Source organism: Nocardia thraciensis, assembly GCF_054782435.1.
The window spans coordinates 171860-229530 of sequence record NZ_BAAGSM010000017.1 but is presented as its reverse complement, the minus strand read 5'-3'; the positions used below and the strand labels follow the sequence as shown (position 1 = coordinate 229530).

Annotated in this window: 52 protein-coding genes and 1 pseudogene (2 of these 53 running past the window's edge); 20 read left to right on the top strand and 33 right to left on the bottom strand. The window is 69.5% G+C overall.

The window, feature by feature from the left end:
* The 8 genes from ACYVLQ_RS08905 to dop form a co-directional block, all read right to left on the bottom strand.
* On the bottom strand, positions 1 to 748 hold the 5' portion of the coding sequence (locus tag ACYVLQ_RS08905) for a 2-dehydropantoate 2-reductase (RefSeq protein ID WP_460696909.1). Its footprint begins 299 nt before the window's first position; 748 of the gene's 1047 nt are visible here — the first part of the coding sequence; it begins with the start codon at positions 746 to 748; its stop codon lies off the left edge, out of view.
* Positions 745 to 1758 (bottom strand): helix-turn-helix transcriptional regulator, encoded by a 1014-nt coding sequence (locus tag ACYVLQ_RS08900; protein WP_460696908.1) that lies wholly within the window; start codon positions 1756 to 1758, stop codon positions 745 to 747. The genes ACYVLQ_RS08905 and ACYVLQ_RS08900 overlap by 4 nt, the downstream gene beginning before the upstream one ends.
* Positions 1759 to 1773: 15 nt before the next feature.
* Complete coding sequence (locus ACYVLQ_RS08895; RefSeq protein WP_460696907.1) at positions 1774 to 2769, bottom strand: helix-turn-helix transcriptional regulator; 996 nt, start codon at positions 2767 to 2769, stop codon at positions 1774 to 1776.
* Between the two features lie 352 nt (positions 2770 to 3121).
* Positions 3122 to 4480: a Pup--protein ligase gene (pafA, locus tag ACYVLQ_RS08890; RefSeq protein WP_211339398.1), complete on the bottom strand. Its 1359-nt coding sequence runs from the start codon at positions 4478 to 4480 to the stop codon at positions 3122 to 3124.
* Between the two features lie 445 nt (positions 4481 to 4925).
* Positions 4926 to 5720: a proteasome subunit alpha gene (gene prcA, locus ACYVLQ_RS08885; protein ID WP_460696906.1), complete on the bottom strand. Its 795-nt coding sequence runs from the start codon at positions 5718 to 5720 to the stop codon at positions 4926 to 4928.
* Positions 5717 to 6592 (bottom strand): proteasome subunit beta, encoded by an 876-nt coding sequence (gene prcB / locus ACYVLQ_RS08880; RefSeq protein ID WP_460697012.1) that lies wholly within the window; start codon positions 6590 to 6592, stop codon positions 5717 to 5719. The genes prcA and prcB overlap by 4 nt, the downstream gene beginning before the upstream one ends.
* Complete coding sequence (locus tag ACYVLQ_RS08875; RefSeq protein WP_068020240.1) at positions 6568 to 6762, bottom strand: ubiquitin-like protein Pup; 195 nt, start codon at positions 6760 to 6762, stop codon at positions 6568 to 6570. Before ACYVLQ_RS08875 ends, prcB begins: the two co-directional genes overlap by 25 nt.
* Before the next feature lie 160 nt (positions 6763 to 6922).
* A complete protein-coding gene (gene dop / locus ACYVLQ_RS08870; RefSeq protein ID WP_460696905.1) occupies positions 6923 to 8422 on the bottom strand; it encodes a depupylase/deamidase Dop in 1500 nt (499 codons plus the stop codon).
* Between the two features lie 154 nt (positions 8423 to 8576).
* Here dop and ACYVLQ_RS08865 point away from each other — a divergent pair, with 154 nt between their 5' ends.
* The 3 genes from ACYVLQ_RS08865 to ACYVLQ_RS08855 all read left to right on the top strand — a co-directional run bounded on the left by ACYVLQ_RS08865 (position 8577) and on the right by ACYVLQ_RS08855 (position 11599).
* Positions 8577 to 9773, top strand: a complete 1197-nt coding sequence (locus ACYVLQ_RS08865) for a DUF418 domain-containing protein (RefSeq protein ID WP_460696904.1) — start codon at positions 8577 to 8579, stop codon at positions 9771 to 9773.
* Positions 9774 to 9839: 66 nt separating this feature from the next.
* The gene (locus tag ACYVLQ_RS08860) at positions 9840 to 10853 is read left to right on the top strand and encodes a permease (protein ID WP_460696903.1); all 1014 of its coding nucleotides are present in this window, start codon (positions 9840 to 9842) and stop codon (positions 10851 to 10853) included.
* Positions 10850 to 11599 (top strand): TIGR03943 family putative permease subunit, encoded by a 750-nt coding sequence (locus ACYVLQ_RS08855; RefSeq protein ID WP_460696902.1) that lies wholly within the window; start codon positions 10850 to 10852, stop codon positions 11597 to 11599. Before ACYVLQ_RS08860 ends, ACYVLQ_RS08855 begins: the two co-directional genes overlap by 4 nt.
* A 56-nt stretch (positions 11600 to 11655) precedes the next feature.
* Here the strand turns inward: ACYVLQ_RS08855 and ACYVLQ_RS08850 are convergent, their stop codons facing one another.
* Positions 11656 to 12375 (bottom strand): DUF6882 domain-containing protein, encoded by a 720-nt coding sequence (locus ACYVLQ_RS08850; RefSeq protein WP_460696901.1) that lies wholly within the window; start codon positions 12373 to 12375, stop codon positions 11656 to 11658.
* Between the two features lie 54 nt (positions 12376 to 12429).
* Entirely contained in the window at positions 12430 to 13167 is a 738-nt protein-coding gene (locus ACYVLQ_RS08845; protein ID WP_460696900.1) for a TetR/AcrR family transcriptional regulator, read from the bottom strand.
* A gap of 99 nt (positions 13168 to 13266) precedes the next feature.
* On the opposite strand from ACYVLQ_RS08845, the gene ACYVLQ_RS08840 reads away from it, so the two are divergent.
* Positions 13267 to 14166 (top strand): AurF N-oxygenase family protein, encoded by a 900-nt coding sequence (locus ACYVLQ_RS08840; protein WP_460696899.1) that lies wholly within the window; start codon positions 13267 to 13269, stop codon positions 14164 to 14166.
* Positions 14163 to 15941, top strand: coding sequence for a DUF4873 domain-containing protein (locus ACYVLQ_RS08835; protein WP_460696898.1), 1779 nt, complete (start codon positions 14163 to 14165; stop codon positions 15939 to 15941). Before ACYVLQ_RS08840 ends, ACYVLQ_RS08835 begins: the two co-directional genes overlap by 4 nt.
* Before the next feature lie 214 nt (positions 15942 to 16155).
* Here ACYVLQ_RS08835 and ACYVLQ_RS08830 read toward each other — a convergent pair whose 3' ends face one another.
* The 3 genes from ACYVLQ_RS08830 to ACYVLQ_RS08820 form a co-directional block, all read right to left on the bottom strand.
* Positions 16156 to 16515, bottom strand: coding sequence for a nuclear transport factor 2 family protein (locus tag ACYVLQ_RS08830; protein ID WP_460696897.1), 360 nt, complete (start codon positions 16513 to 16515; stop codon positions 16156 to 16158).
* 171 nt (positions 16516 to 16686) lie between these two features.
* Entirely contained in the window at positions 16687 to 17055 is a 369-nt protein-coding gene (locus ACYVLQ_RS08825) for an arsenate reductase family protein (protein WP_460696896.1), read from the bottom strand.
* Positions 17056 to 17081: 26 nt separating this feature from the next.
* Positions 17082 to 17252 carry a hypothetical protein gene (locus ACYVLQ_RS08820; RefSeq protein ID WP_460696895.1) on the bottom strand — a complete coding sequence of 57 codons (171 nt, stop codon included), beginning with the start codon at positions 17250 to 17252 and terminating at the stop codon, positions 17082 to 17084.
* Between the two features lie 234 nt (positions 17253 to 17486).
* Here ACYVLQ_RS08820 and ACYVLQ_RS08815 point away from each other — a divergent pair, with 234 nt between their 5' ends.
* The 7 genes from ACYVLQ_RS08815 (at position 17487) to ACYVLQ_RS08785 (ending at position 27640) form a co-directional block, all read left to right on the top strand.
* Entirely contained in the window at positions 17487 to 19277 is a 1791-nt protein-coding gene (locus ACYVLQ_RS08815; RefSeq protein WP_460696894.1) for an AMP-dependent synthetase/ligase, read from the top strand.
* Positions 19278 to 19295: 18 nt separating this feature from the next.
* Positions 19296 to 20483 carry a PucR family transcriptional regulator gene (locus ACYVLQ_RS08810; RefSeq protein ID WP_460696893.1) on the top strand — a complete coding sequence of 396 codons (1188 nt, stop codon included), beginning with the start codon at positions 19296 to 19298 and terminating at the stop codon, positions 20481 to 20483.
* Positions 20484 to 21040: 557 nt separating this feature from the next.
* Positions 21041 to 22531, top strand: coding sequence for a condensation domain-containing protein (locus tag ACYVLQ_RS08805; protein WP_460696892.1), 1491 nt, complete (start codon positions 21041 to 21043; stop codon positions 22529 to 22531).
* A complete protein-coding gene (locus tag ACYVLQ_RS08800) occupies positions 22522 to 23973 on the top strand; it encodes a condensation domain-containing protein (RefSeq protein WP_460696891.1) in 1452 nt (483 codons plus the stop codon). The genes ACYVLQ_RS08805 and ACYVLQ_RS08800 overlap by 10 nt, the downstream gene beginning before the upstream one ends.
* On the top strand, positions 23973 to 25340 hold the full coding sequence (locus ACYVLQ_RS08795) for a condensation domain-containing protein (protein WP_460696890.1): 1368 nt from the start codon (positions 23973 to 23975) through the stop codon (positions 25338 to 25340). Before ACYVLQ_RS08800 ends, ACYVLQ_RS08795 begins: the two co-directional genes overlap by 1 nt.
* 77 nt (positions 25341 to 25417) lie before the next feature.
* Positions 25418 to 26032: a TetR/AcrR family transcriptional regulator gene (locus tag ACYVLQ_RS08790; RefSeq protein WP_460696889.1), complete on the top strand. Its 615-nt coding sequence runs from the start codon at positions 25418 to 25420 to the stop codon at positions 26030 to 26032.
* 48 nt (positions 26033 to 26080) lie between these two features.
* Complete coding sequence (locus ACYVLQ_RS08785; protein WP_460696888.1) at positions 26081 to 27640, top strand: FAD-dependent monooxygenase; 1560 nt, start codon at positions 26081 to 26083, stop codon at positions 27638 to 27640.
* Positions 27641 to 27766: 126 nt separating this feature from the next.
* Here ACYVLQ_RS08785 and ACYVLQ_RS08780 read toward each other — a convergent pair whose 3' ends face one another.
* From ACYVLQ_RS08780 to ACYVLQ_RS08760, 5 genes are all read right to left on the bottom strand, one after another.
* Positions 27767 to 28144, bottom strand: coding sequence for a nitroreductase family deazaflavin-dependent oxidoreductase (locus tag ACYVLQ_RS08780; protein ID WP_460696887.1), 378 nt, complete (start codon positions 28142 to 28144; stop codon positions 27767 to 27769).
* 128 nt (positions 28145 to 28272) lie between these two features.
* Positions 28273 to 29145, bottom strand: coding sequence for a 5-oxoprolinase subunit C family protein (locus tag ACYVLQ_RS08775; protein WP_460696886.1), 873 nt, complete (start codon positions 29143 to 29145; stop codon positions 28273 to 28275).
* A 64-nt stretch (positions 29146 to 29209) separates the two neighbouring features.
* A complete protein-coding gene (locus tag ACYVLQ_RS08770; RefSeq protein WP_460696885.1) occupies positions 29210 to 29875 on the bottom strand; it encodes a 5-oxoprolinase subunit B family protein in 666 nt (221 codons plus the stop codon).
* A complete protein-coding gene (locus ACYVLQ_RS08765; RefSeq protein ID WP_460696884.1) occupies positions 29872 to 30621 on the bottom strand; it encodes a LamB/YcsF family protein in 750 nt (249 codons plus the stop codon). Before ACYVLQ_RS08765 ends, ACYVLQ_RS08770 begins: the two co-directional genes overlap by 4 nt.
* A 27-nt stretch (positions 30622 to 30648) precedes the next feature.
* A complete protein-coding gene (locus ACYVLQ_RS08760; RefSeq protein ID WP_460696883.1) occupies positions 30649 to 31920 on the bottom strand; it encodes an MFS transporter in 1272 nt (423 codons plus the stop codon).
* Between the two features lie 169 nt (positions 31921 to 32089).
* Here ACYVLQ_RS08760 and ACYVLQ_RS08755 point away from each other — a divergent pair, with 169 nt between their 5' ends.
* Both ACYVLQ_RS08755 and ACYVLQ_RS08750 read left to right on the top strand, forming a co-directional pair.
* The gene (locus ACYVLQ_RS08755) at positions 32090 to 32818 is read left to right on the top strand and encodes a GntR family transcriptional regulator (protein WP_460696882.1); all 729 of its coding nucleotides are present in this window, start codon (positions 32090 to 32092) and stop codon (positions 32816 to 32818) included.
* A gap of 1 nt (position 32819) precedes the next feature.
* Entirely contained in the window at positions 32820 to 33335 is a 516-nt protein-coding gene (locus tag ACYVLQ_RS08750; RefSeq protein ID WP_460696881.1) for an NUDIX hydrolase, read from the top strand.
* Between the two features lie 38 nt (positions 33336 to 33373).
* Here the strand turns inward: ACYVLQ_RS08750 and ACYVLQ_RS08745 are convergent, their stop codons facing one another.
* The 3 genes and pseudogenes from ACYVLQ_RS08745 to ACYVLQ_RS08735 all read right to left on the bottom strand — a co-directional run bounded on the left by ACYVLQ_RS08745 (position 33374) and on the right by ACYVLQ_RS08735 (position 34767).
* Positions 33374 to 34054, bottom strand: a complete 681-nt coding sequence (locus ACYVLQ_RS08745) for a TIGR00266 family protein (protein WP_460696880.1) — start codon at positions 34052 to 34054, stop codon at positions 33374 to 33376.
* A gap of 81 nt (positions 34055 to 34135) precedes the next feature.
* Positions 34136 to 34407 (bottom strand): annotated as a pseudogene (locus ACYVLQ_RS08740) (LLM class flavin-dependent oxidoreductase); the annotation flags it as partial.
* An 81-nt stretch (positions 34408 to 34488) separates the two neighbouring features.
* On the bottom strand, positions 34489 to 34767 hold the full coding sequence (locus ACYVLQ_RS08735; protein WP_460696879.1) for a hypothetical protein: 279 nt from the start codon (positions 34765 to 34767) through the stop codon (positions 34489 to 34491).
* 247 nt (positions 34768 to 35014) lie between these two features.
* On the opposite strand from ACYVLQ_RS08735, the gene ACYVLQ_RS08730 reads away from it, so the two are divergent.
* A complete protein-coding gene (locus ACYVLQ_RS08730) occupies positions 35015 to 35743 on the top strand; it encodes a peptidylprolyl isomerase (RefSeq protein WP_460696878.1) in 729 nt (242 codons plus the stop codon).
* Between the two features lie 59 nt (positions 35744 to 35802).
* Here ACYVLQ_RS08730 and ACYVLQ_RS08725 read toward each other — a convergent pair whose 3' ends face one another.
* On the bottom strand, positions 35803 to 37332 hold the full coding sequence (locus tag ACYVLQ_RS08725) for an ArnT family glycosyltransferase (protein ID WP_460696877.1): 1530 nt from the start codon (positions 37330 to 37332) through the stop codon (positions 35803 to 35805).
* A 218-nt stretch (positions 37333 to 37550) separates the two neighbouring features.
* The gene (gene arc, locus ACYVLQ_RS08720) at positions 37551 to 39311 is read right to left on the bottom strand and encodes a proteasome ATPase (RefSeq protein WP_460696876.1); all 1761 of its coding nucleotides are present in this window, start codon (positions 39309 to 39311) and stop codon (positions 37551 to 37553) included.
* A gap of 299 nt (positions 39312 to 39610) precedes the next feature.
* On the opposite strand from arc, the gene ACYVLQ_RS08715 reads away from it, so the two are divergent.
* Positions 39611 to 40051, top strand: coding sequence for a hypothetical protein (locus ACYVLQ_RS08715; protein ID WP_460696875.1), 441 nt, complete (start codon positions 39611 to 39613; stop codon positions 40049 to 40051).
* Positions 40052 to 40151: 100 nt separating this feature from the next.
* Here the strand turns inward: ACYVLQ_RS08715 and ACYVLQ_RS08710 are convergent, their stop codons facing one another.
* On the bottom strand, positions 40152 to 40985 hold the full coding sequence (locus ACYVLQ_RS08710) for a tRNA (adenine-N1)-methyltransferase (RefSeq protein WP_460696874.1): 834 nt from the start codon (positions 40983 to 40985) through the stop codon (positions 40152 to 40154).
* A 69-nt stretch (positions 40986 to 41054) separates the two neighbouring features.
* On the opposite strand from ACYVLQ_RS08710, the gene ACYVLQ_RS08705 reads away from it, so the two are divergent.
* Positions 41055 to 41906, top strand: coding sequence for a RecB family exonuclease (locus tag ACYVLQ_RS08705; protein ID WP_460696873.1), 852 nt, complete (start codon positions 41055 to 41057; stop codon positions 41904 to 41906).
* A gap of 84 nt (positions 41907 to 41990) precedes the next feature.
* Here the strand turns inward: ACYVLQ_RS08705 and hisG are convergent, their stop codons facing one another.
* The 8 genes from hisG to metH form a co-directional block, all read right to left on the bottom strand.
* Positions 41991 to 42842 carry an ATP phosphoribosyltransferase gene (gene hisG / locus ACYVLQ_RS08700; RefSeq protein WP_460696872.1) on the bottom strand — a complete coding sequence of 284 codons (852 nt, stop codon included), beginning with the start codon at positions 42840 to 42842 and terminating at the stop codon, positions 41991 to 41993.
* A 66-nt stretch (positions 42843 to 42908) separates the two neighbouring features.
* Positions 42909 to 43190 (bottom strand): phosphoribosyl-ATP diphosphatase, encoded by a 282-nt coding sequence (locus tag ACYVLQ_RS08695; RefSeq protein WP_174556878.1) that lies wholly within the window; start codon positions 43188 to 43190, stop codon positions 42909 to 42911.
* 50 nt (positions 43191 to 43240) lie between these two features.
* Positions 43241 to 43807, bottom strand: a complete 567-nt coding sequence (locus ACYVLQ_RS08690; RefSeq protein ID WP_460696871.1) for a GNAT family N-acetyltransferase — start codon at positions 43805 to 43807, stop codon at positions 43241 to 43243.
* Between the two features lie 374 nt (positions 43808 to 44181).
* Positions 44182 to 45999: a choline/carnitine O-acyltransferase gene (locus ACYVLQ_RS08685; protein ID WP_460696870.1), complete on the bottom strand. Its 1818-nt coding sequence runs from the start codon at positions 45997 to 45999 to the stop codon at positions 44182 to 44184.
* The gene (locus tag ACYVLQ_RS08680; protein WP_460696869.1) at positions 45996 to 46823 is read right to left on the bottom strand and encodes a class I SAM-dependent methyltransferase; all 828 of its coding nucleotides are present in this window, start codon (positions 46821 to 46823) and stop codon (positions 45996 to 45998) included. The genes ACYVLQ_RS08685 and ACYVLQ_RS08680 overlap by 4 nt, the downstream gene beginning before the upstream one ends.
* A 12-nt stretch (positions 46824 to 46835) precedes the next feature.
* Positions 46836 to 47765, bottom strand: coding sequence for a HalD/BesD family halogenase (locus tag ACYVLQ_RS08675; protein WP_460696868.1), 930 nt, complete (start codon positions 47763 to 47765; stop codon positions 46836 to 46838).
* Positions 47766 to 48153: 388 nt separating this feature from the next.
* Positions 48154 to 49806 carry a serine/threonine-protein kinase gene (locus ACYVLQ_RS08670; RefSeq protein WP_460696867.1) on the bottom strand — a complete coding sequence of 551 codons (1653 nt, stop codon included), beginning with the start codon at positions 49804 to 49806 and terminating at the stop codon, positions 48154 to 48156.
* Between the two features lie 149 nt (positions 49807 to 49955).
* On the bottom strand, positions 49956 to 53534 hold the full coding sequence (gene metH / locus ACYVLQ_RS08665; protein WP_460696866.1) for a methionine synthase: 3579 nt from the start codon (positions 53532 to 53534) through the stop codon (positions 49956 to 49958).
* 208 nt (positions 53535 to 53742) lie between these two features.
* On the opposite strand from metH, the gene ACYVLQ_RS08660 reads away from it, so the two are divergent.
* Positions 53743 to 54627 (top strand): PAC2 family protein, encoded by an 885-nt coding sequence (locus ACYVLQ_RS08660; protein WP_460696865.1) that lies wholly within the window; start codon positions 53743 to 53745, stop codon positions 54625 to 54627.
* Between the two features lie 33 nt (positions 54628 to 54660).
* Here the strand turns inward: ACYVLQ_RS08660 and ACYVLQ_RS08655 are convergent, their stop codons facing one another.
* Positions 54661 to 55011: a hypothetical protein gene (locus ACYVLQ_RS08655; protein WP_460696864.1), complete on the bottom strand. Its 351-nt coding sequence runs from the start codon at positions 55009 to 55011 to the stop codon at positions 54661 to 54663.
* A 258-nt stretch (positions 55012 to 55269) separates the two neighbouring features.
* On the opposite strand from ACYVLQ_RS08655, the gene ACYVLQ_RS08650 reads away from it, so the two are divergent.
* Both ACYVLQ_RS08650 and ACYVLQ_RS08645 read left to right on the top strand, forming a co-directional pair.
* Entirely contained in the window at positions 55270 to 56463 is a 1194-nt protein-coding gene (locus ACYVLQ_RS08650; protein WP_460696863.1) for an XRE family transcriptional regulator, read from the top strand.
* A gap of 255 nt (positions 56464 to 56718) precedes the next feature.
* Positions 56719 to 57671 carry the 5' portion of a TIGR02677 family protein gene (locus tag ACYVLQ_RS08645; protein WP_460697011.1) on the top strand. Its footprint extends 550 nt past the window's final position, so the window shows 953 of its 1503 coding nt (coding positions 1-953); the start codon lies at positions 56719 to 56721; its stop codon lies off the right edge, out of view.

Genomic DNA, 57671 nt, shown 5'->3' with positions numbered 1-57671 from the left:
CGGTGAGCAGCCGCACCATCGTCCCCGGCGGCAGCGCGGTGAGCCGGGCCGGACGGATGCGCGCGCGGCGCATCACCACCAGCGCCTCGCCCTGCGCCAGCGCCAGGCAGCGCCGGTAGTCGCGGGTGGCGAGCTGCTGGCGCAGCGGCCGCCCGGACAGCGCGTTGACGGGGTTGTTCAGGTTCAGCAACAGCTTGGCCCACTGGACCGGACGCAGATCCGGATAGCGGGCCAGCTCCAGCCCACTCCGCCGGAACAGGGGCGCGAACCGCTCCAGCGCCGGATCGTCCGCGACGGCCAGTCCGCCCGCGGTGCCGCGATGGAACCGGCCGCCGTCGTGGTGGGCGACATTGCACATCACCATCCCGGCCAGCACCACGCACGACGGCAGGATCTCCCGGATCGCGGTGTCGTTGCCGATCCCGTTCTGCAGGCTCAGCACCACCGTGCCGGGCCGGATCCGCTCGGCCACCTGTCGTGCGGCCTCGGTGGTCTGAGCGGACTTCACCGTGATCAGCACCAGATCGGCGGCGCCGACGTCGTCGGGCGCGGTGGCGACACGGAATGCCGTCGGGGCGACCCGGTCGTCGCCGCCGTCGAGATCGGTCAGCCGCAACCCCGATTCGGAGATCTCGTCGAGCAGCCGCGGGCGGCCGACGAAGGTGACGTCCGCGCCCGCGGCCGCCAGCTTCCCGCCCACGAAGATGCCGATGCTGCCGGCACCGAGCACCGTCACGCGAAACGTCAAGCGGGACCGACCTCCTCGATCGCGGTCCGGTCGTATCCGGCGCCGCCGATGCTCTCCAGCGTCGCGTAGGCCGACAGCGCGGCGCTCGACCGCTCCCGCACCGCGGTCACCAGCTCGGCCGGGCCCAGCACCGTCACCCCGGAGCCGAATCCGAGCAGCAGCCGCGCCATCCAGTCCAGCGTCGCGAAGCGCATCGTCGCCTCGACGCTGCCGTCGGGATGCACCGCCACCCGGTGCATCGGGTACTGGTCGAGCACCCAGCCGTAGTCGGCGTGCACCAGCAAGCGCGCCAGCGGGATCGACGGATCGTCGGAGAACAGGTCCAGGGCGGCGGACTCGTCGGTGGCGTGGCTGGGCGGGCGCGCGGGCTCGTCGAGTTCGGCGGCCTCCTCGATGCGGTCGAATCGGAACAGCCGCACCCCCTCGGCCTGACGGCACCATGCCTGCAGGTAGGAGTTGTTGTCCACCAGCACGATTCGGATCGGGTCGACCACCCGCTCGGAGACGAGGTCGCGGCTGGCCGAGTAGTACACCAGCCGCAGTGCCCGGCCGCGGGCCAGGGCCGAGCGCACGGTCGTCACCGCCGGGGCCTCCACCGGCAGCGCCGGTTCGGGACCGGCCCACCGGTCCGGATCGCCCGCGATCGCCGATTCGATCTTCGCCATGGCCGAGCGGGCCGCGGTGGGGTCGACCATACCCGGCAGGTCCGCGATCGAGCGCAGCGCCACCAGGACCGCGGTCGCCTCCGTGGAGGTCAGGCGCAGCGGGCGGTCGATCCCCGCGGAGAAGGTGACCTCGATGCTCTCCTCGGAGAACGACAGATCGATCAGATCGCCCGGGCCGTAACCGGGCAGGCCGCACATCCACAGCTGATTCAGGTCGTTCATCAGCTGTTTGGTGGTCACGCCGAGTTCCGAGGCGGCCTCGGCGGCGCTGATCCCGGGATTGGCGAGGAAGTACGGGACCATGTTCAACAGCCGCGACAACCGGGTGGACAACCGGCTACTCATGACGTGTCACCCCGATCACGCCGACACCTCCGTGCGCTCGAGCACAGACCGTAGCCGCTCGATCACGTCCGCTCGGAGATCAGCGGGCGCGAGGACCAGCGCATCCGGGCCGAGGCCGGTGATCAGGCGGGCCAGCCAGTCGCGCGAGCGCACGGGCACCTCCACGATCGTGCCCGGGCGCCCGCCGATCCCTCGCTCCTCCACGGCCGCGCCGAGCCGCCGGACGTCCTGACCGCGGCCCTCGGCCACCCACACCGTCGCGGTGCCCGTCACCTGCGAGGCGCCGGTGACCTGCGTGACGATCGTCCGCAGGTCCAGCCCCTCGGGTTTGTGCACCGCGTTGCCGGGACCGTAGGCGGTGACGTCGTCGCCGATCCGGGAGAGCCGGAAGGTGCGGGTCGCGTCCCGGTCGCGATCGTGGCCGACCAGGTACCACCGCCCGTGGTGCGTCACGACGCCCCACGGCTCCACGTCGCGCATCAGGTACGGGGCGCTGTGTGACATGCGGTGTTCGAATCGCACCGCGCGCCCGGCGTCGATCGCGGCCAGCAGCTTGCCCAGCGCCGCCTCCGACCCGCGGGTGCGGGCGGGCACCGCCGGTACCGACGCCAGCGCGGCGTCGGACTCGACGTGGATGCCCGCCGCCCGCAGTTTCAGCAACGCACCCTCCGCCGCGGTCGCCAGTTCCGGCGACTCCCACAGCTGCACGGCGACCGCGACCGCGGCCGCCTCCTCACTGGTCAGATCGATGTCCGGGAGTTCGTAGGCATCTCGGTTGATGCGGTAGCCCTCCTGGCCGGAGTACCGGTTGACCGCGCCGACCTCCAGCGGAATGCCCAGGTCGCGCAGTTCGTTCTTGTCCCGCTCGAACATCCGGCTGAACGCCTCGTCGCTGGCGGAGTCCTCGTACCCGGCCACGCTCTCGCGAATCCGCTCCGCGGTGAGGAACTGCCTGGTCGACAACAGCGCGATGACCAGATTCATCAGCCGTTCGACCTTGGATATCGCCACCCGACACAGAGTAATCGGCCCACGCAAACCTATGCGCGTCGGCGCACGATTACGCCGGGATTCGCCGAGATCGGCCCGGTCGACCCCGTCCGACCACCCACAAATCCACCGGCCTCAGGCGATCATCTCCACCTGGCACGGGAGACCGGGCGCCTTGGCGAGTTTCAGATCGGTCGTCAACAGCGGGATGCTCAACCGCGCGGCCAAGGGTTTCGGCGTTCTCTTCCGGATGTTCCGGACCTGAATGGTTGCTATAGCGCTATGAGCGCTACTTACAGCGTCCGAAGTTCGGCATCCGCCATGCTTCGCCTGACTGAGCGCCATCGCGTTCAGCCAACTCGTAAGGCGGGGCTTACATCGAGGCGATGAGGCGGTCTACTCGTTCGTCTACCGAGCGGAACGGGTCCTTGCACAACACCGTGCGCTGGGCCTGGTCGTTGAGCTTCAGGTGGACCCAGTCGACGGTGAAGTCGCGGCCCGCCTCCTGGGCGGCGGTGATGAAATCGCCGCGGAGCTTGGCGCGGGTGGTCTGCGGCGGGGTGGTGACGGCGGCGTCGACCGCCTCGTCCTCGGTGACCCGCTTGGCCAGGCCCTTGCGCTGCAGCAGGTCGAAGACGCCGCGGCCGCGCTTGATGTCGTGATAGGCCAGGTCCAGCTGGGCGATCTTGGGATCGGACAGGTCCATGCCGTAGCGGTCCTGATAGCGCTGGAACAGCTTGCGCTTGATCACCCAGTCGATCTCCGTGTCGACCTTGGCGAAATCCTGCGCCTCCACCGCGTCCAGCGTGCGGCCCCAGAGGTCGACCACCGCGTCCACCTGCGGATCGCGCTCGCGGTTGCGCAGGTGCTCCACCGCGCGGGCGTAGTACTCGCGCTGGATGTCCAGGGCGCTGGCCTGCCGACCGCCCGCCAGCCGCACCGGGCGGCGACCGGTGAGATCGTGGCTCACCTCGCGGATGGCGCGGATCGGGTTGTCGAGGGCGAAATCGCGGAACGAGACCCCCGCCTCGATCATCTCGAGCACCAGCGCCGCCGTGCCGACCTTCAGCATGGTGGTGGTCTCGGACATGTTCGAATCGCCGACGATGACGTGCAGGCGCCGGTACTTCTCGGCGTCGGCGTGCGGCTCGTCGCGGGTGTTGATGATCGGGCGGGAGCGGGTGGTCGCCGAGGAGACGCCCTCCCAGATGTGCTCGGCGCGCTGCGATAGGCAGAACGTGGCCGCCTTCGGCGTCTGCAGCACCTTGCCCGCGCCGCAGATCAGCTGGCGGGTGACCAGGAAGGGCAGCAGGACGTCGGAGATTCGCGAGAACTCACCGGCCCGCACGACCAGGAAATTCTCGTGGCAGCCATAGGAGTTGCCCGCCGAATCGGTGTTGTTCTTGAACAGGTAGATGTCGCCGCCGATGCCCTCCTCCGCCAGGCGCTGCTCGGCGTCGATCAGCAGCTCCTCGAGCACGCGCTCGCCCGCGCGGTCGTGGGTGACCAGCTGCACCAGGCTGTCGCATTCGGCCGTGGCGTACTCCGGATGAGAACCGACATCGAGGTAGAGCCGGGCACCGTTGCGGAGGAAGACGTTCGAGCTACGGCCCCACGAAACCACCCGGCGAAACAGGTACCGGGCCACCTCGTCAGGGCTCAACCGACGGTGGCCGTGGAACGTACACGTCACCCCGAACTCGGTCTCGATCCCCATGATTCGTCGCTGCACACCATCGACATTACAGCTATGCCCTGCCCGAAATGGGCTGTGCGAGCAAGCCGATGCATACGGGTTCGCAACGATTTAGCCCGCAGGACGACCCCCTACCCGTCCTGAACCGGGGGAATGACAAGGCCCCTTGCACTCGCCCGGGGGCGAGTGCAAGGGGCAGTCATATCCGGGCGATCGGCGCGTGCAAGGGCCAATCATGTCCGGCCGATCAGCGCGTGTACGGAGCGACCGTCGGTCGGTCTCCCGCATTTCGTCGTTCCGACGCGTTCTTGGGCGGAATCCTGGCGAAAAGCGTGCCGGGATGACACGACCGACCCGTGCCGGAAATACGTGACCGACACGTACCGGGAATACGTGACCGACCCGTGCCGGGATGACACGGCCGGGCGGCCGGGATGACACGACCGACCCGTGCCGGGATGACGTGATGGACGGTGGACTGCTACGGGCCGGAAGGGTCTCCCGCGGAAGGGGTTTCGGGCTCGTCCTCCTCCTTCTTCGCCGCGGGCTTCTTGCCCTTGCTCCCCTTGTCCTCGGACAGCAAGGACTCCAGCGCGGCTCCGGCGATGCGGCGGAAGGCGCGGCGGGGCCGGGCCTGTTCGAGAGTCGCCACCTCCAGGGTTCCGACGCCGAGCACCCGCTTGTCCTTGTCGCCCTCGGGCGTGCCCTTCTGCAACGCCTGCAGCGCGAGCTTGATCGCCGCGCCGAGTTCCAGGCCCGGCTGATAGGTATCCTTGAGCGCGGCGACGATCGGCTCGGTATTGCCGCCCATCACCACGTAGTCGCGCTCGTCCACTATCGAGCCGTCGAAATTGATCCGGTACAACACCGAATTCCGGGCCTGCTCCGGATAGCCGACCTCGCCGATGCAGATCTCCACCTCGTACGGCTTGAGCTGGTCGGTGAAGATGGTGCCCAGCAGCTGGGCATATCCGTTGGCCAGCGAACGACCGGTGACATCGCGCCGATCGAACTGGTACCCGCGCAGGTCGGCGGTCAGAATGCCGTTGCGGCGCAGGTTCTCGAACTCGTTGTACTTGCCGACCGCGGCAAACCCCACCCGGTCGTAGAGCTCACTCACCTTGTGCAGCGTCGCCGAGGGATTCTCGGCGATGAACAGCACACCCTTGTCGTACACCATCACCACGACACTGCGGCCCCGTGCGATGCCCTTGCGCGCGAGTTCGGTCTTGTCGCGCATGATCTGTTCGGCCGACGCGTAGTACGGCAGTGTCATGCGTGCGCGCTCCCTTCTTCCGCCGACCGCTCCACGATCGTCCGGGCCGCCTCGGCCAGGCGCTCGTCCGAAACCTCTTCGGACCCTTCGGCATTGATGACGATCGCCGTCGGATAGATGCCGCGCAGCAGGTCGGGCCCGCCGGTCGCGGTGTCGTCGTCGGAGGCGTCGAGCAGCGATTCGACGGCGATGCGCAGCGCGCCGTCCTCGTCGATATCGCGGTGGTAGGTCTTCTTCAGCGACGACTTGGCGAACATCGAGCCCGAGCCGACCGCGGTGTAGCCGAAACGCTCCTCGCTGCGGCCGCCGACCACATCGTAGGAGACGATGCGACCGGCCCGGTCCGGATCGGTGGCCTCCAGGTCGTAGCCGACCAGGATCGGCACCACCGCCAGGCCCTGCAGGGCCGCGGGCAGATTGTCGCGCACCATCTTCGACAGCTTGTTGGCCTTGCCATCGAACGTCAGCGGCACGCCCTCGATCTTCTCGTAGTACTCGAGCTCCACGGCGAACAACCTGATCATCTCCACCGCCACGCCCGCGGTACCGGCGATACCGGCCGCGGAGAACGTATCGGTGATGTAGACCTTCTCCATGTCCCGGCTGGCCAGCAGGTTGCCCTGGGTGGCGCGCCGGTCGCCGGCGATGAGCACGCCGCCGCGGTAGCTGACCGCGACGATCGTGGTGCCGTGCGGGGCTATATCCTGCGACGCCGCCCCGGCCGGGGCGGCGTCGGCGATGCGACCGAAACCCTTGCCGGGCAACAGTTCCGGCGCGTGTTCCCGCAGATATTCGGAGAAGGATGACAGGGCGTACCCCGTGTGGAGCCGCAAGGGGTCACCTGGTGTCACTGGCCGCCTTTCTGAACGTATGCGCGGACGAAGTCTTCCGCGTTCTCCTCGAGCACGTCGTCGATCTCGTCGAGCAGGTCGTCGGTATCCTCCGCCAGCTTCTCGCGGCGCTCCTGGCCCGCGCCGTCCGCGCCGACCGCGTCGTCGTCCTCGTCGCCGCCACCGGCGCGCTTGGTCTGCTCTTGTGCCATAGCAGCCGACCTCCTCGTGAATGATCCTCGGCGAGCACCGGAGAAGATCCGATGCTCGTACGTCAACACTACCCAGCCCGGGGGACAACATGCCGGATTACACCGCAACGTGCCCCGGTAGCGATCTCGTGGCAGCACGCCGGAAATACGGGCGGCCTGCTCAGGTCGTCAACTGCTCGACCAGTTCGGCGGCCGTATCCACACCGTCCAGGAGCTTGCCGACGTGGGACTTGGTACCCCGCCGCGGCTCCAGGGTGGGGATGCGGACCAGGGAGTCGCCGCCCAGGTCGAAGATCACCGAGTCCCAGCTGGCGGCGGCGATATCCGCCCCGAACCGGCGCAGGCACTCGCCGCGGAAGTAGGCGCGGGTGTCGGTGGGCGGGTTGGTCATCGCGTCCGTCACCTGCTGTTCGGATACCAGGCGCTGCATGGAACCGCGGGCCACGAGGCGGTTGTACAGGCCCTTGTCCAGCCGCACGTCGGAGTACTGCAGATCCATCAGGTGCAGCTTCGGCGCCGCCCAGCCCAGGCCCTCGCGGCTGCGCATGCCCTCGAACAGCCGCAGCTTCGCCGTCCAGTCGAGCAGGTCGGCGCAGTCCATCGGATCCCGCTCGAGCAGGTCCAGGACGTGCGCCCACTTCTCCAGGATATCGGTGACGCGGGCGTCGTCGGTGCCCTCGCGGCCGTGGAACTTCTCCACCCGGTCGAGGTAGATCCGTTGCAGCGCAAGGCCGGTCAACTCGCGGCCGTCGGCCAGCGCCACCACGGCCCGCAGCGTCGGGTCGTGGCTGATCGAGTGCACGGCGGTGACCGGGCGGGCCAGCTGCAGGTCCGACAGGTCCTCCCCCGCCTCGATCAGATCCAGCACCAGCGCCGTGGTGCCGACCTTGAGGTAGGTGGACCATTCGGACAGGTTGGCGTCACCGATGATGACGTGCAGGCGGCGGTACTTGTCCGCGTCGGCGTGCGGCTCGTCGCGGGTGTTGATGATGCCGCGCTTGAGGGTGGTCTCCAGCCCGACCTCGACCTCGATGTAGTCCGACCGCTGCGACAGCTGGAATCCGGCGCCGTCACCGGACTGGCCGAGCCCGACGCGGCCGGAACCGCACACCACCTGGCGGGAAACGAAGAACGGGGTGAGGCCGACGATGATCTGGTTGAACGGCGTATCCCGGCTCATCAGATAGTTCTCGTGGGTGCCGTAGGAGGCGCCCTTGCCGTCGACGTTGTTCTTGTACAACTGCATGCGCGGGGCCCCGGGCACGCTGGAGGCGTGGCGGGCGGCGGCCTCCATCACCCGCTCGCCCGCCTTGTCCCAGATCACCGCGTCCAGCGGGTCGGTGACCTCCGGTGCGGAGTACTCGGGGTGGGCATGGTCGACGTACAGGCGGGCCCCGTTGGTGAGGATCATGTTGGCCGCGCCGACCTCGTCGGCATCGATCACCGGCGCGGGCCCGTTGAGCCGACCCAGATCGAAGCCGCGGGCGTCGCGCAGCGGCGACTCCACCTCGTAGTCCCAGCGCGTGCGCTTGGCGCGCGGCACGCCCTCCGCCGCCGCGTACGCCAGCACCGCCTGGGTGGACGTGAGAATCGGGTTGGCCGACGGCTCGGTGGGCGTCGAAATGCCGTACTCGACCTCGATTCCGATGATGCGCTGCATAACCCGAGCCTATGCGACCGGCCCGCGGCCGGGGCGATCCCGGGTCCGCGCGCGCCCTCGGCCGGGCGGTCCCGCGAGTCGGCCCAAGGTCGCATCGCGGATCATCCCCGTGGCGGATGGACACCGTTCATACGATCGTATGACAATGGTCGGCATGCCCGAATCGTTCGCCCGGCCCACGACGCCCGGCCCGGCTCTCGCCGCGACACCCGCACGCTCCGGCCGACTGCCCGCGCTGGACGTGCTGCGCGGCATCGCCATCCTCGGCACGCTCGGCACCAATATCTGGATCGTCACCAACCCGGAGGGCCTCATCGGCTATCTGCAGGGCCGCGGCGACCCGGCGGGCGCCTGGGAATGGACCGAGAAGCTGCTCCAGCAACTGGCGCAGGGGAAGTTCCTCGGCCTGCTCACCATCATGTTCGGGATCGGATTGGCCATCCAGCAGCGGTCGGCGGTGCGCGGCCGGCGGGCCTGGCCGGGGAGCTATCCGGTGCGCGCGGGGCTGCTGTTCCTCGACGGCCTGGTGAACTTCCTGTTCATCGCCGAATTCGACGTACTGATGGGGTACGCGGTCACCGGCGCGGTGGTGGCGTACGTGCTGGCGACCAGTGAGCGGGCGCAGCGGCGCTGGCTGTTGATCGCCGCCGGGATCCATGTCGCGATGCTGACGCTGATCGCCGCCGCCATGGCCTTCGCGTCGCCGTCGGGTTCGAGCGATTCGCAGCCGCTGGACCCCAATCCGTACGCCGACGGCTCGTTCTGGGATCTGGTGGTGTTCCGGGTCGAGCACGCCGGGTTGTTCCGGCTGGAATCGCTGTTCGCCTTCCCGATGTCGATCGCGCTGTTCCTGTTGGGCGCCAAGCTTTTCCGCGAGGGACTGTTCGAACCGGCCGGGCGGCCGCTGCGCCGCCGCCTCATGGTGCTGGGCTTCGCGATCGCCGCGCCGCTCGACCTGGCGCTCGGGATGTGGGACAGGGATCTGGTGCTGTTCACCCGCTACGGTCTCGCCCCGCTGGTGGCGCTGGGCATCCTCGCGCTGGTCGCCGAGTTCTATGTCGGCCGCACCCGGACCGGATTCGCGGGCCGCCGCTTCTCCGAGGTCGGACGCATGGCGCTGAGCTGCTACATCCTGCAGAACCTGGTGGCGTCGTCGCTGTGCTACGGCTGGGGTCTCGGACTGGCCGCCGACGTCTCCCCCGGCGCCCGGGTCCCGTTCACGGTCGCGATCTACCTCGCGGTCTGCGCGATCATGCTCATATTCGCACATGTGTGGCTGCGCCGATTCGACCGCGGACCGGTGGAATGGTTGTGGCACAACAGCTACCGGGCATTGACGCGATCCCGCTGACCGGGCGACACTCCGCGATAAGGCCCGGCGGCCCGCCCGGGCGCCGCGGCACGGATAATGACCGCCATGCAGATCGCCGATCCTCCTCGCGCGCACCGGCCTTCGAGGACGACGCCCGCATCCTCGACCTACGTGCTGGCCGGGCTGCTCGTGCTGGGAGTGGTGTTCGCCGGGCCGCTCGCGCGGTGGTTCGGGTCGAACGCGAAACTGCAGACCGCGGCGACGGTGTTCACCGGGATCTTCGTGCAGGCGGTGCCGTTCCTCGTCCTCGGAGTCGTGATCAGCGGCGCGATCGCCGCGCTCGCCTCGCCCGATCTGCTGCGGAAGATCCTGCCGCGCAACGAATCCGCGGCCATCGGGGTGGCGGGGCTGGCGGGCATCGCGCTGCCCGGATGCGAATGCGGGGCGGTGCCGGTCTCGCGGCGGCTGATGGATCAGGGTGTGCCCAGCGCGGCGGCGTTCGCGTTCCTGCTGTCGGCGCCCGCGGTGAACCCCGTGGTGCTGATCGCGACGGCGGTGGCGTTTCCCGGGGAGCCCGGCATGGTGGCGGCGCGGTTCGCCGGATCGTTGGCCACCGCCTTCGCGATGGGCTACCTCTGGGCGCGGTTCGGGCGGCCGGAATGGTTCACCGCGCGGCCGCACGGGCATGAGCACTGGACCCCGGGGCGGTCCCGCTGGGAGGTGTTCACCGAGGCCGCGCGGCACGATTTCCTGCAGGCCGCGGCGTATCTCGTGGTCGGCGCCGCCGCCGCGGCGGCGCTGCACGTCCTGGTCCCGGCCGGGTGGTACCAGAGTCTCGCCGGGCAGTTGGTCGTCGCGATCGTGGTGCTGGCGCTGCTGGCGGTCGTGCTCGCGCTGTGCTCGGAGGCCGATGCGTTCGTCGCGGCGAGCATGTCGAGCCTGCCGCTGCTGCCGCGACTGGTCTTCCTGGTGGTCGGCCCGGCGGTGGACGTCAAGCTCTTCGCCATGCAGGCGGGCACCTTCGGGCGCCGGTTCGCGATCCGCTTCGCCCCCTTGACCTTCGCGGTGGCCGTCGGGTGCGGCACGCTGGCGGGCCTGATCTTCGTGGGGGCGCGATGAACCGGGTCGCCCAGAACTTCGTCCTGCTGCTGATCGGCGGCGCCGTCCTGCGGATCACGCTCGACGGCACCTATCTGCGCTATGTCAAGCCCGGCCTGCAGCCGTATCTCATCGTCAGCGGCGTGGCGCTCACTCTGCTGGCGCTGCTCACGATCGGGCGCGACATCCGAAGGGGCTGGGCCACAGCCGATTCCGACCACCACCACCCGGATCGCGCGCAATGGCTGCTGCTGGCCCCGATCACCGCGCTGCTGATCGTGGTGCCGCCCGCGCTGGGCGCCGGATCCGTGCAGTCCGGGACCGCCGTGCAGGCCAGCGTCGGCACGCCCGCCGAGACCGGCGACGGCAAGTTCGCGTTTCCGCCGCTGCCGGTGGGCGACGCCCCGACCATCCGCATGTACGAACTCATCGACCGCGCTTCCTACGACTCGAGCGGCGCACTCGACCACCGCGACATCACCGTCCTCGGCTTCATCGTGCGCACCGAGAATGACGGCGCGCCCCGCGCCGACGGCTCCCGCGCCGGCGTCGACCTGGCCCGGCTAGTCATCACCTGCTGCGTCGCCGACGCCCAGCTGCTGCGCGTCCATCTGACCGGCGGCTTCGACCCGCCGCCCGACGACACCTGGGTCTCGGTCCGCGGCCGGGTCGAGCCGAACAGCGCCCGCACCGAGACTCAGATGACCCCAACATTGCAGGTCACCGAGCTGCATGTCATACCGACCCCGGCGCGCGTCTACGGGTAGTGCGCGACGGAGGTGGTCGTGGTGACGACGCGCCTACCGCCGCGGCCCACGCACCGTCATTCGCACAGCGCTTCCTCGGGTTCCCCGGCGTGCACCGCAGCCATGCGGCCGTCATCGTCGAAGTCCACGACGCCCTCGATCCCGGGGCCGGAGAAGGTCAGCTGCCGACGGTCCGGGTCGAAGTCGGCGGTGAGGCCGCGGCGGCGCAGGTAGCTGCGGACGGCGCGGCGACGATCCGACAGCGTCGGGCCGGTCATGGCTCGGGTCAGGACCGCCTCGATGCGGGTCGGTTCCGGTGGCGGCAGGCCGAAATCCGGGTGTTCGACCAGGAATGCGGCGCGCCCGCCGTTGTCGCCGAGCACCGCGTTGTATCCGGACCAGTGCCCGGAGATGATCTTCGCGGCCTCCATCATCACGCCGACCACGAGCGGCGGCTCCGGCGGCACGATCGTCAGGGTGGTGAAAGGCAGCTCCGCCGTGGCGAGTTCGTCGATGCCGTGCTGGACCCCGAAGTAGCGCACCGCCTCCGCGACCGCGGTCACCGGCGCCGGGAAGCCGCGCGGATTCGCCCACGACCACAGCCACGACCCCTCCGCCGCGGTGCCCAGCAGATGGAAATCCGTGCAGACGAACGTCCGATCGGCACCGAGGAATTCCAGCCGCCCGTCCGCGAGATCGCATCGCCACGAATGCTCGCCCAGCAGGTCGGTCAGGTGTAACTGATGCTCCAGCGAGAGCAGCGCGGCGTCATCGAGCAGACCGATCAGAGTGGGCATTCCGGACACCGGGGTGAGATTAGCGAAACCGGCCGGATCACGCCGCCCGACGCGTTACGAGACCTGTTGGACCCGTGGCTCTTCCGAACGCGCCAGCAGGTCGGCCACCGGGGTGTCGCGCTCGAGCGGCACGCCCAGGCTGCGCGCGTTGCCCTCGAAGATCGCCAGCACCGACGCCGACGCCATGCCCTCGACCTGCTCCGATGTCAGCCCGGTGGCCGAATCGGCGCGCCAGCTGTTCACCACGCCGTCGACGAAGCCGATGATGCCGAACGCCATCGGACGCGCGCGGTTCGGATCGATGCCGAAGCGCGACAGCGTGGTGGCGAACAGCTCGGCCAGCTGCCCGCCGATCCGGTCACGCGCACCGGCCAGCGCCTGCGAGGTATCGCCCTGCGGCGCGCCGCCCGCCAGGAAACGGTGCAGATGCGGGTGCCGCTCCACCCAGCCCACATAGGTTCCGACCGCGCCGCGCACCGCGTCCTTGAGGGTGCCGTCGCCCCGCAGCGTCGGCATCAGCTCGGCCAGCAGTGACTCCAGGATGCGGCGGCGGATCTGCTCGTCCAGGTCCGCGCGACCGTCGAAGTGCCGGTACACCACGGGGCGCGGCAGCCGCAGCCGGTCGGCAATCTGCTGCACCGAGACCTCGACGCCGTTCTCCTCGATCACGGCTACGGCGGCGTCGAGCACCTCGGCGCGGCGCTGGCGTTTATGGCCGTTCCAGCGGGTGCTGCGGCCGTCGACCGACGCCGCCGCCTGCGGCGATACGGACTTTCCGCTGGTTCCGGTCACACCGCAACGATACCCGCCGCACCCTTGACCGATACACCCTGTCTCACTAATCTGACTGTAACAGCTTGTATCAGTAATCGAGCACATTGGAGAGCTGTCATGGGCAACGAGGCCACCCTGCTCCCCCAGGAGTCCTTCGCGCAGCGCCTGCTGACCGGGTCGGTGCGCAAGTCCTACGACCCGGTGGTCGACCTGGATTGGGACGCGCCGCTGGATCCTGAGAAACTGTTCCTGCCACCGGAGGTGATCTCGCTCTACGGCACCGACCTGTGGGAGTCGATGAGCCCGCAGCAGCGCCGCGAACTGTCGCGCCAGGAGCTGGCGAACGTGCTGTCGGTCGGCATCTGGTTCGAGAACCTGCTGAACCGGCTGCTGTTGCGGGAGTTGATGAACGGCGATCCCACCACCCGCCACTCGCACTACACGCTGACGGAGATGGGCGACGAGTGTCGGCACATGATGATGTTCGGCAAGCTCATCGACCGTATCGACGCCCGGCCCTACTGGCCGAAGCCGTATGCGCGCCTGGCCATCTCGTCACTGCAGCTGTTCCTGCGCGGGTCGATGACGTGGGTGGGGGCGCTGGTCGGCGAGGAGATCTTCGACGCGCTGCAGCGCCGCACCCTCGATGACCCGCAGTTGCAGCCGCTGGTCTCGCGGGCGATGCGGATTCACGTCACCGAGGAGGCACGCCACATCGGGTTCGCCCGCGACGCCCTCGCCCGGCGTGCCCCGACCATGTCGCGCGCCGAATTCGCTTATACACGACTGTGTGTCGCGGTGGCCGCGCCGCTGTTCGTCTACCTGATGACCAACCGGCACATGTACGAGCGGGCCGGGCTGGACGGCCGCGCGGCGGCGCGGATCGCGCGGCGCAACCCGGACGCCAAGCGGGCGCTGGGCACCGGCGCCGCGAATCTCGGTGCGTTCCTTGATAAACAAGGCATGATCGGGCCGGTCGGCAAGTGGATCTGGCAGCGCCGGGGACTGTGGGCATGAGCGGGGGCGGGTCCGGCGATCCCGAGATCGTGATCGTCGGTGCGGGTTTCGGCGGCATCGGGATGGCGATCGAACTGCGCCGGGCGGGGATCGAGGATTTCGTCGTCTTGGAGAAGGCCGACGAGATCGGCGGTACCTGGCGGGACAATACGTATCCGGGATGTGGCTGCGATGTCATGTCGCTGACGTACTCGTTCTCGTTCGAGCCGAATCCGCGCTGGACGCGGATGTTCGCCCGGCAACCCGAGATCCTGGACTATCTGCGCCGCACGGTCGACAGGCACGATCTGCGGCGGCATATCCGGTTGCGGTCGGAGGTGGCGGCGCTCGATTTCGACGATGCGGCGGACCGCTGGACCGTCTCTCTCGCCGACGGACGGCGGTTGCGGCCTCGGGTGGTGGTGATGGCGCCCGGTCCGCTCCACGAGCCCTCGATCCCGGACCTTCCCGGCCGGGACTCGTTCCGCGGCAGCAGCTTTCACTCCGCGCGGTGGGACCACGATTTCGACGTCGCCGGTAAGCGCGTCGCGGTGATCGGAACCGGCGCCAGCGCTGTGCAATTCGTGCCGCAGATCGCGAAACAAGCCGCGCAGGTGACGGTGTTCCAGCGCACCCCGCACTGGGTGGCGCCGAAACCGGATCGGCGGCTGTCCGGGGCGGAGCACGCGGTGTTCCGGTTCGTGCCGGGCGCGCAGCGGCTGTCCCGGTGGGCGGTCTACTGGGGCTACGAGTCGATGATCCCGGCGTTCATGAATCCGGCGCTGATGCGGCGGGTCGAGTCGGTCGCCCGGGGACATCTGCGTCGGCAGGTGCGCGATCCGGAGCTGCGCCGCGCACTGACCCCGGACTACCGCCTCGGCTGCAAGCGAATTCTGGTGTCCAACAACTACTACCCGGCGCTGCAGCGGGAGAACGTCGAGTTGGTCACCGATTCCATCGATCGCATCACCGCCTCCGGCATCGCGACCTCCGACGGCCGCGAGCGGGAGTTCGACGCCATCGTCTACGGCACCGGGTTCAAGGTCTCCGACCGGTTCGCCGGCCAGCACATCGTCGGCGCGAACGGGCGCACGATCCAGGACGCCTGGCGCGGCGGGATGGAGGCGTTCCTCGGCGTCGCCGTGCACGGGTTCCCGAATCTGTTCCTGATCGTGGGCCCGAATTCCGGTGGCGGACACCAGTCCATCGTGTTCATGATCGAGGCGCAGGCCCGGTACATCCGGCAGTGCGTGCAGCGGATGCGGCGCACCTCCGGCACCCGGATCGAGGTGCGGGCGGCGACTCAGCACGAGTTCAACCGGCGCGTGCAGGCGAAACTCGCGGGGAGCGTGTGGAATTCGGGCGGCTGCCAGAGCTGGTACCTGGACGAGCACGGACTCAACCGTGCCGCCTGGCCCGGTTCGAGTGTTTCCTACTGGAGGACCATGCGCCATCCGGACCCCGGCCACTTCGACCTGACCGTGGCCGCGGAACGTGAACCGGCGCACGAGTATTCGGGCCCCGCGCTGCTCGACACACCCGGTGCGGAGCTACCGGTGACCGTCGCGCTGAGCGGGCATCCGGATCCGATCGACGGCCGCTACCACTGGTATGGCAGGGTGTCCGCGGCTGACGGTTCCGACCTTCCGGATCCGGGCCGGGGCGCGGTATCGCTCACCCTGCCCGGAGGCGCACCCGCCACCGCGAGGCTGCAGGAGCGCGATCCGTGGGGCAACCTCCGCATCGTCGGGGTCGGCGAGCCGCCGTTTCCGTTGGCACCGGCAGAGATTCACTGACCGGTCCCGACCGGCGCCGGACGACGGAGCGGAAGGCACAGCTGCCGTGTGTTCCGACAGGCGGGGGGCCGGCACCCCTCTTATGTTGCTCCGTGGGAAAGCCCTCCCCCGTCGTCCCGGAGCGGGCCGGGCCGACGGTGCACCTCGGCACGCGCGGAGAGCGGCCGGAACCGCTGAGGGATCCCCGCGCGCACCGGTGTCCGCGGACCTCCTTTCAGCCGGGGACCTTGTCCAGGAAGCCGTGGACCCGCTGGATGCGGTCGCCGTCGATCTGGATCACATCGAACCCCACGACCACGGGGTCCATGCCGGGCGCACCGAGATTCCAGCTGAATCGGGCGATGTCGTGGTGTCCGTCGACGGCGCCGCCGACGCTGAACCGCAACCCCGCGAACTGCTGCTGGGCACCGGCGACGAATTCGTCGATCGCCGCCACACCGGCGACCGCGCCCAGCGGATCGGTGTAGGTGGCGTCGGGGGTGTACAACTCCTCGAGCAAGGCCCGTCGCTTGTCCGCGTCCTGCTCGTTCCAGGAGTCGATGTATCGCTGTGCAATGGTGTCGTATTCGCTCATGCACCCAGCTTCTTCGACCGCGCTTCCGTAGTCGATTACGCGTCAGGTAATCGTCGTGCCGCGAATTCCCCTGCGGCACACCCACGCCCGAGCACCAAGCTCGGCGGACGGCCACCTACCGGTCGGCAGAGCCGACTATTCCCGCAGGTGTTCTGCCGACCGGTAGGTGAGCTAGAGGATCGATTTGAGGGCTTGGTCGTCGCGGGCTACTACCGCGCGGCCGGCGGCCGTGGTGACGATCGGGCGCTGGATCAGCTTCGGGTGGTGGGCCAGCGTCTCGATCCAGTGCTCGCGGTCGGCGGGGGTGCGCGACCAGCCCGCGATGCCGAGTTCCTTGGCCTCGTCCTCGCCGGTCCGGGTGATGTCCCAGGGCTCGAGGCCGAGTTTGCCCAGCACGGAGCGGATCTCGTCGACATTCGGCGGCTCCTCGAGGTAACGCCGCTCGGCATAGGCGATCCCCGCCTCGTCCAGCGCCGCCTTCGCCGCCCGACTCTTCGTGCACCGCGGGTTGTGCCAGATCTCCATCTGCTCAGATGCCATGGCCGAACGATACCGAGCGATATCGGTCAGGCGATATCGGCCACGAACACGCTCATCCGGCGCACCCCCTGCCGAGCTATGTGTGGCAACCGCTCGTTCTCGGTCCCAGCGGGCAGCACCCGCGGATTCGCGATGTGCACGGTCCGCCGGGACAGCCGTACCTCGGCCTCGCCCGCGGCCGGCGGAACGACCGCCAATCCGATAACATTACTGACCAGTTCTGCTGTTTCTCCAGATCGGAGCATCCGTTGGGTCAAGTCATCACAGTTCACGCAACCCAGACACCCTCCGGGCATAGTGCACATTGCACAAAACGACAGAACCCGCTCTGCGCAATTGCCGGTACCGGAGGCCCCCGCGCTGCGGTGTGCTGGACACCACACCGCGGCCACCACCGTGACCGCGGACCATTCGTGAGCCAGAGGTAGGTCGTGAGTTCAGCCGCCCGGCCCCGCACCCTGTGTGAGGCGTTCCAGAACAATGTCGCCCGCCACCCCGACGCCGTCGCGCTGCGCACCCGCGGTGACGGCGCGCGAATTACATGGCGCGAGTACGGTTCCCGCGTCCGCGCCCTCGCCACCGGGCTCGCGGGCCTGGGGGTCGGCCGGGGCGGCACCGTGGCACTGATGCTCACCAACCGCCCCGAGTTCCACCTCTGCGACACGGCGGTATTACACACGGGCGCAACGCCTTTCTCGGTCTACAACACCAACCCGGCGGAGCTGCTGGCCTACCAGTTCGGCAATGCGGGAAATACCGTGGTGATCTGCGAGCGGCAGTTCGTCCCGCAGATCCTCGACGCGGTGGCGCGGGCCGCCGAGCAGGGCCACCGGGTCGAGCATGTGGTCTGCGTGGACGGCGCCCCCTCCGGCACCCTCGCGCTGACCGACCTCGAGTCCGTCGAGGCGTCCGATTTCGATTTCGATTCCGCCTGGCGCGCAGTCGATCCCGACGACCTTCTGACCATCGTGTACACCTCCGGCACCACGGGCCGCCCGAAGGGCGTGGAGCTGACCCACACCAATTTCATCGAGAACGCCCGCATCGTCGACGAATTCGGCGGCGGCAGCGTCGACGACCGGGTGGTGTCCTACCTTCCCGACGCGCACGCGGCCAACCGCTGGTTCGCGCACTACCTCAACCTGCTCGAGGGCGGCCAGATCACCACCGTGCCCGATCTGGAGCAGGTCGCCGAGGCACTCAGGGAGGTGCGTCCCACGGTCTTCCTCGGCGTGCCGCGCATCTGGGTGAAAGTCAAAGCGGCACTGGAGGACCGGCTGGCCACCGAGAACCCGGTGCGCCGGGCGCTGGCCGCCTGGGCGATCGGCGTCGGCCGCGCCCGGGCCCGCGCGATCTCCGACGGCCGCGCCCCGGGCCCGTTCGACACCACGCGGTATCGGGTGGCCGACCGCCTGGTGCTGTCCACCATCCGGGCCAAGCTCGGGTTGGACCGCGTACGAATCGCGGTGACGGGCGCGGCCCCGATACCGCGCGACACCCACGAGTTCTTCCTGGGGCTCGGCCTGCCGTTGTGCGAGGGGTACGGCATGACCGAATGCACCGCGGGCGCCACCGTCACCCGCCCCGAGCGCGTCAAGATCGGCACCGTCGGCACTCCCCTGCCGGGCGCAGAGATCTCCATCGCCGCCGACGGCGAGGTGCTCATCCGCGGCGCGATGGTGATGCGCGGTTATCGCGGGGATCCCGAGAAGACCTCGGAAACAATCGATTCCGACGGCTGGCTGCACACCGGCGATATCGGCGAACTCGATGCCGAGGGCTACCTGAAGATCGTCGACCGCAAGAAGGAACTGATCATCAACGCGGCGGGCAAGAACATGTCACCGACCAATATCGAGAACACGGTCACCGAAAGCACCCCGCTGGCGGGCATCGTGGCGGTGATCGGCGACAACCGCCCCTTCAATATCGCGCTGATCTGCCTGGACCCGGAGCTGGCGGCCGCGTTCGCCGAGCGGCACGGCCTGCCCGATCACAGCATCGCCGCCCTCGCGCGGAATCCGCGGGTGCGCGCCGCCGTCGAGGAGGGCATCGCCGCCGCCAACGCGAAGCTGTCACGGGTCGAGCAGGTGAAGAGGTTCGCCCTGCTGCCCGAGGTCTGGCAGCCCGGCACCGACTGCCTCACCGCCACCGGCAAGCTGCGGCGCAAGCCGATCGCCGCGACGTACGCCGAGACCATCGAATCCCTCTACGCCACCTGAGTCCGGACGGAGGACACCGTGGAGACGCCGAGCCGCGATCGCACCCTCGAGGCCCTGTACCAGCGCGCGGGCGCGCTGATGCGGGAGTTCTCGGACTCGATACCGCCCTATCGCAGCCTCCCGCGATCGCTGGTGATGCCCGGCTGGGAACGCGGCGTGAAGCTCAATATCGAGCTGTTCTTCGAGTTGCTGCGCCGCGGCCGGATGCCCGAACCCGACGCGACCCGGGAACTCGTCGAACTGGCGCTGGACCGGGTCCGCGACGGCGAGCCGCTGGAGGAGGTGCTGGGCCGCTATCGCCAAGGCGCCGAATACATTTACGACCGGCTGCGTGCGGCGGCCAGCGACCGCGAGCGCGAGTTGCTCGCGGATGCCGCACTGCCGCTGCTGCAGTACATCACGCTCATCGTGGAGCGCATCGCCACCGCCTGCGTGCGCCGCGCCCACGATCCGCGCTGGGAGCTGCTGGAGCGGCGCCGCGGCATCGCCGACGCCCTGCTCACCGGCCGCGATCCGGTGGAGTGGGCCGACGAGCCCGCCATCGCCGTGCCGGAGGCGTTTCTCGTCGCGGTGTTCCGGCTGGGTCCCGGCGCGGGTGGCCGCACGGGCGGCGACACCAGTGAACTGCGGCACTGCATCGAGTCGATTCCGGGCGTATTCCTGCGCCTGGACAGCGGTGGCTGGACGGCGCTGGTGCCGCTGCAACCGGGCGACGACGGCACCGCGACGGTCGCCAGCCTCTCCGGACGGCTGCCCGCCCGCACCGGCCGGGCGGCGCCGCCGTTCTGGGTGGGCGTCGGGTCGGCCCGGTCGCGGGCCGACATCCCGGCCGTGTTCGCCGAGGCCCGGACGCTGGCCGAACTGGGCCGCTGCCTGAACCGCTCCGAGCTGGTGTGCGATCGGCGGGACCTGCAGTTCGAGTACACGGTGGCGGCCAGTGGTGCGGCCCGGCCCGGCCTGGCCACGGTGCTGGTTCCGCTGGATCCGCAGCCACTGCTGGCGGAGACCTTGGAGGTCTTCGTCGACAACGGTTTCAACCAACTCGCCACGGCCCGCCAGCTGAATATCCACCGCAATACCGTCACCTACCGGCTCGCGCGCGTCCACGAGCTGACCGGTCTCGACCCGCACCGGCCGACCGACGCCATGACGCTGTCCGCGGCCCGCATCGCACGCAAGCTCGAATCCGCCGCGTTCGCACCGTAATTCGGAGACCACGGCGCCATCGAGGACCGCACAACCTCGGCGATCTGGTCGCGCAGCAGCCGACCGCGGCCGTCGACCGTCCCGATCCCCACCGACCTGCCGCGCCTGCTCGGCACGTCGCAGCAGATCCACCGGGATGCGGCGCGGCCCTCGCAGCCGCTGGCGCCCGCGGACGCGTTCGAGCGCTGATCGGCGACCGTAAAAATCGCGCGAAGCCGAAGTGAATTCCCGTTGTCGGAGCCGGGCCCGGGGCGACAACCGGATACACAGCACAGCTATATGACACGTCATAAGGTCAGGCAGAAGAGCTACCGTCCGAAATTAACTGGAAGATAGCTCAATTTCTTTTGCGGCACCCGCGATTACGGTGATCGAACTCACCGTCACATCCACTGGTCATGTGTCCTAGAGTCATCCGCATTCCGGCGAACGACGAGGTCACCGGTAAATTCCGACAATCCGCGCACGCCCCGACACGTGCGCCCGTATTTCCCGTGCCGAACCGGGAAATTACCGTCTGTTCGACATTTTCTGAATACATCGGATGAGGGATGTCAATGGAGTTCATCGAACTGGCCGACTACCCCGTGCGGGCGGGACGGGTGACCGAATGGCTGCCCACCGCCCGCACGCACTGGGCCGACTGGCCGCGCGACCCTCGCGCCGTCTCCTACAACCACGAATATCACCTGCGAAACGCCCTCGAGCACAGCCGCGTCCGCGCCCGCGAGCACAGCTGGCTCGGCCACGTCCTGCGCATCGACGGACCGCTCGACAGCCCGGCCTGGCAGCGGGCGCTGGAGACCTGGATCGACCGCCACGAGGTGCTGCGCAGTCACGTCGCCGTGGAGGGCGGCCGCACCGCCCGCTACACCCTGGGCCCCGGCGCGGTCCGCGTGCGGCCGGTCGAGGCCGCGCCGCCCGCCACCGCCATGTCCACCTACCGCCTCGTGCAGCAGTTGCTCGACGACCGCACCTCGCCGCTGGACTGGCCCGCGCACCTGTGCGTAACCATCGACGGGGGCGATTCGTTCACCGCGATCGTCGCCGCGGACCACGCGGTGATGGACGGGTATTCGACCACCTCCATCGGCGGGGAGCTGCGCGCCCTCTACGCCGCGGCCCGCGCAGGCGGCCGTGCCGATCTCCCCGAGACCGCCAGTTATGTGGACTTCTGCCGTAAGGAGCGGCGGCGCGCCGACGCCACCGGCGCCGATCACCCGGCCGTGGCACTCTGGCGTGACTTCCTCTCCGGCACGGCCGCGGACCGGCCGCGACCCGGCGTGCTGTCCGACGCGGCCGCCAGCCCGGTGACACCGGCGCCGCCCGACAACGCCGTGAATCCGGCTGCGCCGCAACGCACCCTGGCGATCGAGGTGCTCGACGCCGCGGCGACCGACCGCGCCGCCGCCACCACCCGGGAGCAGGGGCACGGTCTCGTCGCGGCGCTGCTGGCGGCCTTCGCCGCCGCCGGTACCGAGCCCACCGGCGCCGCCGAGTTCCGCTCGGTCGTGCCGATGCACACCCGCGACGAACCGCGCTGGGCGGGCAGCCTGGGTTGGTTCGTGGGGCTGGCACCGTACCGGATCGACTGCGACGCACGGGGTCTGGCCGACCTCATCGCGCCGGCGGGCGACGAGCTGCGACGCGTGCGCGCGGCCGCGACCGTACCTTTCGCGCGGGTGAGCGAGCTGCTCGACATCCGCCCGCGGATCGCACTCATGGTGTCCTACATGGATATTCGCGCCATGCTCGGTGCCGACGACTGGCTCGGCACCGACACCCGGTGGCTGCGCAGCCGCACGCGGTCGACCGACGAGTTCTTCTTCTGGTTCCTGCGCACCCCCGCCGGGGTCACGCTCAATATGCGCTATCCCGGCACCGCCCGCGCCACCCGCGATGTCCATCGGCACGTGCTGCGGGTGCGCCGGTTGCTCGACGACTACGCCCGCCAGGGCGACGCCCGCCTGCGTTTCGCACCGCACGACCCGCTCGGCACCACACCCACCTCCCGGAGCATCGGACAAGGAGCGTCGACATGGAGATGATCCACCTCACCGATTGGCTGCCCAAGCCCGGCGAGCTACTCGAATTCGTGCCCACCGCCACCGCTTCCCTGGCCGCGGCCGCAGCGCCGCCCGCGCCGATCCCGCCCTCCTACATTCAGGAGTTCCATATTCGCTACTGGCGGGACAAGCGCCGCGCGGCCGAGCCCGAGGACCTCGGCCGCAGCGTGCGCACCGAGCTGTCGCTGTGCTTCAGCATCGCCACACCGCTGGACCGGACCGCGCTGCGCCAGGCGTTCACCGAGTTCCTGCGCCGCCACGACAGCCTGCGCTGCTGGTTCGAGGTGGACGACACGACGATGACGCGGCACCTGCTCGACCCCGACACCGTCGAGCTGGAGACGGTGTTCGTCGGGGCGTACGCCTCCGGCGAGGCGCTGCGCGACCGCCTGGCCGCCCGGTTCCAGGCGCCCGACCCCGCCGCGTGGCCCGCCTTCGCCCTCGGCGCCATCGACCACGGAACCGACGGATTCACCGTCTATTTCAGTGTCGATCACGCGTTCTCCGACGGCACCTCGCTGGTCGCCGCGATCTTCGAACTGCATCAGCTCTACTCCGCGGGCATCGGCGACGCCGCTCCCGCGCTGCCCGCCGTCGCCGGATACGCCGAATATGCCAGGCAGGAGCGAGATCTGGTGTCCGGGCAGCCCCCGGAACTGGAACGGCTGGCGCGCCTGCTCGCCGACAACGCCGACCACATCCGGCCCACACCCTGGGATCTGGGCCTCGAGCCCGGAGAGTTCGGCGACAGCACCGGCCTGCGGTTCGACCTGCTGACCGGCGACCAGTGCGACGCGTTCACCACCGCCTGCGCCGACGCCGGTGGATCGTTCGCCGCCGGACTGTACGCGGCGGTCGCCCTCACCGAACTCGAATTGGCCGGGCGCACGCGATATCTCGGCCTCAATGTGGTCGGCACGCGCGACGATCCGCGGTACCGGTTCACCCAGGGCTGGTTCATCAATCTGCTGCCCGTCGCCTTCGAGGTCGGTCACGGCGCGCGGTTCACCGACCTCGCCACCCGGGCCCGGGCCGCGCTCAACGACATCAAACCGCTGGCCGGCATACCGCTGCTGGCCGCGCTCCCCCGCGCCGCCGAACTCGCCGGGCGGGAGCTGCCGCCCGTGCGCGACTGGCCCTGGGTGTCGTACATGGATATGCGGCCGATCTCCGGTGAGATGCTGGAACGGTCGCTGCCGGGGCTGCACGGCATTCGCGGGCTCGGCTCCTCCTCGCGGATCGCGCAACCCTCCCCGCTGTGGTTCAACCGGGAGGCCGACCGGGTGCACGTCGCGGTGATGTTTCCCGATACCGAGCGGGCGCGCGCCTCTGTCACCGACTATCTCGAACGACTGCGCACCGTGCTGCGCGCGGTCGCGACCACCGGCGAATTCACCGCTGCACCGGGTTCCGAGGCGACCTGATGGATCTCGCATTTCTCGACCAGCTCGCCGTGCCGCCCGGCACCCTGCTGGAATGGGCGGTGTCGGCCGAGCCCGGGCCGGTAGCTCCGACGCCGCCCACCGCCAACCAGACCCTGCACCTGTCCACCGGCGCGCCGACCACCTGGCTGGCCGCCGCCTTCGATGTGCCCGGGCCGATCGACGAACCGGCGCTGCAGGCCGCCTTCGCCGCCTGGCTGCCCCGCCACGACGCCCTGCACTGCTGCTTCTCGACGCCGGAGACCGGCGGGCCCGCCGTGCACCTGGTGCCCGACGACGAGATTCGACTGGCCCCGCGTCCGCCGGTGCCGGTGTCGTCCGACAGCGAGCTGCGTGTACTGCTGGGTAAGCGGCTCGATGCGGCGTGCGCGCCGTTCACCTTCCCGCCCTATTTTCTCGGAGCGGTCAGCAGGCCCGAAACCTCCACGGTGATATGCGGATTCGATCACGCCATCTGCGACGCGTGGTCGATCACCCTCGCTGTCAGCGAGCTGACCGAGCTGTACCGGGTCGCCTCCGACGACGGACATCCCGCCGTCGCGACGGCCGCCGAACGGTTGCCGGAGCCGGGCAGCTTCCTGTGCTACTGCACCCGGGAGGCGGCCGCGCCGCGGGCGGCCACGAACCCGCTGCTCCGCGACTGGCACCGGTTCCTGCACGACGCGGGGAACGATCTGCCGCATTTCCCGCTCGATCTGGGCGTGCCCGCCGGAACTCTCGCCCCGCCCGCGGGCGACGTCCGGTCGATACTCGCGCCGAGCGCCATGGCGGCACTGCACCGCAAGGCGCGCGCCGACGGGCATTCGGTATTCGCCACGCTGCTCGCGGCGGTGGCGCACACCGTGGCCAAGCTCGGCGGGCCCGGCCACACCGATCTCGTGTTCCCGGTGCACACCCGGCGAGAACCGCGCAACCACAACACATTCGGGTGGCTGGTGGCCAACGCTCCCGCCCGCATCCGGGCCGAGGCCGATCCCGCGGCGACGGTGCCGGGCGCGGACGCGGCGATCCGCGCCGGGCAGCGGCTGGCGCAGGTGCCCGCCCTCGCGGTGTTCGACTCGATGCCGATCGCCCTGCGGCGCGCCAGACGCGGGCTGTTCAGCGTCTCCTACACCGACTACCGGCGCCTCCCCGGCGGTTCGCGCAGCGATACCGGGCGCGCGCTGCCCCGGCGGGCGACCCAGATCAGCCGCTCCGCCCCCGTGGACGACGTCCAGCTGTGGTTCGCCCGCACCGACGACGGGCTGACGCTGCGCACCCGATACCCCGATACGGCCGTCGCGCGCTCGGTGGTCGATGAATTCCTCTGCGTCCTGACCGATCTCGTCCAGACATCCGCCCGCGGCTGACAGACCTCCACACGCGGACGTCAACTTACCCAGTGGGAAACATTGCCTTGTGGGCAGTTTTTGGTGATACTGGACGCATGGCCGACGAACCCACCCTCGGACTCCGCGATCGGAAGAAGCTCGACACCCGCCGGGCACTGAGCGACGCCGCGCTGGAGCTGACCTTCGAACGCGGCCTGGAAAACGTTGTGCGCGAGGATATCGCGGCCCGGGCCGGGGTTTCGGTGCGCACCTTCAGCAACTACTTCGCCAACAAGTACGAGGCGCTGGGCTACCGGCAGATCGAGCGGATCCGGCGCAGCATCGAACTCCTGCGCACCCGGCCCGCCGAGGAACCGATGTGGGCGGCGATCACGGCGGCGGTGCTGGAGCCCTTCCATGCCGACGAAGCGCCCGACGCGCGGCCGACACGGGCGCAATTGGCCGAGGTTCGCAAGATCGTCGAATCCCCCGAAGTTCGCAGCGTGCTGGCCGGAACGACCTTTCACGACATGGCCGCTGTCATCGCGGAGCGCAGCGGCACCGATCCACAGCGGGACCTGTATCCCCGATTGATGGCCGGTGCCGTCGCCACGGCCTATCAAACGGCGTCCGAGATCTACGTCAACTCCGATCCTCCGGTGGTCATCACAACCGTGCTGCGCCAAGCGCTTTCGGCGATGGCGGACGGGATCCCGGAACCCGCCCGCTAGACACAATCGTCAACCGAATATCCGACACGACAGGGGGCGTATTTCGCCATGCCCGAAACACACACCGACGTCGTCATTTCCGGCGCGGGCCCGAACGGGCTCATGCTCGCCTGCGAACTCGCACTCGCCGGAGTGCGGCCCGTCCTACTCGAACAGCTACCGGAGCCGAGCAGCGAGCCCAAGGCCAACGGCATCGTCGGGCAGGCGGTCCGGCTGCTGGACATGCGCGGGCTGTCCGATGCCGATCATTTCACCGATCTCGCCGGTACTCCCGCATCGCCACAACCGCTGCCACGGTATATCTTCAGCGGCCTGCCGCTGGAACTCGGTGGGCTGCAGCGGAATCCGCTGTTCGGCACGGGTATTCCGCAGCCGCGCCTGACTCGTCTGCTAGCGGGACGGGCGGCGGAGCTGGCGGCGGATGTCCGCTGGGGTCACTCACTGACCGGTCTGCGCATCGGAGTCGACGCGGTGGTCGTCACCGTCACCGGTCCCGACGGCCCTTACGAGCTGACCTCGCGGTTCCTCGTGGGTGCCGACGGCGGTGCGAGTCAGGTGCGCAAGCGAAGTGGTATCGGATTCCCCGGAACCACCGCCGACGATCGCATGACGCGGTTCGGTCACGCCACCGTACCGCCGGAACTCCGGACCGCCGACGGCGGGATCGAGATCCCCGGCGCGGGCCGGTTCTCGTTCGGGCACAACAGGGTCGAACGCGGAATGTTCGTCTTCGCGGAGCTGGTTCCCGGACGACCGATGATCGGGACGACCGAGCACGGAGGTCCGGTGGTCGACGACGAGACACCGATGACATTCCAGGAACTGCACGACAGCGTCGAGCGCGTGCTCGGCGTTCCGGTCCCCATGACTCCGCCCGCGGGGCCGGGGCCCCATGCGCTGCGCCGCATGGCCGAGCAGAACACCCGACTGGCCGAACGCTATCGCGAGGGCGCTGTGTTCCTGCTCGGCGACGCGGCCCACGTGCACTCCGCGATGGGCGGTCCCGGGCTGAATCTCGGCCTCCAGGACGCGATCAACCTGGGCTGGAAGCTGGCGGCCGAGGTGCGGGGCCGGGCACCGGCGGGGCTGCTCGACACCTATCAGTCCGAACGCTATCCGGTGGCCGAGCGCGTCATGATGCACAGCCTCGCGCAGACCGCCCTGATGGCCCCCGGGCCCGAGGTCACCGCACTGCGGGAGCTGTTCGGCGAGTTGCTGCACATCCCCGAGGTCACCGCGTACATCGCGAATCTCCTTGCGGGATCGGATATTCGCTACGACGTCGGCGACGACCACCCGCTGGCGGGCCGCCTCGTGCCGGACTTCACCGTGACCGTCGGCGAGCGGCCGACACGGGTCGCCGAACTGCTGCGGACGGGGCGGCCGGTGTTGCTGGACCTCACCGGGGCATTCGGCGAGGCCGCGCAGAACTGGAACGATCGCGTCGACGTGGTCGCCGCCACCACCGACGCTGCGGCCCCCGCAACCGCCTTCCTCATCCGCCCTGATGGCTATGTTGCCTGGGCCACAACGAATTCCACCCGTGAGGGCCTCCACGAGGCACTCACCCGCTGGTTCGGCCCGGCACGGGATTACACCCCCGCCTGACCCGATACCGCCACGGGATTACACCCCAGCCGACTGACCGGCCTGGCCACCGGAGCCCTCCCCGCCACGGACATCAGCTGCCGCCCGACCAGCCCGCCGGGTAGCTCCCGGGCCGCCGTCGACGAGTCAGGCGGGGTGCCACTCGACGTAGAACTCCGCACCGATCGCGCTCAGGGCCTGGCGCACCCCCGGCGGCGCCCAGCTCACCTTCGGGTCGTGGCGCACGACCGGGTCGCGCCCGGTGATCGTGTGCCCGTTGGTTTCCACTGCGAACTCGCCCGCGGCGAGGATGTTCTTCAGCCAGTCGACATCGCGGCCGTAGGTCAGCGCGACCCGGTGGACGCCGTCCTGCGCGAACAGTGTGATCGGTGTCCGATAGACCCGGCCCGATTTCCGGCCCTCGTGCACGACGATTCCCAGACCGGGCGCGCGCCCGGCGACCAGGCCCGCGACCCGGTTGGTGACCCGTCGGTTGAACTTCGCCAGCGCCCGCGGCAACGGCATGAGCTACCCCTCTCGGATGTCCTGCGGTGCACAGGCTACGCCACACCATCGGATCCGCGTCGCGTTCGGCCCGGCTCGCGGCCCGGCGACCGTCTATGCCTTTGGCCCGCAACCCATTCGGCGGCGCGTCACGGCAGCCACTCCCGGAACCGCACCCGCTGCCCGGGGCGGACCTGGGCCAGCACGTCCACGTCCGGGTCGATCACCGTCGCCACCACGGGATAACCGCCGGTGATCGGATGATCGGCGAGGAACACCACGGGTTGACCCGACGGCGGGACCTGGACGGCACCCAACGGCATACCCTCGGCCGGCAGTTCCGCGTCGTCCGCGCGCGTCAAGGTCGGGCCGTCCGCCCGGTCCAGGCGCACGCCGACGCGGTCGGTATCGGTGGAGACCTGCCAGTGTCCGGTGAACAGGTCCGCCGGGCCGCGGAACCAGTCGTCGCGGGGGCCGAGGCGCGCGCGGATCGTCACGGTGCCCGTCGTCAACGGCGCCACCGGCGCGACCTCCACCGACGGCCAGGTCCGCGGCGGCCGCCCGAGCGGCAGTTCGTCTCCGGCCCGCAGCGGTTCGGGTCCGAGTGCGGCGAGCGTGTCGCGGCTGCGGGAGCCGAGCACCGGCGGCACCTCGATACCGCCCCGCACCGCCACGTAGCAGCGCAGCCCGGCCTCGGCGATACCGAGCTCCAGCCGCTGGCCCGCCGCGAGGAACAGCACCGATGCCGTCGCCTCCAGGCGGCCGTCGACGCGCACCGGCGCGGGCGCACCGGTGACCGCGACCACCGCCGGGTCCGGGAATTCCAGGCGCAGCCCGCCCAGCGCACATTCGATCGCCGCCGCCGATTCGGGATTACCGACCAGCCGATTGGCCAGCGTGAACGAGCGCCGGTCCGCCGCGCCGGACACTCCCACTCCGGCGTGAAACCAGCCGTGCCGCCCCAGATCTTGGATGGTGCTGAGCAATCCGGGCGCGACAACGCGCACCGCCGTGCCGTTCATCGCACCTCCCCGGACCGCGTCCGTTCCCACCGACCGCCCCAAATCTCGACGCGTGCACCGATTTTCATGCGCCCCCCGCCCGCTCGAACCGAACCCGGGCCCCTGGACGCAGCACCGCGGGCTCGGGCCGTGCCAGATCCCACATCCGCAGCTCCGTGGTGCCGATGATGCGCCAGCCCCCCGGCGTGCCGCGCGGATAGACGGCGCTGTAGCCACCGGCGAGCGCCACGGACCCGGCCGGCACGACCGTGCGCGACTGAGCCCGCCGGGGCACCGTCAAGGCCGAACCGGGTGATTCGAGATATCCGAAACCCGGCGCGAATCCGATGAACGCGCACCGCCATTCGACCCCGGTATGCCGATCGATCAGCTCATCTGTCGAAATATCCAGCAACGCCGCGGTTTCCGCGAGGTCCGTGCCGTCGTAGCGGACCGGGATACGCACCGGATCGGTGGAGTCCGCCGGTTCCAGGCGGTGCGCCGCGGCGGCCTCGGCCATCTCCCGCAGCCGCGCCTCCACCTTGTCCACCCGCACCCGCGGATCCAGCGTGACCAGCACCGTCCGCGCCGCGGGCAGGTAGTCGCGCACACCCTCGATCGGGCGGCGGGCCAGCTCGTCCACCAGCTTCGCCAGAGTGTCGGCGTCGACCGGGACCAACTGCAGCGCCCGGTCCCCGGCGGGCAGGATGCGCAGCGCGCGAACGGCCTGCCGCGTCGATGACTCCTTCATGCGAACGCCTCGACCCCGATGCCCTTGCTCACCAGAGCATCCCGGATCGCCCGCGCCATCGCCACCGCGCCCGGCGAGTCGCCGTGCACGCACAGGCTCCGGGCGCGCACGGCGACCCGCGCCCCGTCCATATCGCTGGTCTGCCCGTCGCTCGCGATCGAGACCGCTTGCGCCAGAGCCGCTTCCTCGTCCAGTACGCTCCCCGGCGACGAACGCGACACCAGGGTTCCCGCCGGTGTATAAGCGCGATCGGCGAATCCTTCGGCGTAGAAGTCGATTCCGGCCGCCGCCGCGGCGGCGGCCATTTGCGAACCCGGCGGGCCGAGCAGACCGAGACCGCCGAACGAGGCCGCCGCACCGGCCACCGCGTCGGCGACGGCCCGGTCCGACGACGCCGCGTGATACAGCGCCCCATGCGGTTTCACGTACCGCACCCGGTCCCCCGCGCCGCGCGCGAACGCGTCCAGCGCGCCGATCTGATACAGGCATTCGTCCGACAGCTCGCGCGGCGGGACGGCCATCGCGCGACGCCCGAACCCGGCCAGGTCGCGATAGGAGACGTGCGCGCCGATCCGCACGCCGCGCGCCACGGCAAGTTCGCAGGTGCGGCGCATGATGGAAGGGTCGCCCGCGTGGAAACCGCAGGCGATGTTGGCGCTGGTGACGATCTCGAGCAGGGCGGCGTCGTCACCCATGGACCAGGCGCCGAAACCCTCGCCGAGATCGCTGTTCAGATCGATCATCACACTCACCGCCTCGTGGAATCGCTTATCTCACACCAGTTCCCGGCCCCGGGTCTCGGGCAGGCCGAACAGCGCCAGCACCGCGATCGCGTACCCGAGCGCCCCGAACAGCATGGCGCCCGCCAGCCCGAGCGTGGTCGAGGCCAGGTAGCCGACCGCGGTCGGGAAGACCGCACCCACTCCGCGGCCGATGTTGTAGGTGAATCCCTGACCGGTGCCGCGGAATTCGGTCGGATACAGCTCCGCCAAGTATGACCCGAAGCCGGAGAAGATGGCCGAGGTGGAGAAGCCCAGCGGCACACCGAGCAGCAGGACCAGCGTGTTGGCGCCGTCCGGTACCTGGGTGTAGGCGACCATGAAGACCACCGACAGCACGGCGAAGAGCTGGATAGTGCGCTTGCGGCCGATCCGGTCGGTCAGCACGCCGCCGGTGACGTAGCCCAGGAACGCGCCGCCGATCAGGAAGAACAGGTACCCGCCGGTCCCGACCACCGTGAGGTCGCGGCTGTTCTTCAGATAGGTCGGCAGCCAGGTGGCCAAGGTGTAGTAGCCGCCCTGCACGCCGGTGGCCATCAGGCTCGCGAACAGCGTGGTGCGGACCAGCTCGCGCCCGAAGATGGCGCCGAAACGGCCGCGCTCGCCGACCGCCCGCTCCCGCCGCACCGTCGCCGCCTCGGCGTCGGTGACGCTGCGGCGCACCCACACGATCAGCAGCGCGGGCAGCGCTCCGGTGAAGAACAGCACCCGCCACGCCAGCGACTCGTCGAACACCTCGAACACGACCGTGTACACGCAGACCGCCAGGCCCCAGCCCACCGCCCACGCGCTCTGCACGAAAGCCACCGCCCGGCCGCGGTACTCCGGCTTCGCGTACTCGGCGACCAGAATCGCCCCGGCCGCCCACTCGCCGCCGAATCCGAGGCCCTGCAGCGCGCGGAACACGAGCAGCGACTCGAAGTTCCAGGCCAGCCCGCACAGCACGGTGAACAGGGCGTACACCGCGATGGTCAGCTGCAGCGTGCGGACCCGTCCGATCCGGTCGGCCAGTACACCGGCGATCGCGCCGCCCGCCGCCGACACCACCAGGGTGACGGTGGTGAGCAGCCCGGACTCGCCGGTGCTGATGGCGAAGTAGGACGCGATCGCGCCCAGCGAGAGCGGCAGCACCTGGAAGTCGTAGGAATCCAGGCCGTACCCGCCGAAGGCGCCGAAGAAGGCGCGCTTCCCGGTCGCGCCGAAGCTGCGGAACCAGTCGAAGAAGCCCGCGAACGCGCGGGTACCGGCCGAAGCGGTGGTGGGCATATCCGTCATGATGACCCCTCGGGCATCTCGGGGAGGGTGTGGTGCAGGTCTCGATCGTACGAAATCGTTCAACGATCCTGCAATACCACGAACGGATCGTTCTGGAATCGAGGCATCGAGCGGGTAATCTCGATCCCGCACATCCGTGCGCACCACGAGGAGGACTTCGATGACGTCGGCGTCAGCCAGCACACCGCCGGGCGCGGCTGTCGAGAGCTACGCGGCGCTGGCCGCGCATCGCGGGCGCCTCGATCGCGCCAGCCGCAGCGCCCAGGTGGCCGATATCGTCCGGGACCGCATCCTGGACGGCACGTTCCGGCCGGGCACCCGGCTGTCGGAGCCCGATATCTGTGCGGCGCTGAAGGTTTCGCGCAACACCCTGCGCGAGGCGTTCCGCACGCTGATCGAGGAGCGGCTCGTCGTGCACGAGCTCAATCGCGGTGTGTTCGTGCGGATTCCGAGCGCCGAGGACGTCGCCGAGGTCTACAAGTGCCGCCGCATCGTCGAATGCGCCGCGCTGCGTGACCATCCGCGCACGGGCGCGGATCTGGGTCCGGTGGCGGCCACCCTGGTGCGCGCGGATCAGTGTGCGGCACAGGGGGATTGGACCGGTGTCGGCACCGCCGACGTCGACTTCCACCGCGCCGTCACCGCGCTCAACGAGAGCCGCCTGCTGGACGCGCTGATGGCGAACGTCTGGAACGAGCTGCGGCTGATCTTCCATGTGGTGGCCGATCCGAACGCCTTCCACCACCCGTATCTGCGCCGCAATCACGAGGTGCTCGACGCCTTGGCGGGCGGGCGCGCGGCGGAGGCGGCCGATATGCTCGCCGACTACCTCGGCGACGCCGAGTCACAGATCCTCGTCGCCTACGCCGGTATCGATCAGAGCTATTGACATGGGCGAGGTCATCGCGGTCTACGACCGCGCCGGGCGCGAGACCGGCAGCGCCGAGCGGTCGGTGGTGTACGCCGAGGGCCTGTGGCACGCCAGCGCGGGCGTGCTGGTGCGGTCGGGCGACGGCGAGCGGCTCTACGTCCATCGGCGCACCGACAGCAAGAGGGTGTTCGCGGGTATGCACGACTGCCTCGCCGGGGGCGTGCTGGGCCCTGGCGAGGCTCCCGCCGAGGCGGCGATCCGCGAACTCGGGGAGGAACTCGGCATCGAGCTGGCCGCCGCCGATCGGCCGCTCCCACTGGCGACCGCGTCGTGGGACGGCGTCTGGCAGGGCGCGCCGATGCGCTGCCATCTGTTCGCCTACCAGCTGCGCTACGACGGCCCGATTCGGCACCAGCCCGAGGAGATCGCCGACGGCTGGTGGTGGACCGACGCCGAACTCCGTGCCCACCTTGACGATCCGGCCTGGCCCTTCGTCCCCGACACCCGCCAGCTCATCGACGACCTACTCGGCTGAACGCCCGGCCACACCATTCCGGCACGACTTCCGGCGGCTCAGCCGGAGGATGTGACCGCGCCCGCCCAGGCGGCGAAGGCGCCCGGGTTGCGGGTCTGCAGCAGCACGCGGCCCGGGCCGGTGAAGTCGAAGACGAGGCCCTCCCCCGATTTGAAGGACTGCAGCGATCGACCCGAAACCGCCCGGCGGATACTGAAATTCATGGCCAGGTCGTAGGCGACGACATGTCCGCTGTCGATGGTGACCGCCTCGCCGCGTCGCAGGTCGATCACGTCGATCGCGCCGAACACCCCCAGCACCACCTCGCCCTGCCCGTGCGCGCGCAGCCCGAATCCGCCCTCGCCGCCGAACAAGTTGGCGAAACCCGCCCACTTCGTCTCCACCTGCACGCCATGGGAATTGGCGCACCAGCTGCCGCGGCTGATGAAGAACGGGCGGTCCGGCGCGATCGGCAGCGCGAGCATATCGCCGGGCAGGGCGGGCGCGACGTCGACCCAACCGCCCTGCGACGGCGCGGTGAACGTCGACACGAAGAACGACTCCCCCGCCAGTACCGACCGCTTGAGCCCGGCCAGGATCCCGCCCTCCGCCTTGGCGGCCAGCGTGACCCCCGCCGAATGCGCCACCATGGCACCGCTTTCCACCCGCATCGACTCGCCGCCCGCCAGCAGGCAGCGCGCGATCGTCGACGAGGGGTTGTGCCGCAACTCCACCTTCACATCCGCGAACGTTAGCACCGGAAGGTTTCGATCAGGTCGACCTCACACAGCCGTCGGCCACCCTCAGCCCCTCGTCGACGATGTCGTGCCGCCGATGCGCGCGCCGCGCCTGTTGCCCAGTTCGCGGATCACCTCGACCGATTCGCGCAGCGTGGCCGGGCGACCGCCGAGGGTCCGCACCGCGGAGTCGCCGCGCCCGATGCCGCACACCGTCCGGTTGCCGAACATGTCGGTGAGCGTGGCGAAGGTCGAGGCGGTCACCGTCCAGTCCCGGATCGAGGGATTGGTCACCTCGGCCCCACCACCACTTTCCTTGTGGCAGCCAGGATCTGGCTGTGGGGTTCCTGCCACAGTGCCCAGTGTCGCATTCACCGAGTTCCCCGCACGGCCGAACGATCACACCGACCGCGACCTCGCGCCGGATCGCGTCCGGTTCAGAAGCGCACGCCCCGCGACCGCTCGCCCGCCGGGCACGCCGCGTCGACGGAGGCGGCGCTGTGCGGCGGGATGGCCCAGGTGACCGGCAGTTCCGTCCACGGGCACACCACGGTCCCGGTGACGGCCTGGGTGTCGGGGGTGCTGTTGTAGCAGATCGCCTGGAAGCAGTAGACGCCCGTCGGGACGGCGACGGCGGGCGCCGGGCCCGCCGCGAGCACCCCCGCGCCCACCATCGCCGTACCGACCCCCGCCAGACCGAAAGCGACGCGCTTCATCCCTTGCTCCGTTTCTCGCCCCGGCGCCGTGGCGCCGCCTACTGTCGGATACGAGCAACTGCGCCGCAACTATAGCTCCGCCACGCCTCGCGCCGCCGGAACCGCGCCGGTGGGCGACGGCCCGCCCCTTCCGCACATGCGCCGAACTCGGGCCGATCCGCTCATCCCCACCACAGCGTCGCCTCGGCGTGGAATGATGCCGGGCGTTATCGTCCCGTACCACCCCTGATGCAGGAGGCCAACCCCGGTGAACAGCGTCGCGCAACCTCAGCAGCCCGATATCGACCGTCCGGAGCGCCCGATTCGCAAGCAGCGCAAGACATTGCGTCGCATCGGGCTGGTGGCCGCGGGCGTGGCGATCGCGATCGTGGTCACCGGCCGCGCCTTCGCGGCGCCGCTGCCCGCGCACACCGCCGCCCCGGGCTGCATGACCGGTTCGGGCGCGCAGCCCAACGGCAAGCAGTGGCCCGCCGAACCCGCCATGGCGATAGACCAGGGCGCCCCCTATTCCGCGACGCTGCAGACCAATTGCGGCGCCATCACCATGTCCCTCGAGGCCGCCCGCGCGCCGCGCACCGTCAACTCTTTCGCCTTCCTGGCCGGTGAGCAGTACTTCGATCACACCCGCTGCCACCGGTTGACCACCGAGAGCATCTTCGTGCTGCAATGCGGCGATCCGACCGGCACGGGGACCGGCACCCCCGGCTACCGGTTCGACGACGAGAACCTCACCGGCGCAACCTATGCCGCCGGAACGGTGGCCATGGCGAATTCCGGCCCCAACACCAACGGCAGCCAGTTCTTCCTGGTCTACGCCGACAGCCCGCTGCCGCCCAAGTACACCCCGTTCGGCCGCATCACCGCCGGTATGGATGTGCTGCAGACCATTGCCGGGGCCGGCGCCAAGGACGGCGCGCCCGACGGCCCCCCGGCCACCGACGTGACCCTCGAATCCGTCACCGCCGGGCAGGGCTGAGAACTACCGGTCCGGGTCCGGTTCTGTCGCCGGGCCCGGACCGGCGCCAGGTCCGGGTATCAGCCCAGTCGCAACATATCCGGCCATGCCCGCGACCACGGCTCCCGTGGCCCGTCGCATCGCCGAATGGGGACATCGCGGGTCAGCTCGGGCACCCCGAGTCGCGCGTCGGCTCGGCCGAGTTCGGTCACCGTGGCGCACCGTGCGCGAGGCTCGCTGCCGTCACCGCCGACCCACACCACCGTCGTCGCCGTATCGGGCGGCGTCCCGAGGTAGCCGAAACCGCGGCTGGGACTGTAGACCTCGGGCAATCCGGCCTCGTCCCGGTAGACCGCCAACGCACCCGCCTGCCAATACGAGTCGGCGAAGACGACCGCGTGCGCGCGTTCCGTGTCGGGCAGGGAGCGATAGGCCGCGCCGGTGGAATCCGCCAGTTCCGGCCAGCCCAGCTTCCCGTTCGCGCCCAGCGCCGCGGCGAAGTTCGCGTCGTCGGGCACCGGCTCGATATCGCGTTCCGGCCGCAGCGGCAGCGAGGTCGCCACCAGCACCGCCGACACCGCGACCAGCGGTACGACCGCCACCCTCCGCCAGCGCGCCACCGGCGCGCGCGTGCACCACACCGCACCCGCGGCCATCACGGCCGCGTAGCACCCGACCGCGTAGTACGGCCGCCCGTCGGTGATCACGAACGCCACCGTCAGGACCAGCGGCACCAGTCCCAGGAACCGGTACGGCCGCAGCGCCTGCGCGCGCAACAGCGCCCATATCCCGCCCAGCAGCAGGATCCCGCCCAGCAGGCCCGCCGCGATCAGCGCGATCGGCACCCAGGTCCACCGGCCGCCGATCCCCTCCTGTTCCGCCGCGACCACCGCACCCATGCCGAACTGCGGCCAGCCGTGGGCGGCCTGCCAGATCAGGCTCGGAATCATCGTCAGGACCACCAGCGCGGCACCGGCCCACAGCGCACGACGGCGCAGCAGCTCGCGCGGCCCGGCGATCAGCACACCGAGGGCGACCGCGACCCAGAAGAACGGGATCAGCCACTTCACCTGCATATCGACGGCCGTCAGCAGCGTCGCCCACAGCAGCAGCGCGTCCCGGCGCGTCCGCACCCAGCGAATGAGCAGCCAGCTGATCGCCACCCACAGCGCGGTGTCGATCGTGTTGGTGGCCAACTGAGTTCCCTGCACCAGCAGGAACGGCGAGGTGGCGTACGCGAGGGCGGCCAGCACCTGCGCCGCCCGGCCGCCGCCGAACTCCCGGGCGATCTGCGCGCTGACGAAGATGGCCGCGACGGTCACCATTACCGCCGGAATCCGCAGCGCCACCACCGATTCCGGCGCCGCCAGATCCATCAGCCGCGCGATCAGCGGCAGCAGCGGACCCTGGTCGGCGTAGCTCACCGCCAATCGGCGGCCCGCGGCGATGAAGTACATCTCGTCGCCGAAGAATCCGTACCGGCCGATGGCCGCCAGCATGGCCACCGTCCCGATCGCGGCCACCGCCGAGACCGCGCCGACCGCGTACCGCGGTGGCGGCGCACACGTATCTTCTTGCGGCAGATCGTCTTCCAGCACCCTGGTGCTCACCCGCTCTCCTTCCGCGTGGCCACGTCGTACAGTCGGCACAGATGGGCCGAGTACGCCCGCATATCGAAATCCGGCTCCTGGATCGCGCGCCCCCGCCGCGCCGTCGATCGAATCCCGGATCGACTTCGCCATCGCCACGGAGTCGAAATCGCCCAACTCCCCGGGTGCTACGCAAAAAGCCGCAACCCGGTGGGGTTGCGGCCCTTGCGGTTCCCGGATTACAGATACTGGCCGGTATTCGACTCCGTGTCGATGGCCCGGCTGGCGCTGGCGTTCTTGCCGGTGACCAGGGTGCGGATGTAGACGATCCGCTCGCCCTTCTTGCCCGAGATGCGGGCCCAGTCATCGGGATTCGTGGTGTTGGGCAGGTCCTCGTTCTCGGAGAACTCGTCCACGATCGAATCGTAGAGATGCTGGATGCGCAGGCCCGGGTTGCCGGTCTCGAGCACCGCCTTGATGGCGTACTTCTTGGAGCGGTCCACGATGTTCTGGATCATGGCGCCGGAGTTGAAGTCCTTGAAGTACAGGACCTCCTTGTCACCGTTGGCGTAGGTGACCTCCAGGAAGCGGTTGTCCTCGCTCTCGGCGTACATCCGGTCGACGACGCGCTCGATCATCGCCTTGATGCACTTGGACTTGTCGCCGGTGAACTCGGCCACGTCGTCGGCGTGCAGCGGCAACTCCTCGGTGATGTACTTCGAGAAGATGTCCTGCGCCGCTTCCGCATCCGGACGCTCGATCTTGATCTTCACGTCGAGGCGGCCGGGCCGGAGGATGGCGGGGTCGATCATGTCCTCGCGGTTGGAGGCGCCGATCACGATGACGTTCTCCAGGCCCTCGACGCCGTCGATCTCCGACAGCAGCTGCGGGACGACCGTGGTCTCCACGTCGGAGGACACACCCGAACCGCGGGTGCGGAAGATCGAGTCCATCTCGTCGAAGAACACGATCACCGGGGTGCCCTCGGAGGCCTTCTCGCGCGCTCGCTGGAAGATGACCCGGATGTGGCGCTCGGTCTCGCCGACGAACTTGTTCAGCAGCTCCGGGCCCTTGATGTTGAGGAAGTAGGACTTGGCCTCCTTGGCATCCTCCCCGCGCGCCTCGGCGATCTTCTTCGCCAGCGAGTTCGCCACCGCCTTGGCGATCAGCGTCTTACCGCAACCGGGCGGGCCGTAGAGCAGCACGCCCTTGGGCGGCCGCAGCGCGTACTCGCGGAACAGATCCTTGTGCAGGAACGGCAGTTCCACCGCGTCGCGGATCTGCTCGATCTGACGCGTCAGGCCGCCGATGTCTTCGTAATCGACGTCGGGGACCTCTTCGAGGACCAGATCCTCCACCTCGGCCTTGGGAATGCGCTCGAAGGCGAAGCCTGCCTTGGTGTCGACCAACAGCGAATCGCCGGGCCGCAGCTTGCGGATCGGCTGATCCGGATCGTCGAGGTCGTCGATGTCGACCAGCTTGGTCAGCGGGCCGGACAGCCACACCACCCGCTCCTCGTCGGCATGGCCGACCACCAGCGCCCTGCGCCCGTCATCGAGGATCTCCCGCAGGGAGCCGATCTCGCCGGTCTGGTCGAAGGTGCCCGCCTCCACGACCGTGAGCGCTTCGTTCAACCGGACGCTCTGCCCGTAGTGCAGCGTGGACGTCTCGATATTCGGTGAACACGTCAGCCGCATCTTGCGCCCCGAGGTGAACACGTCGACAGTCTGATCGTCGTAGACACCGATCAGGACGCCGTAACCGCTCGGCGGCTGGCCCAGTCGGTCGACCTCCTCGCGCAGGGCGACGAGCTGCTGGCGGGCTTCCTTGAGGGTGTCCATCAGCTTGGTGTTGCGAATCGTCAGCGAATCGATGCGCGCTTCCAATTCCCTTGACCGATCCGGCGTGTCGGCGAGTTGCCTTCGGAGTGCAGCCGCCTCGGCGCGTACCACCTCGAGTTCCCTCCAGGCCGCCGAATCCGAATTCTCGTTGGGGCTCATGATGCTGCTCCTCCCAGTCCCGGTCTATCAACGCTACCGGGCGCGAACCGTTCTCGCTTTCCGACATGGTTTCGTCGTGATCACATCTCAGCTGCGGTCAGCGGCCGGGATGACCATGTTAGCCTCCCCTAACCCGTTTCCGGCGAGTTAATATCGCCGGACCGAGCCGAAAGGTGTGTTACTCGATGCTCCTTCCCACCGGTCGTACCCGTTGTAGTGGCAACGTCGCACACTCTGTTCGTGTTTCCCGGATTCGTCTTGTCACCGCTACCGCGTTCGCCGCGCTCGCCGTTACGGCAATGACAGCATGCGGCTCCGACAACTCCGACGACGCGGCGGCGAGCAGCACCACCACCGCCGCGGCCACCAGCGCTGCGGCCCACGACCACAGCGGAGTCGCCGCACCCGCCCCGGAAGCCCTGCAGGCCACCCTCGACGGTTTCGTCGACCCGGCCAAATCCACCGCCGACAAGCAGAAACTGGTCGAGGACGGGGAGAAGCGCGCCGCCAACATCGACACCATGACCCAGGGCCTGGCGAACTACGGCAAGATCACCTTCACCGTCTCCGACGTCAAGACCGAGGGCGAGAAAGCCACCGCCCAAGTTGTCGTCACCTCCCCGCACGGCGCGGCCCCGGCGATGCCCATGACCTGGGAGCACGACGACGCGGGCTGGCAACTCTCCGACGCCTCCGCCTGCCAGATCCTCGCCATGGGCAAGGCACCCTGCCAGCCATAATTCCCCACGCGCCGCCCGGCTACACCAATTCCCACCCACGCGGCGCCCCCTACGCTGACTTCCTCCTGTCCCCCGCGCGGCTTGCGGGGACGGGAGGCGCTCAGCCCTTCGAGGGGCGGCGCTGCGGCTTGAGCGGGGCCACGCCGTCGGCGAGGCGGCGGGCGCTCACCAGGAAGGCCGTATGGCCCTGCATGCGGTGCTCCGGGCGCACGGCCAGACCCACCACGTGCCACGGGCGCACCAGCGACTCCCACGCGCGCGGCTCGGTCCAGCACTGTTGCTGCCGTAACGCCTCGACGACCTCCGACAGCTGCGTGACCGTCGCGACGTAGACGATCAGCACACCGCCGGGGATGAGGGCCCGCGACACCGCGGGCAGCGCATCCCACGGTTTGAGCATGTCCAGCACCGCGCGATCGACCTGCACGCCGTCGTACTCGGCCACGTCACCGATGGTCAGATCCCAGTTAGCGGGCCGTTCGCCGAAGAATCTCTCGACATTGCGGACGGCGTGCTCGGCGTGATCGTCGCGGATCTCGTAGGAGACGACCTGCCCCTCGGGCCCGACCGCGCGCAGCAGCGAGCAGGTCAGCGCGCCCGAGCCCGCGCCCGCCTCCAGCACCCGCGCGCCGGGAAACACGTCGCCCTCGTGCACGATCTGGGCGGCGTCCTTCGGATAGATCACCGCGGCGCCGCGCGGCATCGACAGCACGTAGTCGACCAGCAGCGGGCGCAGCGCCAGATACGGTGTGCCGTTCGCGGATTGCACCACGCAGCCCTCGTCGGCGCCGATCAGGTCGTCGTGGCGGATCGGGCCCTTGTGGGTGTGGAATTCCTTGCCCGGCTCCAGGACGACCGTGTGCTGGCGGCCCTTGGCGTCGGTCAGCTGCACCCGGTCCCCGTCGGTGAACGGTCCGGTCCGTCTGGCCGTCATGGATCTCCGTTTCTGGTGTGTTCGTCGGCGGTGTCCGATGTGTCGGTACCCCCGGATAGCCTGCCAGGTATGGCAGCGCCACCGACGACTACCCCGGCCTCCGACGACGAGGCGGTCAGACAGAGTCCGGCGCTGTCTCCGTCACGGGCAATGGATTTCAAACAATGCGGCTTGAAATACCGATTGCGCGCGATCGATCGCATTCCGGAATCGCCGACGCGCCATGCGGTGCGGGGAACGGTGGTGCACGCGGTACTGGAATCGCTGTACGGGTTACCGAGCGGTGAACGTATTCCGGAGCGCGCCGCGGAGCTCGTGACACCCGCCTGGGAGCGTTTGCTGGCCGAACGCCCGGAAGTGGGGGCGCTGGTCGCCGACGAGGATCCCGCCGACTTTCTGGGGGAGGTCCAGCAGCTCGTGCGGGCATACTACGGCCTGGAGGACCCGACCGCGTTCGACCCGGAATCCTGTGAGTCGCTGATCGAGGTGCACCTGGCCGACGGCTCCCCGCTGCGCGGCTACGTCGACCGCATCGATATCGCCCCCACCGGGCAGTTGCGCGTGGTCGACTACAAGACCGGTCGCGCCCCCTCCCTCGCCGGGGAAACCCGCGCCCTGTTCCAGCTGAAGTTCTACGCGCTGATCATGCTGCGCACCCGCGGCGTGATCCCCGCCCAGCTGCGGCTGCTCTACCTCGCCGACGGCCAGATCCTCACCTACTCCCCCGACGAGGCCGAACTGCTGCGTTTCGAGCGCGTGCTGTCGGCGCTGTGGGCGGCGATCACCGAGGCCGGACGCACCGGCGAGTTCCTCCCGAACCGCGGCTGGTTGTGCGAATACTGCGACTACAAGCCGCTGTGCCCCGCCTTCGGCGGCACCCCGCCCCCGTACCCCGGCTGGCCCGTTGCCGCCGAAACATAACCGGGTTATGCTCGGAGGCGTGCGCTGGGAGGAGGCGCTGCGTCAGGCGATGCAGACTGGACCGGACCCGGCAGCGGTCACCCTTCAGAAGGCCCGGCAGGAGCGGATGTCGGTGGCCAGGATCGCCTTGGCGCCCAGCTCCGCGAGCTGGTCCATGAGGTCGTTGCCCTGCTTGCGCGGCACAAGCGCGCGCACCGCGACCCAGCCCGGGTCGGCCAGCGGCGAGACGGTGGGCGACTCCAGGCCCGGGGTGATCTTCGCCGCGGCGTCGAGCAGTTCCTTCGGGCAGTCGTAGTCGAGCATCAGGTACTGCTGCGCGAAGACCACGCCCTGCACGCGGGCGACCAACTGATTACGGGCCCGGTCGTCGCGGTCGGACCCGGCGGCCTCGAGCAGCACCGCCTCCGAATCGCACAGCGATCCGCCGAACGCCACCAGATTGTGCTGGCGCAGCGTGCGCCCCGACCCGACGACATCGGCGATCGCGTCGGCCACGCCCAGCTGGATGGAGATCTCGACGGCGCCGTCCAGGCGGATCACCTCGGCCTCGACCCCGTGCCGCTGCAGATCCCGCAGCACGAGATTCGGGTAGGAAGTGGCGATGCGCTTGTCGTAGAGGTCCTGGACCTTCCATTCGCGACCGGCGGGCGCGGCGTAGCGGAAGGTGGAGCGGCCGAACCCGAGGCTCAGCCGCTCCTGCACCGGCGCACCCGAATCCAGCGCCAGGTCTCGTCCGGTGATACCCAGATCCAGCTCGCCCGAACCCACGTATATGGCAATGTCCTTCGGGCGCAGGAAGAAGAACTCGACCTGGTTGGCGTTGTCGAGTACCGACAACTCGCGCGAATCGGTGCGCTTGCGGTAACCGGCCTCGCCGAGGATCTCGACGGCCGAGGTGGACAGGGCGCCCTTGTTGGGAACTGCGACGCGGAGCATGAGGGTGTCCTTTCGGGACTCGTGACGGAGGCTGCGCATGCCGCCGGGCATCCGGCGGGCTATCCGTCACAGATGTCGGTACACGTCCTCGAGCCGCAGGCCGCGGCCCACCATCAGTACCTGAACCCAGTACAGCAGCTGGGAGATCTCCTCCGACAGCGCCTCGTCACTCTCGTGTTCGGCGGCCAGCCAGACCTCACCGGCCTCCTCCAGCACCTTCTTGCCCTGCGCATGCACACCGGCGTCCAATGCCGCCACGGTCCCGGACCCCTCGGGGCGGTTGACCGCACGATCCTGCAGCTCGGCGAACAGGGCTTCGAAAGTCTTCACGAGAGGGCATTCTTTCAGATACCCGCGTACGTTCCGCAATCGAGTATTCGGGGCCACGGGCGCGGCTGTCAGCCGAGCGCGGCCGGGCGGTCTATGCGGTAGACGAAGTGCTGGCCGTCGTCGACCGGATTGTCCGGGACCAGGCGGCCCGCGGCGATCCGATGCATCCCGGCCTTCTCCAGGGCCCGCCACGAGCCGCGGTTCGCGACGGTCACCGGAACGATGATGCACTCGGCACGTGGGTAATCGGCCCAGGTTGCCGCGATGATCGCGCGCAGCATCGCCGAGCCGAGCCCGCGGCCGACGCGCTCGGGATCGCCGACCAGGTAGTCCAGCGAGGCCGCCTCGGCGGGGACGGGGACCAGTGTCGACAGTTCCTCCATATACTCCGGCCAGTCGGCCCAGCGCATCCGCTGCACCAGACCGACCGGTTCCCCGTCGCCGAAGACCAGCAGATCCTCGGCCGCCTCTTCCCCGCGCGCGGTCGGCCCGAAGTCCCGCTCGACCGCCTCCGGCGTGAACTCGTGGTTCCACCACCGCCGCACATGCGGCTGGGCGAGCCACGTGGCGAGCAACGGAAAATCGGCCGAAGTGACCCGCCGCCATGTGAATTCGGGTGTGCGTATGTCGTTCACAAGCGTGCACGCTAGCAACCGCGGTCGCCAACCACATCTGGTTTGTGCTGGTCACAAGGCCGTCTCCGCTGAGGCACGCCGAAGGGGGTGAAGCTCGCCGAACATATCGGTATGTACGGCCTGAGTCGCTCTGATCTCGATGAACTGAGCGGTGTGGTCACGGTCGCTGCGGGCGCTGTCACACACTGTCGACACTCGGCACACGGCAACCACCGCCATGCTGCAGGAACTCCTCGACAGGCAAAACCGGTCATAGCGACCGTTCCAGCGAGAGGACTGGTGGCAGCGATGGACGATGCCCGGTTCGACAGCTTGACGAAAACGGCACTGAGGCGTTGTGCCCGGCGGTTCGACCGCCGGGCGTGCCGACGGTTCTACTCGGCGCTGCCGAGCAGGTCCTGCAGTTCCTGAACGGCCACGCTCAGTTGCTCGGCGAAGGCGTGCATTTGGGACGCGACGGATTTGGGGGTGGCGAGGTAGAGGTTCCAGCGGTCGGGGAGGAGAACGTAGGCCACGCCGATGCACTTGGGGCTGGTGCAGCCGAAGCCGAAGTACTCGATATTGGCCGACGGGGCGGAGCTGGTGCTGAGGTAGTCGTCGCGGGCGATGGTCCAGCCGGGGCTGTCGTAGAACGGCATCGGTTCGGTGGCGCCGAGTTGCGCACCGCGCCGCCGCTGGATCAGTTGCAGCTCCCACAGATGCTGTTCCGGCGCCTCGCCGCGCTGACACTCCTTGGCGCGCTGCACGTGCGCCTCGGCGGCCGCGCGCAGCTTCGCCCGCTTGGTGTCGGCATCGGCCCGAGGATCGTCCATGGCCGCAACGAAATCCAGGATCTGCGGGGTGACCACCCGCATCGCCTCGGTGCGGCCGCCTCGGAACTGCCGGGTCGCGATCGACTCGTAGGTGGCGCCGATGAGCCCCTTGCTGCGCCGATGGGCGAGCTGATAGCTCATCTGGGCGAAGGCGTCGGGCGAGATACCCAGCGCCTTGGCCTGCTTCGTCCCGAAATCCTCGAAAGACACTGTGCGCGTGGCATTGTCGGCGGCGAACTGGGCGAACGCCGCCGCCGCGGCCGATACCGCCGCCTGCTGCCCCTCGTCGAGCACGAATTCGATCGGCTCCGTGGCGGGCAGCCCCTGCGGCTGCGCCCCGGACTGCTCGGCGTGCTCGCGAACGGGCCGCTCCAGCAGCGCGTCGACGAACGACAGGATGGTGGTGCCGTCCAGGCCGCAGTGCTCGACATTGATTCCGGCGCTGCCGTCGCCGAACACGACGAACGACACGGCCTTGTCGAACCAGCGGTTGCCGCTGTCGCCGTGCAGCAGCTGATCGCAGGCGTGCTGGGTGTCGCGGGGCGCGAAATCCTCCAGGCAGAGGCAGAACAGCGCGGTCTCGATGGTGTCGAGCGCCGCGGCGTTGGCCGGTTCGGCGCGCAGACCCGAACGAACCTCGGCCCACTCCGCACGCGGCATGGTGGTCAGGTGCCCCACGGCGGTGTAGGTGGGGGCCGGTCGGGTCCCGGCCTTCAGCGTCGCGCACAGACCGTCGACGAGATCGTCCTGACTGTGCGGCGCGCCGTCCGGCCCGATGACCTCCATCCGGAACAGGTTGCCGCGGAACAGGACCACGATGTGGCGGGCCCGCGAATGCCCCGGCCACTCCGCGCTGTAGGGCACCCGCACGGAGTCCTGCGGATCGCCCGGAATCCTGGTCTCGGAGAACAGGAACTTGTTCTGCGCCATCGACAGGTGCTGCCCGCGCTGGGTGACGGGCGGGATGGCCTCGGCGTCGAGCCGCAGCTTGTAGTTCACCGCGGCGGTGACGATCGCGGCGGCCCGCTCGGCCTGCCGCTCTGAGGTCGAGCGGGCCAACGGCGTGTCGTCGCGGAACAGGAAGAAGAAGTTCGCGTTCAGCGCGATCCGATCCCGACGCCCCAGGTATCGCGACGGCCAGAACTCGTCGAGCCAGCTCGCCACCCCCGGCTCCGCGTCGAACCGCTCCAGGTCGGCGTGCAGAACGCGGCCCGGACCGTCCGGGCGCCGCAGGTCGGCCAGGGCCCGCTCGGTCGCGGTCCGTTCGTCCTCGGACAGCAGCGGCGCGCTCCATTCCAGGAATCGCGCGCAGCTGTCCTCCAGGGTGGGCAGCGGCACGCGCGGCAGCTGGTCGTCGAAGGCGAAGGTGCGGTCGGTCACGGGCGGTCCTTGTCTCTGGTCGGTCGGTCGTCGTCGGGTACGCAGAGATGCAGTTGGGCGTGCAGCCACCCGTCGGCCTCCAGGCCGGTCGGATCGATCCCGTTGGCGGACAGGGTGTTCAGCACATGGGCCTGTTCGTCCTCCGAGGCGAAGCGGCGCTGCCGGAAGGTGCCGGGTACGCGCTCGATCCGGTACCCGAGTTCCGCCAACTGCTTCGCGATCGGCTCGAAGTCGAACATTCGCAGCACGAAGTGTGCCATCCACGGCCGCCGAGTGTCGTGCGCCCGCGCCACGCGCAGCAGGGTGCGTTCGGTGATGTATCCGACGCAGCCGGTGGAGATGACCAGATCCGCCGAGGCCAGCAGGCGGCGCTGCGGTTCGGTCGGGTCGTTCGCCTCCAGGTCGGCGTGCACGGCGTCGTGTAGCAGACCGGCGGCGACCGCGTACTCCAGCGCCGGGGCCGCGGCGTCCATGCCGAGGAATCGGACCTCCGGCTGCGGCCCGGCGGCTGCCAGCCGGGCCCGGTCGCGGGCGATCCGCGCCGCGGTGTCACCGGGCCGGTAGTGCTCGGCGAGGTCGGCGACGGTGGTATCGAATCGCATCAGGGCCGCGGCCACCCCGTAGGAACAGCCGATGTCCAGCACCGTGGGCACGGTGCCCGTCGCGGCGCAATAGTCCCCGATGAGCCGCTCGAAGTGCGGTTTCGCCAGTTCCGGGATGCAGTAGTCCAGTTCGGCCATCCGGGTGTAGTAGGCCGAGGGATCGGGTCGGTCGTAGATATCGTCGAACGAGGCTTTTCCGGTACTGTGCAGCGAAACCGGCACGGGCGCTTCCTCTCAGTCGAGCAGTCGGTCGCCGCGGACGGCGCCGGCCGCGGCGATGTGATCCGGGAGTACGCGTCCGAACAGCTGCCGGGTGCGTTCGACATTGCCGACGACGCCGGGCTGCTCGCTGTAGGCGAAGATCGTGGTGTGCCGCTGGGTGGCGCCGTCCACCGGCGCCACCCGGTGCAGCGAGTACCGCCCCTGGAACAGCTGGAGGTCGCCGGGCCGCAGCTCCAACCGGCGGATCAGGTGCGCACCCGCGCCGGTCAGCACCGCGCGGACAGCGGAGAGATTCTCGTCCTCCGGGGTCCGGATGCCCGGGCAGTACTCGAAGACCCCGCCTGCCTCCGGCGCCCGCGTGAGCATGGAGACGGTGAACGCGTTGGTATCGAAGTGCCACGGATGAGACATGCCCGGCGCCACCACATTCAGGCACAGCCCCGCCAGCGGATCGCTGAACTCGTGCAGTTCCGCGAGGCCGAAGCAGTCGGCGATGAAACGCTGGAAGACAGGGTTGGTGTAGAGCACCTGGATCAGGGCCTCGGCCGGGATGAGATCCCGTGCGACGAAGGCGTTTCCGCGTTCCAGCACGATATTGCCGGGGTGGTCGGGCGGCAGGTCGGCATCGAGCGGGATGTTGTACGCGTTGACTTTCTCGACCGTGTAGTACGCGTGCAGCGCCAGCGCCTCGCCCTCGGCGCGCAGGGTATCCAGCAACTCCGAGCGGATGAAACCGCTCAGTACGCAGCAGCCGTCGGCCGCGAGATCGCCCCGTGCCTGCTCCACCACGCGGTTCCAGTCCGCGGTGCCGGGCTCGTCCAATGAATACCGACCGGTATCGACGATTGCCCGCAGGGCCTGTGAAAAGCCCTGTCTCCCCGCGCTTTCAGGGCCGCCGTCATCGGCTTCGCATCCATCGGCCCGCTTCCCGGTCGAAGTCATGCAGCCCATTCTGTACCGCCGAGGAATAACACGCCCGGGATTCACCAAGATCACTGTCAAACCTCACAAACCAGCGAGTAACGCTGTGCGCCACGGCTATTCCCACGCACAACGGTTGCGAATGCGCCACCTGCAGCGCCGGAGACGGGCGCGGCAGGCGATCACGACCGCGCGATGCCGCCCCGGCTACTCCCAGCCGGAAGCACGACGCGGGAGATCGTGTCCGATCCGATACCTCGGACCGACACCTCCATGGGGCACCGCTCCCGAATCAGGCGGCGAGCGGGCAATTCCTCACGCCACCACCGACCGATGCACCGCGCGCTTCTCCGAATCTTCCTTCGCTGCTCACCGCACACCCGGCCCGGCCGGGCGGGCGCCACCTGCCTCAGCCGCGCTCGGAGCCGACGATCAACAGTCGGCCGCCGTCGTTGACGACCCGGAACCACCGCTGTTCGGTCTCCTGCTGCCCGTTCTTGTAGCGGTAGGTGATGGTGGCGACCGCCGTGTCACCGTTCTGCACGATGTTCGACGCGCGCACCGAACTGAACTGGCTCCAGAACCTGACGTACGAGTCGTACCCGCCGGTTTGTGCCTGATAGGACGGTGACAACGACGACCAGGCGCCACTGACATTGCCGGGCAGCATCCCGTAGTAGTTCCCGACGAACGCGCTGGCGCTGACCGGCGCCGGGGGCGGCGGGACCGTCGTGGTGGGAGGCGCAGTGGTCGTACCCCGCGGCGCCGAAGGGGTAGGAGTCGGGCCGCTGGACGGTTGCGCGCTCGGAGTCGCCGGAGCCGCCGAGGGGGCCGCGGCCGGGCCGCGGGTGGGCTCGCCCTGCTCCGCCGGGGGCGCGGCGGCCGCCGACGGCGCGGGGCCGCCCGGCTGCGACGATTCGCTCGCGACGGTACCGCTCCCGCCTCCGCCGTTGTCGAGCGCGGCGATCAGGCCGATGACCACCAGCAGCACGACCGCGCCCGCCGCCGCCAGGCCGAGCGCGCGCCGGTTCCGCAGGACCGCGAACAGCTTCCGTTGCGGCGCAGGCGATCCCGCGGGCATAGTGCCGCCACCCGGCGGCGGGGGCGCACCCGCCGCCACATGCACGGTCGGGTCCTCGGCGTTGCCCGCGGCGGCGCCCGACAGCACGGTCGTGGCCGCGGCGTCCAGTGGCGCACCGGGTTTCGGCAGCACCTTGGTCGCGGATTTCGGGGCCGGGGCGGCCCGGCCCTCCGCGACCGCCGCCAGCGCCGCCTGCGCCTCCCGCATAGTGGGCCGATTCCCGGCATCGGCACCCAGCAGTTCCATCAGCACGGGGGCCAGCGCGTCGGCGTGCCGCGGGTGGGGCACCTGCGCCCGCGCCACCGAATGCAGCACTGCCAGGGGATTGTCGCCCTCGCCGAACGGCGGCTTGCCCTCGACCGCCGCGTACAGCGTCGATCCGAGCGCGAAGACGTCCGAGGCCGGTTCCGGATTCTCGCCGCGCGCCACCTCCGGCGACAGGTAGGCGGGTGTCCCCGCGAGGAATCCGGTGGAGGTCACGGTGACGTCGCCGACGGCCCGGGAGATGCCGAAATCGGTGATCTTCACCGTTCCGTTGTCGGCCACCAGGATGTTCGCGGGCTTCACGTCCCGGTGCACGATGCCCGCGTCGTGGGCGGCGGTCAGCGCGGAGGCCACCTTCGCCCCGATGCGCGCCACCTCCCGCGGGTCCAGCGGGCCCTTGTCGCGCATCAGCGCGGCCAGGCTCTGCGCGTCGACGAACTCCATGACCAGCCAGGGCTGGCCGTCCTCCTCGGCGACGTCGAAGACGGTGACCGCGTTCTGATGGTGCAGCCGCGCCGCGATCCGGCCCTCCCGCATGGCCCGCAACTTCGCCTCGAGCGCCTGCGCGCGCGTCAGGCCCGGCGCCAGGAGCAACTGCTTGACCGCGACCGTGCGTCGGAGCCGGACGTCGGTGGCCCGCCACACCACACCCATCGCCCCCGTCCCGATGGGATCACCTAGCCGGTAGCGTCCCGCGATCAGCCGGTCTGACGTCATGTTGTTGTACCCCTCTTGCGCTCACGCAGTGTCCACTCGTGCCATGAGCGGGGCCCTGCGTGGTGACGCTCCGCTGCCGTCTCCGGGCCTGACGGCTCATGTCGGGCCGTCCCGCCACTCTGCGTGAAGCCCGGAAACCCTTGAATATTCTAGGCGTTGAAGTATTTTGCTTCCGGATGCAACAGGACGAACGCATCCGTCGACTGCTCCGGATGCAGCTGCAACTCCTCCGACAATGTCACACCGATGCGCTCGGATTCCAATAGCGACACCAGCTTTGCGCGATCCTCCAGGTTCGGGCACGCGCCGTAGCCGAACGAGTAGCGGGCGCCGCGATAGCCGAGCTTGAAGTATTCCCGCACATCGGCGGGATCGTCGTCGGCGACCGAATGTCCTTCCAGCACAAGCTCTTCGCGGACGCGCCGGTGCCAGTACTCGGCCAGCGCCTCGGTGAGCTGTACGCCGATGCCGTGCACCTCGAGATAGTCGCGGTAATTGTCGCCCGCGAACAACTCGTTGGCGAAATCGGCGATCGGCTGGCCCATGGTCACCAGCTGGAACGGCAGGACGTCGACCTGCCCCGTTCGCGCCGAGAGTTCGCGGGAGCGGATGAAGTCGGCGACGCACAGGAATCGGTCGCGCTGCTGGCGCGGGAAGGTGAACCGATAGCGTTCCGGCGCAGCGGGATCCGGCTCGGTGAGCACGATCACGTCGTCACCCTCCGACACCGCCGGGAAATACCCGTAGACAACCGCGGCGTGCTGCAGCACGCCCTCCGCGGTCAGCCGGTCGAGCCAGTAGCGCAGCCGCGGTCGACCGTCGGATTCGACCAGCTCCTCGTAGCTGGGCCCGTCGCCGCCGCGCTGGCCGCGCAGACCCCACTGGCCCAGGAACAGCGCGCGCTCGTCGAGCAGGCTCGAATACTCGCCCACCGCAAGGCCCTTCACGATCCGCGTACCCCAGAACGGCGGCACCGCGACCGGTAGATCGGCGGCCACGTCCGAACGGGCGGGTATGTCGATCGGGGTCTCGGCGGCGCGGCGCTCGGCGGCGATCCGCTTCGACCGCTCGTGCCGGGCCTTGCGCGCCGCGGCCTTCTCACGTTCGGCGGCCGCCTCCGGACTGTCGTCGTCGGTGGCGCCGCCGCGCTTGCGGGTCATGATGTCGTCCATCAGCCGCAGGCCCTCGAACGCGTCGCGGGCGTAGTGCACATCGCCCTCGTACACCTCGGTGAGGTCGTTCTCGACATACGACCTGGTCAGCGCGGCGCCGCCGAGTAGCACCGGGAACTGCTCGGACATGCCGCGGGTGTTGAGCTCCTCTAGGTTCTCCTTCATCACCACCGTCGACTTCACCAGCAGCCCGGACATACCGATCACATCGGCCTTCTTGTCCACCGCGGCGTCCAGGATCGTCGAGATCGGCTGCTTGATACCGAGGTTCACCACCTCGTAGCCGTTGTTGGACAGGATGATGTCGACCAGGTTCTTGCCGATGTCGTGCACATCGCCCTTCACCGTGGCCAGCACGATCCGGCCCTTGCCCGAATCGTCGGTGGCCTCCATGTGCGGCTCCAGGTGCGCCACCGCGGACTTCATCACCTCGGCCGACTGCAGGACGAACGGCAGCTGCATCTGGCCCGAGCCGAACAGCTCGCCGACGGTCTTCATCCCCGCCAGCAGCGTCTCGTTGATGATCTGCAGCGGCGGCACCGCGGTCATCGCCTCGTCGAGATCGGCGTCCATTCCGGCCTTCTCGCCGTCCACGATGCGGCGCTCCAGGCGCTCGAACAGCGGCAGTGCGGCCAGCTCCTCCGCGCGCGACGCCTTCGACGAGGACGCGGACACCCCTTCGAACAGCGACATCAGCTTCTGCAGCGGGTCGTAGTCGTCGGTGCGGCGGTCGTAGACCAGGTCCAGAGCCGTTTCGCGCTGCTCCTCCGGGATCCGGTTCATCGGCAGGATCTTCGACGCGTGCACGATCGCCGAATCCAGTCCGGCCTCGACGCATTCGTGCATGAACACCGAGTTCAGCACCTGCCGCGCGGCCGCGTTCAGGCCGAAGGAGATATTCGAAAGGCCCAGCGTCGTCTGCACATCCGGGTGGCGGCGCTTCAATTCCCGGATGGCGTCGATGGTTTCGATGCCGTCGCGCCGCGACTCCTCCTGTCCCGTGCCGAGGGTGAAGGTGAGGCAGTCGATGATGATGTCGGACTCTGCCAGGCCCCAGTTGCCGGTGATGTCGGCGATCAGGCGTTCGGCGATCGCCACCTTGCCCTCGGCCGAACGCGCCTGCCCCTCTTCGTCGATCGTCAGCGCGACGACCGCCGCGCCGTGCTCGGCGACCAGCCGCATCGTCTGCTGGAACCGCGATTCCGGGCCGTCGCCGTCCTCGTAGTTCACCGAGTTGATCGCGCAGCGCCCGCCCAGATGCTCCAAACCCGCTCGCAGCACCGGGGTTTCGGTGGAGTCCAGCATGATCGGCAGCGTCGACGCCGTCGCCAGCCGCGATGCCAGCTCGGACATGTCGGCCGTGCCGTCGCGGCCCACGTAGTCCACGCACAGGTCCAGCATGTGGGCGCCGTCGCGGATCTGGTCCTTCGCGATGTCCAGGCACTTCTGCCAATCCCCCGCCAGCATCGCCTCGCGGAACGCCTTGGAGCCGTTGGCATTCGTGCGCTCGCCGATCATCAGCACCGAGGCGTCCTGCTCGAACGGCACCGCCGTGTACATCGACGACACGCTCGGCTCGTGCACCGGCTCCCGCCGCGCGGGCGACACCTCCCGGACCGCCTCGGCCACCTGCCGGATGTGCTCGGGCGTCGTCCCGCAGCAGCCGCCGACCAGCGCCAAACCGAATTCGGTCACGAAGCCGCGCAGCGCGATCGCCAATTCCTCGGGCGTCAGCGGATATTCGGCCCCGTTGGCGCCGAGCACCGGCAGCCCGGCGTTCGGCATCACCGACACCGGCAACTGCGCGTGCTTGGCCAGATACCGCAGATGCTCGCTCATCTCGTCGGGGCCGGTGGCGCAATTGAGACCGATCATGTCCACGCCGAGCGGCTCGATCGCCGTCAGGGCCGCGCCGATCTCGCTGCCGACCAGCATCGTGCCGGTGGTCTCCACGGTCACGTGCGAGATGATCGGAATCCGGCGCCCGGACTGCGTCATCGCCCGGCGGCTGCCCGTGATCGCGGCCTTGACCTGCAGCAGGTCCTGCGAGGTTTCTACCAGGATGGCGTCGGCGCCGCCGTCGAGCATGCCCAGCGCCGCCTCCGTGTAGGCGTCGCGCAGCGACGCGTACGGCGCGTGCCCCAGCGTCGGCAGCTTGGTCCCCGGACCCATCGAGCCGAGGACGAAGCGCGCCGAACCGTCGGCCGAGGGGCCCATCTCGTCGGCGACCTCGCGCGCCAGCCGGGTGCCGCGCTCGGACAGGTCGCGGATCCGGTCGGCGATGTCGTAGTCGGCCAGGTTGGGCAGATTGCACCCGAAGGTGTTGGTCTCGACCGCGTCGGCCCCCGCCTCGAAGTAGGCGCGGTGAATGGTGCGCAGCACCTCGGGCCGGGTCTCGTTGAGGATCTCGTTACACCCCTCCAGGCCCCGGAAATCGTCCAGCGTCAGATCCGCGGCCTGCAACATCGTGCCCATCGCCCCGTCACCGACGACCACGCGTCGGGCAAGCGTGTCGAGCAGGGAGGTATCGAACTCGGCGCGGGAGGAGACAGACATGTACTCAAGAGTAATTGCCGACCCGGACAGTTCTTTCCGGAGGACCGCGGGGACGGCGCCGGGTCCGGTGATCCCAGACACACTCGCAATCTCCCGAAGGGAATCCATTTCGACCGGCAGTACGATCGGCGCCCAGCCGGCGCGGTACGACACGCGCGTTGGTTCATATGCCATGAACCGCATGCCCCCGACACCGTAGGCTGACCGGGTGAACCCCAGCGCATCACCCGATCCGGAACTGCCGACGCTGCGCGATCCGGTGCTCGTCGCCGCCTTCGAGGGCTGGAACGACGCCGCCGACGCCGCCAGCGGCGCCGTCGAGCATCTGGAACTGATCTGGGACGCCGAACCGCTCGCCGAGCTGGATTCCGAGGACTACTACGACTACCAGGTGAACCGGCCGACCGTCCGGCAGGTCGACGGGGTGACCCGCGAGATCCAGTGGCCGTCGACCACGCTGTCGGTGTGCTCGCCGTCCGGCAGCACCCGCGATATCGTGCTGCTGCACGGCATCGAGCCGAATATGCGCTGGCGCAGCTTCTGCCAGGACATCCTGGAGCTGATAGAGCAGCTGCACGTCTCGACCGTCGTGATCCTCGGCGCCCTGCTCGCCGACACCCCGCACACCCGGCCCGTCCCGGTCACCGGCACCGCCTACAGCAAGGACGCCGCCGAGCGGTTCAACCTGGAACAGACCCGCTACGAGGGCCCGACCGGCATCACCGGCGTGCTGCAGGACGCGTGCGTGCGCGCGGGCGTCCCCGCCGTCTCGTTCTGGGCGGCGGTGCCGCACTACGTCTCGCAGCCGCCCAATCCGAAGGCCACCATCGCCCTGCTGCACCGGGTGGAGGAGGCGCTCGACCTCGAGGTCCCACTCGGCGAGCTGCCCGCCCAGGCCGAGGACTGGGAGGCCGCGGTCGACGAGATGACAGCCGGCGACGAGGAGGTCACCGAGTACGTGCGCTCGCTGGAGGAGCACGGCGACGCCGCCATCGACCTCAACGAGGCCATGGCCAAGATCGACGGCGATGCCATCGCCGCCGAGTTCGAGAAGTATCTGCGCCGCCGCGGCCCCGGCGGGTTCAGCCTCTGACGGCGGGGGCGTGCCGGACCGTGCTGGCCCCGGCTACAGTGCCGGTTCGCTCCGGCCGGGCACCAACTCCACCACGCCGTCGGACTCCATGGTCCAGACCCGCGCCGACGCGTCCTGCGCCAGCTTGGCGATCAGGATCTCGCGCGGGATCGTCTGGCCCGCAAAGTGTTCGAGTGACGGCACCACCACGTGGTGGGCATCGGCGCGCTTGAGTTCGGCCGTCAGCTCCGCGAATGCGGTGCCGTCACCCTGGGTCGATTCATGGAACGTGGCAGCGAAGCAGAGCCCTTCGTTGGCGGCGAGAACACACATCGCATCCTCGAGCTCATCGCTGTGGCCATCGGCCAGATCGTCACGCACGTATCCATAGATCAACGCTTCCACCCGAACCTCCGTTTGGATGTGGACAGGGACTCGCTGTTCTCTTGTCGGTACTGCGTTGTTCGGTACTGCTGGTGCTCGGTATCGCCTGTACCGCACCGGGCTGGCAAACCGCCCACTTCGAGCATGCACGCTTCGCAAATGCAATTGCAGATGTCAATGCGGTGACATCCGGATGCCCTATCCGGGCCATCTTGCGTTAACTGGTGGGATACTACAGACGTGGCCGTTGGTGACGATCGACCCGTCTGGGCAGTCAGGATGCGCTCCGAACGCGACGCCAGGGGGTGGTCACAGGCCGATGCCGTCCGGGCCATGCGCGCCAAGTCGTCGCACAACTTGCCGACGGACAGTACTCTGCTGCGTAACTGGCGCCGCTGGGAATCCGGCGAATCGCGGCCGGACGACTTCTACTCCCCCATCATCGCCGCGGCGTTCGACACCGTGACCGCGGCATTCTTCCCCAAGGCCCGCCCGAACCGCGACGACGAACTGCTGTCCTCGACGGGCATGGACACCCTGGAGTTCATCGGGCGGCTGCGCATGTCCGACGTCTCCTCCGCGACCCTGGACGCCATCCGCATCACCGCCGAGCGGCTGTGCAGCGAATATCCCTGCGCGGACCCGCACGAACTGCATGCCGAGGGCACCTCGTGGCTGCGCCGGATCACATCGCTACTGGACGGCCGGTTGACGCTGGCGCAGCACCGCGAGGTGCTGGTCCTGGCAGGGTGGGTCGCGCTACTGGTCGGTTGCGTCGACTACGACCTCGGCTGGCGGACCGCCGCCGAGGCCACCCGCCGGGCGGCGCTGTCGCTCGGACAGGAGGCCGAACACGGCGAAATCATCGGCTGGGGAGCCGAAATGGCCGCTTGGTTCGCCCTTACTCAAGGCAACTATCGGGGCGCGATCGAGGCCGTCGACGCCGCCCTGGCAACCTCTCAGCATCTCGGCGTGGGCGTGCAGCTCAGCGCCCAGCGGGCGAAGGCCTACGCCCGCCTCGGCGATCGCGCGGAGATGGACGCGGCACTGCGGCAGGGCCGGGCGATCCTCGAGCGACTCGACTATCCCGCCGATCTGGACAACCACTTCGTCGTCGATCCGCAGAAGTTCGACTTCTATGCCATGGATTGCTGCCGGGTCGCGGGCGACGACCGGCTCGCGGAACGCTATGCCCGCCAGGTGATCGAGGGCGCCACCGCGCTCGACGGCAGCGTGCGCAAGCCGATGCGGGTGTCGGAGGCGCAGTTGACGCTGGCGGTGGTCGCGGTGCGGGCGCGCGAGCTGGAGCTGGCGGTCGAGGAGGGAACGCGGGCCTTCGCCGGGTCGCGGCGCTCGCTGCCGTCGCTGCTGTGGATCGCCGGAGAGACGGCCCGGGAGATGATCGAGCAGTTCCCCGGCGAGCCCCGCACCCGCATGTACCTGGACCAGCTGCGCTCGCTCGCGGCGGGCTGAGGCCGGGATGGTCGTGCGACCACCGCGGGTGGACTCGCCGAGGCCGGGCGCGGCGTCGCGCTGTCGGATGTCGGTACTACTCTCATCCCGGTGACCGAGTCCGCTGAAGGATTGCTGCCCGACGACTTCGCCGCCTCCGCGGCGGCGTTGTTCGACGGCTCCGCCCTCGAGCGCGGGCCCGTCGTGTTCGCGCCCTTGGGGCTCGACGGTTCGGCCGAACCGGTTCCGATCGAGGGCTCGGCCATCGGCGACCGGCTGCGGCTGTTCTCCTTCGCGACCGCGGAGAAGCGCGGCGAATACCTCTGGGTGCTGCGGGCTTTCGACCACGCGCGCGCCGCGTACGTGGTGTTGCTGCACGCCAGCGATGTCACCGAGACGCTCGGCCGATTCCCGGAGGCGCCCCGGCTGACCGCCGTCGAGGTCGGCCCGCTGCTCGAACAGCTGCACCAGTGGGGCGTGCTGGAGCGCAGCTACGACGGCAGCCGGGCGGCCACCCTCGCCGAATACCGCAACCGACACTTCGTCTATCAGTTCTCGCGGGCCGGTTACCAGGCCTATCGCGCGGTGGCGGAGGTGCTCGGCGCGCGCCTGGACGAGGCCGCGCTCTCGCGGCTGGTACTGCCCGAGCTGCTGGCCGATCTGGAGGCGCTGGCGCGGGCGAACCGGACCGGCGACGCCGAACGCGTCCACCGCATCCTCAAACGCCTGGACACCGCACTGTCGGAGCTGGCCGACCGGGCCGCGCACTTCTATCTCACCCTCGGAGATCTGGTCCGCACCACCGAGGCGACGCCGGAATCGTTTCTCGCGCACAAGGATGCGCTGCTGGCGCACATGCGCGAGTTCAGCATGGATCTGGCCCGGTTCGCGCCGCGGCTCGCCGCCGCCATCGCCGAGGTGGAGGACACCGGCGTCGACGAGCTGATCGCCCGCGCGGGCGCCTGCGACGAGCGCGTGCTGCTCAGCCTGCCGGAACGGGAGGCCGACTGGCGGGCGAGGTGGCGCGGCCTGCGCGGCTGGTTCGTCGCGACCGCGGCCGATATCGGTGCGGGCGAGGGCAATCCGGCCACCGAGGCCGAGCGGTTGCGGGAGGCGACGATGAGCGCGATCGCGGCCGTGCTCTCGCTGCTGCGCCGGGTGACCGAGACCCGCAAGGGCGGGGTGAGCCGGGAATCCGCGCTGCGGCATCTGGCCGGGTGGTTCACCGC

Coding starts and splice junctions, on each gene's coding strand:
- ACYVLQ_RS08900 (WP_460696908.1), bottom strand. CDS start 1,758: ATGAGTAGCCGGTTGTCCACCCGGTTGTCGCGGCTGTTGAACATGGTC.
- prcA (WP_460696906.1), bottom strand. CDS start 5,720: ATGACACTGCCGTACTACGCGTCGGCCGAACAGATCATGCGCGACAAG.
- ACYVLQ_RS08875 (WP_068020240.1), bottom strand. CDS start 6,762: ATGGCACAAGAGCAGACCAAGCGCGCCGGTGGCGGCGACGAGGACGAC.
- dop (WP_460696905.1), bottom strand. CDS start 8,422: ATGCAGCGCATCATCGGAATCGAGGTCGAGTACGGCATTTCGACGCCC.
- ACYVLQ_RS08865 (WP_460696904.1), top strand. CDS start 8,577: ATGCCCGAATCGTTCGCCCGGCCCACGACGCCCGGCCCGGCTCTCGCC.
- ACYVLQ_RS08860 (WP_460696903.1), top strand. CDS start 9,840: ATGCAGATCGCCGATCCTCCTCGCGCGCACCGGCCTTCGAGGACGACG.
- ACYVLQ_RS08855 (WP_460696902.1), top strand. CDS start 10,850: ATGAACCGGGTCGCCCAGAACTTCGTCCTGCTGCTGATCGGCGGCGCC.
- ACYVLQ_RS08850 (WP_460696901.1), bottom strand. CDS start 12,375: ATGCCCACTCTGATCGGTCTGCTCGATGACGCCGCGCTGCTCTCGCTG.
- ACYVLQ_RS08840 (WP_460696899.1), top strand. CDS start 13,267: ATGGGCAACGAGGCCACCCTGCTCCCCCAGGAGTCCTTCGCGCAGCGC.
- ACYVLQ_RS08835 (WP_460696898.1), top strand. CDS start 14,163: ATGAGCGGGGGCGGGTCCGGCGATCCCGAGATCGTGATCGTCGGTGCG.
- ACYVLQ_RS08830 (WP_460696897.1), bottom strand. CDS start 16,515: ATGAGCGAATACGACACCATTGCACAGCGATACATCGACTCCTGGAAC.
- ACYVLQ_RS08825 (WP_460696896.1), bottom strand. CDS start 17,055: ATGGCATCTGAGCAGATGGAGATCTGGCACAACCCGCGGTGCACGAAG.
- ACYVLQ_RS08805 (WP_460696892.1), top strand. CDS start 21,041: ATGGAGTTCATCGAACTGGCCGACTACCCCGTGCGGGCGGGACGGGTG.
- ACYVLQ_RS08800 (WP_460696891.1), top strand. CDS start 22,522: ATGGAGATGATCCACCTCACCGATTGGCTGCCCAAGCCCGGCGAGCTA.
- ACYVLQ_RS08795 (WP_460696890.1), top strand. CDS start 23,973: ATGGATCTCGCATTTCTCGACCAGCTCGCCGTGCCGCCCGGCACCCTG.
- ACYVLQ_RS08790 (WP_460696889.1), top strand. CDS start 25,418: ATGGCCGACGAACCCACCCTCGGACTCCGCGATCGGAAGAAGCTCGAC.
- ACYVLQ_RS08785 (WP_460696888.1), top strand. CDS start 26,081: ATGCCCGAAACACACACCGACGTCGTCATTTCCGGCGCGGGCCCGAAC.
- ACYVLQ_RS08780 (WP_460696887.1), bottom strand. CDS start 28,144: ATGCCGTTGCCGCGGGCGCTGGCGAAGTTCAACCGACGGGTCACCAAC.
- ACYVLQ_RS08775 (WP_460696886.1), bottom strand. CDS start 29,145: ATGAACGGCACGGCGGTGCGCGTTGTCGCGCCCGGATTGCTCAGCACC.
- ACYVLQ_RS08770 (WP_460696885.1), bottom strand. CDS start 29,875: ATGAAGGAGTCATCGACGCGGCAGGCCGTTCGCGCGCTGCGCATCCTG.
- ACYVLQ_RS08760 (WP_460696883.1), bottom strand. CDS start 31,920: ATGCCCACCACCGCTTCGGCCGGTACCCGCGCGTTCGCGGGCTTCTTC.
- ACYVLQ_RS08755 (WP_460696882.1), top strand. CDS start 32,090: ATGACGTCGGCGTCAGCCAGCACACCGCCGGGCGCGGCTGTCGAGAGC.
- ACYVLQ_RS08750 (WP_460696881.1), top strand. CDS start 32,820: ATGGGCGAGGTCATCGCGGTCTACGACCGCGCCGGGCGCGAGACCGGC.
- ACYVLQ_RS08735 (WP_460696879.1), bottom strand. CDS start 34,767: ATGAAGCGCGTCGCTTTCGGTCTGGCGGGGGTCGGTACGGCGATGGTG.
- arc (WP_460696876.1), bottom strand. CDS start 39,311: ATGAGCCCCAACGAGAATTCGGATTCGGCGGCCTGGAGGGAACTCGAG.
- ACYVLQ_RS08715 (WP_460696875.1), top strand. CDS start 39,611: ATGACAGCATGCGGCTCCGACAACTCCGACGACGCGGCGGCGAGCAGC.
- ACYVLQ_RS08710 (WP_460696874.1), bottom strand. CDS start 40,985: ATGACGGCCAGACGGACCGGACCGTTCACCGACGGGGACCGGGTGCAG.
- ACYVLQ_RS08705 (WP_460696873.1), top strand. CDS start 41,055: ATGGCAGCGCCACCGACGACTACCCCGGCCTCCGACGACGAGGCGGTC.
- hisG (WP_460696872.1), bottom strand. CDS start 42,842: ATGCTCCGCGTCGCAGTTCCCAACAAGGGCGCCCTGTCCACCTCGGCC.
- ACYVLQ_RS08675 (WP_460696868.1), bottom strand. CDS start 47,765: ATGACTTCGACCGGGAAGCGGGCCGATGGATGCGAAGCCGATGACGGC.
- ACYVLQ_RS08670 (WP_460696867.1), bottom strand. CDS start 49,806: ATGACGTCAGACCGGCTGATCGCGGGACGCTACCGGCTAGGTGATCCC.
- metH (WP_460696866.1), bottom strand. CDS start 53,534: ATGTCTGTCTCCTCCCGCGCCGAGTTCGATACCTCCCTGCTCGACACG.
- ACYVLQ_RS08650 (WP_460696863.1), top strand. CDS start 55,270: ATGCGCTCCGAACGCGACGCCAGGGGGTGGTCACAGGCCGATGCCGTC.